This is a genomic window from Peribacillus sp. NPDC097295 (genome assembly GCF_044761665.1).
Lineage (GTDB): Bacteria > Bacillota > Bacilli > Bacillales > DSM-1321 > Peribacillus.
Genome location: NZ_JBIWCW010000003.1, coordinates 255,659 through 313,021 on the forward strand (window position 1 = coordinate 255,659; position 57,363 = coordinate 313,021).

Below are 57,363 nucleotides of genomic sequence, written 5' to 3' on the forward strand. Positions count from 1 at the left end.
TACTAATCTCATAGGTAAGTAGTGTAATAATTTGTGAACAGGATATAATAAAAGCAAGAGGGTAAAAAATCCCATCGTTTGATCGTCGTACAAAATGACATGAGATGAAAATACGCTAAATATTGTATAAATAAAAACAAATGACATCAATATAGTGAAAACTGTAAAATGAAATATTCTGCAGCTCCCATACTGTTTTGATAGGTCAATTGTTTTCCATGAATTCATGTTGAAATCAGCCTCCATAGACCTTTAAATTTACTTACATACATTACGATGAATGAATGGAAAAAGCAATAGGTTTTATGGATTTTGTTTCTAGACAAAATCAGGAAAGTTTAAAGCGCATGAATTGTGGTCCTGCCCTGGATGTACGGAAGTTAAGTGGTCAAATAATAATGGGTTTTGAGCGTATGCTAAATAATGATTATTGAATGGGGACTATATAGGTATGAGTAGTATAAATGAGGAAATTGAAATACTCCGTTTTCATCAGCGACTATTACTAAAGCTGATTCATCATCCGGAGTCGAAATTGGATTATCTTTTTGTGGAAAAAAACTTCACGGAGAAGGAAGCGGAAGAACTGATAAAAACATGTGATATGTTGAGCAAACGGTTTGAAATAGAAAAAGCGGAAGGGTACATGAATTTTCGACCGCTTTTTAGTCAATTGGAAAAAAGTTTAAATCCCAAAACAACCATAAAAGAATGTATAGAGGCTTGCCTCTCACAAGGTATGTATGTAGCTTTCATGAAGGAAATGTCTAAAATGTGAGATTAAACGGCCTCAGTTTCTTTCTCTATCTTTTTTTTGGTAATCTTGCCGTCCACATCAGTGAAGTCCCGGTCGATGTTAGAGAAGGATTTTTCGAATATTTCCATGAAATCTTCCCCGTAGATATTACGGATAACAGCCATCATCTCAATCATTTCGGGAAACTTACCGTAAAGCTCACGAAGGGGCATGGCTCCGGAAAAAGCGGAGTTGTTACTCGGTTCATATGTCTCCATTAAATCAAGGATGACTTTTTCTCCTTCTTGGGTGATCTCGATATACGTATTCCTTTTATCATTCTCTTTTTTCGAAAATGTTAATAATCCACGTTCTTCTAATTTCTTTGAAAAGTTAAAGGCAGTAGAAACATGCATGACCCCGAATTTGGCAACATCAGAAATGGAAGAGCCGTTAAGATGATACGCAATCCATAGAATATGGTGCTCATTAATGTTTAAATCATGAGGTTTAATCCATTGTTGCCAATCTTTTTCAATTGATTTCCATAATGCTTTACTTAATTGAGCAATTCGCTGACTGAATATCATTGCTTCTTTCATAGAATAATTTTTATTCTGCATCTTATGGGCTCACCTACTTATCAGATTCTGTATATATTATTATGACAATAAAATAAAAATTAATAAAGAGAATATTAGCAAAATTTTTAGAAAATTTAATAATCGCTAAGGAATTCCCCATTTTTCCCTAAAATATCGTGTAATTTTCTGGAAAAAATGGAGAATCGACAATGCTGAATTACCATTGTCCTCAGTTCTTTGAAGACGGGATGGCTGTTTCCAGTTCTTTTAAAGAGTCTTCGATTTCTTGAACATTCTTCAATAACTCCGTTTTATTCGGTTCGATATCCTGTTTCCAATTTTCGATGACGACTTGTACATCGGATATGAAAGTTTTTACTGTCTCTTTGCTGATTTGAGTCGCTTCCATAGTATCCTCTTTGATGTTTAACAATTTCACCTTTAATTCTTCAATGGTTGTTTTAATTTCATCGGAATTGGTTTTAATTCGACCACGGAGATCTTTCCCCGAAGTTGGTGCAGAAAGTAATGTTGCTGCCCCTGCTACAACTGTTCCGGTTAAAAAGCCGATTAGTAATGATTTTGCCTTCATTTAGAATCACCTCATTTTATAATATTCATTTCGCTTAGTATGGTCTAAATCCCTGCTAGGAAAAACATCAATTGGAAATTATGTTATATAGAGATATAAATGCTATTGATAACAAAATACCATAATTTTCTTCCTTATGGAAGAGAATCTACCATTTTATCTTTATATCACAAAAATATTTTTTTAAACTTCTTTATTCACATAACGTGAAGCCTTTTTCGGAATTTTTTCATATAAAGGGAAGAACGGCATATGGATATTATAAATAAGCTGTCAGTTCTGTTGATAGGTTTGGTGGGTTTATAATGATCATGATATTTTGGGTAGGCTTAATATGCTTGTGCGGGATGGGGTATTTTTTAGTGAAGGCAAAAAATCCAAGGAGTTATCCTTCTAAGAGGGTACTGCAGTCTAATGCTTTCTTCATGGGAGTTCCAGGGTTCTTTCTGCTTTTGTTATGGATCATATGGGCAATGGTCCATTAAGCATAGGCCTAGGATGAGCGGTAAGGTCATTACGGAAGAATGAATCTATAAATAGATGGAAAAAAAAAGCACCGATTCATTCCGGTGCTTTTTAAAGTATGTTAATCAAGCTGTTTAAGCATGAACGGGTATCTTTGTCTTTTGTACAATGCCTTTCACAATTGGATAAATAAAGACCATCGCGACTGTGTTAAGCAGTACGGCAGGAAGCACAACAGCTCCGAATAATACAACGAAAGGTCCTGGTAGGGAAACGATATAATAAGCCGAACCAAGGAAGACGGCACCAGAGATAATGGTTCCTAGGGCAGTCAGGATACTAACGCTGATAACGGAAGTTGAAAACTTCTTAAAACCGATGAATAAAAGATAAAACAAAAAGGCTGTGACAAACTTGTCGATGACATTGGGAATTTGTCCTCCAGGGAATGTCGTAGTCATGGCAGAAATGGCTCCTGCGGCCAAGGCAACGATGAATACATTCTTTTTCTCGGGAAACAGAACAATGGCCAAAAACATCATCAGCAACATCATGTCGGGCTTCATTCCTAAAAAGAAACCAGGAATAATAAAATGTAGGGCAGCTCCAATCCCAATTAATAGGGACAGTGACACAAGGGTTTTCGTTTTCATTTTCTCATCTCTCCTATTCTCATCTCATCTAACAAATTCTTCAACAATGCACTATTGCTTGTTGCAAGAAGTTTAAAATATTATATCATAGGACCTATACTTTTAGAAGTGAAAACAAACGACCAGAACATTAATGGGCTTGGGTTTCTTTTGCCGTGTATGCAGCTTGGAATTTTTTCATGAACGCCGCTAGATCCTTGCAATGAGAAAGGGGAACGGCATTATAAATGGATGCTCTGCAACCTCCAATAGAACGATGTCCGTTAAGTCCTACGAATCCAGCTTCTTTCACTTCTTTCAGGAATTGCTTTTCGGCTTCTTCGCTAGGAAGTGTGAACGTTACATTCATATGTGAACGGCTGTCAAGAAGGGCATGGCCTTTATAAAAACCGTTGCTATTATCAATGATATCATATATGGCTTTAGCTTTTTCTGCATTGATCTCGGCAATTTTCTCTACGCCACCCTGTTCTTTTGCCCAGTCCAATACAAGGGATAACAAGTAAATCGCCAGTGTTGGCGGTGTATTATATAAAGAGTTGTTTTTTGAGTGAATAGAATAATTAAGCATGGAAGGAATCTTGTCATTCTCGGTAATTAAATCTTTACGGATAATCACGACGGTGATACCCGAAGGTCCCAAGTTTTTCTGGGCGCCTGCATAAATGATGCCGAATTTACTGACATCAATTTTTCTACTAAGGATATCACTCGACATATCAGCTACCAGTGGGACGCTTCCTGTCTCAGGAAACTCCTTCCACTGTGTGCCGTAAATGGTATTGTTACTCGTAATGTGCAGATAGGCAGCATCTTCATTCGATTCAATATCTGTAATTTTTGGAATGTAAGTATATGTATCATCTTTGGAAGAGGCAACAACGGCAGTTTCCCCAACCTTTTTCGCTTCCTTTAAAGCTTTTTCCGACCAAGAACCAGTCAGGACGTAATCCGCGCATTTACCATCTTTCAATATGTTCATCGGAATCATGGAAAATTGTAGGCTGGCTCCTCCTTGTAAAAGAAGAACTTCATAATTATCTGGAATCTCCATCAATTCTTTCAATGTTTGAATGGCGTGATTGTGAATCTTTTCGAATTCTGCGCTTCTGTGGCTTAATTCCATGACAGACATGCCTGAATCCTCAATATTCAACCATTCACTTTGTGCTCTTTGCAAAACTTCCAATGGAAGGGCAGCAGGCCCCGCGTTAAAATTACGTGCACGTTTCAATATATATTCCCCCTATACAGTAATGTGTGAAAGTATCTAAGACTATTTATATCCTACCAGAAAATGAATTTGAATTGGAGGAAAATTTAGAATTTTGAAGGTGGGGGTGCATTAGGTGCGACTGATTCGAAGCATGGGAAAAATAGGACCTTGGGCTTTGGCAAGGTCCTATTTTGATCTAGGTTTCCCCCTATAAATATATGCTTAGGAAGAGCTTATTTAATATGCTGGGCAATGGACTCAGCAATTTCTTTTAAATCTTCGGGTGTGTACTCGCTCGTATGTGTTTTCCAAACGGCACCAAACCCATCGTGTTCACCATGACGCGGAATCAAGTGCATATGGAAATGGAAGACGGATTGCCCGGCTGCTTCACCGTTGTTGTTTAAAATGTTCAATCCGACAGGCTGAAATTCCTGTTTCAACGCACGGGAAATTTCCGGTACGACTTCAAATAGATTTTTGGCTATCTCGGGCGTTAATTCATAAATATTTTCCTTATGTACTTTAGGGATCACCAGTGTATGGCCTTTGGTCACTTGGCTGATATCAAGAAAGGCCAATACATGTTCGTTTTCAAATACTTTCGTACTTGGAATATCCCCATTGATGATCTTGCAGAAAATGCAATCGCTCATATAAAACACTCCATTCGCTATTTTGGTTAATCGTACCATAGCTTGATTCCCCACGAAAAGAAAAAACATAAAAACAGGATGCAACTAAACGTTGCACCCTGCTTGTTTGAAAAAGGGGGAAAGTTGCTTCAATTATATAATCGCATTAGCATCTAAATTCTCTGCGACAAACACCTCATCTACAATAGAGTAAAATTTTGGTTATCTGGTTAGAGTTTTTCCATTCAAAGCAACCATCTCCTATATCTTTAAAGTTATATCAACTTACAAAGCATATTCGATTATGATTGAATGTTTCTGCTTTTACGTGCAAGAGAACCATCTCCTTGCTCGAAACGATTTTAATAATTTTAATGAAGCTTCTGGTATGATTCAGTTATACGTCTTTGACTGACACCTCATCTACAATTTGAATGTGAATCAATTGTAATGAAACTTTTGGGTAATTCAGCTTTATACGTCTTTAACTGACACCTCATTTACAATATGATGTGAATCACTTGCAATGACTAACCCCTTCTTCCTTACTTATGATAGCCATAATATCGAAAAAATATAATTGGTTATTTAAGGTAATTTTAAAATGAGTACACTCGACTATATAAAAACAGGAGAATTTGGTAAAATGAAAAAAAGAACGTTTATATATAGAAAGGATCGTTTATATGTCCTTATTGGAAATTAAGCAACTAGTCGGGGGATACACGAAGACACCCGTATTAAAAGGAATAAGTTTTGATATTCAACCCAATGAGCTTGTCGGATTGATCGGACTCAATGGTGCCGGGAAAAGTACGACGATAAAACACATCATCGGACTCATGGAACCGAAAGGCGGAAGTGTGTCCATTCATGGGAAAACACTTGCCCAAGATCCTGATACATACCGAAAACAATTTACATATGTTCCAGAAACACCAATTTTATATGATGAGCTGACGCTTGAAGAGCATTTGAAGCTGACGGCCATGGCACATGGTATGGAAGAATCCGTCTATAAGGAGAGAATGAATGCCCTCTTGAAGGAATTCCGTATGGAAAAAAGACTGAAATGGTTTCCAGCCCATTTTTCAAAAGGCATGAAACAGAAAGTCATGATCATGTGTGCCTTTTTGGTCCAACCATCTTTGTATATAGTGGATGAGCCATTTGTAGGTCTCGATCCGCTTGGCATTCAATCCCTGCTCGATTTAATGAAGAAGATGAAGGAGAGTGGGGCGGGAATACTAATGTCCACCCATATCCTGGCGACTGCGGAACGCTACTGCGATTCTTTCATCATCTTGCATAATGGGGAAATAAGGGCAAAAGGGAATTTAGAACAGCTCCGTGAACAATTTTCGATGCCGGGAGCTACGCTTGACGATTTGTATATCCAGCTGACGAAGGAAGAGAACGGCCATGAATAGCCAAGGTCTTTGGAAGGAAAGGTATATTCTCTACATCCAAGAAATGCAAAAATACCTTCGCTACATCTTTAACGGCCATCTCGTTTTCGTGATGGTATTGGTATTAGGCGGACTTGCTTATTATTACAGTGACTGGGTGAAAACATTGGATGGTGATTTTCCGGCTGAGTTGATCATGGCCGTTGTGTTAGGTATCCTTGTGACACGAAGTCCTATCAACACATTCTTAAAGGAACCGGATACCGTATTTTTATTGCCGCTTGAAACGAAGTTGAAAAGCTACTTTAAGAATTCCTTGATACTAAGTTGGTTCATGCAAGGATTTTTGCTCTTGATCATGCTGATCGTGTTCATTCCGATGTATGCAAAAGTTACAGGAGCAAGCGGTAAGGATTTTGGGTTCATTCTGCTTGCTTTACTCGTCATGAAGTATTTGAATTTGGCCATGCGCTGGCTGGTGCTGAAATACCAGGATGTATCCGTGAGCCTTTGGGACTCGCTCATCCGCTTTGTACTCAATGGCGTGTTGCTTTATTTTGTTTGTTCGAAAGCGCATATCCTGTATGTACTTGTGACCATCATTTTAATGCTTGCGTTATATCTATATTACCGCAATGCAACCAGGAGCCTTGTCCTGAAATGGGACCGTTTGGTTGAACTTGAAAACAAAAGGATGACAGCCTTTTACAGAATTGCGAATATGTTCACCGATGTTCCTCATTTAAAGGGGAAGGTGGCGCGGAGGAAATGGTTGGACGGATTATTGGCTTTCATCCCATACGGTGAGAAATCCACTTACAACTACCTGTATGCCCGAACATTGTTGAGGTCGAATGATTATGTAGGTCTCTGCTTCCGGCTGACAGTCATAGGCTCTTTCATTCTGGTGGTGTTTACAAACATCTGGGCCCATTTAATTGTCACCTTCTTATTCCTATTCATGACGGCTCTGCAGCTTTTACCGGTATGGAAAGTGCATGAATGGAAAGTCTGGGTATCCTTATATCCATTGCCTGCAAAAATGAGGGAAGCGGCAGTCATCAAGTTCATATCGTACTTCCTGTTGTTTGAGGCATTAGTCTTTTCCTTGACCCTTTTAGTAAAAGGGGAATGGATGTCCACTATAGCCGTATTGGCCTTAGGGTTCATTTTCATTCTAGGTTTTAAAGGATATGCAACGAAAAAAATTAAAAACTTTTGACCGCGGGAGCTGATTTTTTGTTGAGAGAAATCAGCTTCTTTTTTTGTGGGATTTAAAACTAAAATATCACTTGAGGGTATATACATGAAATATGGAGGTGGGGAATATCGAAGCATACGAACAAAGGGCGCTATCTGAACTCGCCTCATGGAAGAAGAAAGTCGACAAGAAATCAGGCCTGTTTGAACGGGCTTCTAAAAAAGTTCAAATCAAAGTGAACAGTTATATCCCGGCAAAGGTTCATAAAGTTATTTCCGAGAGTATTCGAGGTATGGTAGAAGCCGTTTTGTCAGGGTCTAAATATATGTCCAAAGAAAAGAATGTCATGCTATTATCCCTCCAACAAAAAGAAGAGTGGGTAAAAGAAACGATTTCGACCTATCGGAGAACGGCGATTATTGAAGGGGTGGGGACGGGGGCAGCGGGCCTACTGGTGGGATTGAGCGATTTCCCTCTTCTCTTGAGCATTAAGATGAAGCTTTTATTTGAGATTTCCCGGTTGTACGGCTTTGATCCAGACGAATATGAAGAGCGGTTATTCATTCTTCATGTTTTCCAGATGGCATTTTCAAGCGAGGAAAAGAAAATGGATACATTAAGGGTTATACAGAATTGGAATACAGGCAATCACCCTGAAATCAATTGGCATGATTTTCAACAGGAATACCGCGATTATATTGACGTGGTCAAAATGCTTCAGCTCGTTCCGGGATTAGGGGCCGCCGTCGGGGCATATGCCAACCACCATTTACTGGAACAACTCGGGGAAACAGCAATCAATTGCTATCGGATACGGCTGTTAAACTAGTGAGGGCAGGTATTGATGAACCATGTTGGTTGGCAAAAAGGTATGGATAAAAAATATGGATTCTTATTTTATAAGCAATGTCATTAATATAGGCTTCATTTCATATGATATTTTGAGGTGAAAACATGCCAAGAGTACAGTACCGAAGTTCGGATGTAGATTTAATGGCAAGGATGATGAGGGCAGAGGCCGAAGGTGAAGGGCTCCAGGGGATGTTATATGTCGGGAATGTCATTGTGAATCGTGCTATAGCAGATTGTTTGGACTTTAAAAATGTTAGAACAATCCCGCAAGTCGTCTACCAGGTTCAAGGAGGGAATTATTCTTTTGAAGCCGTTCAAAAAGGAAATGTATTTTATCAAAGATCGAGAGAGGCTGAAAGAAGATTAGCAAAAAAGAATTTGGAAAGTTGGAGAGAGCACCCAGCGAAATATGCTCTTTGGTATTTTAATCCTTATGCTGCGTGCCCTCCAACATGGTATGACCAACCTTTCACCGGTCAATTTAAAAATCACTGTTTTTATGAACCGATAGCTGGAACATGTGAAAGTGTTTATTCAGGGTAGGTTTTGTTTAATAAGTATGAAAGGGAACATCCTGGCTAGCAGGTGTTCCCTTTTTTCGTTTCATAAGATACTGCTTAGCTGTTATTCGGCGACTGTTCCTTGTACTTTTCTTGCCTGCTTTCTTTGATAAGATACGGCTGCGGTGCCTAAGGATTTCGCTGCAATGAGCATCGCCTTTTCATCAAAGTCGAATAGAGGGTGATGGTGTGGGTAGGTATGGTCTTTTTGAGGCTGGGCACCCGTAAAGAAAAATGTTCCTTTGACATTTTGTAAATAATATGAAAAGTCTTCCCCAGTCATATTGGGCTCAATTTCCTTTAGAGTGTGAACTTCCTTGATGGAGCTAGCACTCTCTACGAGGAAAGCGGTTTCCTCGACATGGGTGACGACCGCTGGATAGCCCTGATGGAATTGGTAGTCATAGGTGCAATCGGCGGAAAGGCAAATCCCTTTAACAATTCTCTCGATTTCAGCCCTGATGAAAGAGCGGACATCTTCTTTGAATGTTCGGACGGTCCCTACTATTTTTGCTTTGTCTGCGATGACGTTAAAGGCATTATCGGCTACAAACGAACCGATGGTGACGACGGCTGAATCGATAGGATTGATGCGCCGACTGACGATTTGCTGTAAAGCGACAACTAGCTGTGAGGCAGTTACAATGGCATCCCTTGTATTATGAGGCTGGGCCCCATGTCCTCCTTGACCTTGTATCGATATTTCAAAGCGGTCGGCTGCCGCCATTAAAGGTCCGTAAGCGTACTGAATGGTTCCTGTTGGGGCTGTAGCCCATAAATGGGTGCCGAAAATGACGTCCACTCCATCCAAACAGCCTGCTTCGATCATCGATTTAGCCCCGCCTGGAGCATATTCTTCCGCATGTTGATGGATAAAGACATATTCACCTTCAAGTTCATCTTTTATAGTATGCAAGGTTTTGGCCAGGACGAGCAGAGTCGCTGTATGACCATCGTGTCCACAGGCATGCATGACACCAGAAACGGTTGATTTATAAGGGACGTCTTTTTCATCCTGGATAGGAAGGCCGTCAAAGTCGGCTCGCAGAGCAACGGTCTTACCGGCTTTTCTGCCATAAACCTTTGCCACTACCCCATTCCCTCCGATGTTGGTTTGAACATCGATTCCTAACCCCCGATAAAAATCGGCGATGAAGGCCGCTGTTTTCGTTTCCTGAAAGGAGAGCTCAGGATATTGGTGAAGGTATCTTCTGATCGATACCATTTCCTCGTAGGACTCTTCGAGAAGAACATGTAATTGATGAATCATCGAAAACCTCCTAAACATTGGATTATTTGTAAAAATAGTATAACATAAACAAAGCGGATAAAAGGTGAAGGTGTATATAAAGGAGCATGTATCATGATTAAATTTACTAGGGTTGCCCTCCTTCTGATCTGCTTAGGCGTATTCATCATGATCATGAATGAAGTGCAAAGAGGAATGGCATTATCCTTTGACGATAATATCTCGAAGATTTTTATTGGTGTGGAAAATACATATTGGCTGCCTTTTTTTAAAACATTCACTTACCTCGGTTCATCCATTTTCATTGGTTGTGGCAGCTTAGTTCTCGTTCTGTATTTATGGTTTAGAAAGAAGGACTACTTGGCAGTGGCAGTCGTTTCGATAGGAGTAGCAGGAGGGGATCTGTTAAAAAGGGCACTAAAAAACTTCATTCATAGAAATCGACCAGAATATAGCTTGGTGGAAGCTCCGGGTTTCAGTTTCCCGAGCGGGCATTCCATGGTGGGAATGATCTTTTTTTGTATGGTTGCCTATTTCACCATTAAAGGATTAAAATCTAGATCACTGAAATGGGCAGTTGGCAGCGGCTTTATTTTTCTGGTCTTGCTCATAGGGGTGAGCCGTATCGTTCTTAGAGTCCATTTCCCTTCCGATGTCCTCGCAGGCTTTGCCCTAGGATTGGCGTATGGCATATGTTGCCTTTCGGTCTATCAGTGGTTGAAGCGGAAAGAAGGTGGGGAGAACGCCAGCCCTTAACGTTTATGGCTCTTACGGTTTTTAATCAGATCTGCAGCAAATCATCATAAACGAAAAGGCCAATACTCACATACATGAGTTGGCCTTTTCAATGATGGGGTGATGACTATTCGTTGGAATCCTTCACTAAAGTGTACTGGGTCATATAGGCTTCACCTGAGAACATTTTTTGGCTTGAATTCGTTACAGGAGTGGAGCCGTTAAGATTAAAGGCTTGCTCGAAGGAACTTGAATTCTTCCAACTTAAAAAGTTAGCTTGCTTTTCCCAAATGGTCAGGATGATGTACGTTTCGGAATGGATAGGCCTTAAGATCCGAAGGGCGACGAGGCCAGGTTCTCTTGCAATGGAATCGGCGCTGTTCTTGAAGCGGTGCTCAAATACAGGACGTCCTTCTTCACTGACCGGGATATTGTTCATGACGACATATCCACTTTCCGGTAGGTCGCCGCTACTTTCCACGACTTCGTATTTGCGTGGCGAGGCAAAAATCGTTTTCTTTGTTGTTTCATGCAGGAGCACCGTTGTTTCAGCATTTTGCATGAGTAGTATTTTTTCGGATGGATGTTTATCTTTTTTTATTTTCAGAAAATCGAATGTGCCTGATGTGATGAATATATTCATATTTTCCCCTCCAGTAGTTAATAGTAGTCTCTATACCCATTTTACCCAAGCGGTAATGTTTTTACCATTTCCCCTTCGTTAAGTTGCTCTTCTTTAGTAAGAACTTTTTTTGAAAAAAGTCGAATTTCTGACAAATAATTAGGTTCGCTATACTTCTATATTAGAAAAAGATATAGTTTAAGGAGTTACAATTTGAAAAACAACAACCATCTGATATTCTATGTAAGAGATACATAAAAAAAGGAACGTTGAGTGCTTGAAAGGTGGATATTAATGAGTATGGAAATTAAGAATGATACTTTTTTGAAAGCAGCTAGAGGAGAGAAAACGGATCACGTGCCGGTCTGGTATATGCGCCAAGCAGGCCGTTCGCAGCCTGAATACCGTAAACTGAAGGAAAAGTATTCACTTTTTGAAATTACACATCAGCCAGAGTTATGCGCTTTTGTGACTAGATTGCCTGTCGAGCAGTATGATGTCGATGCAGCAATTTTATATAAAGATATTATGACACCGCTACCAGCATTGGGCGTGGATGTAGACATTAAATCAGGCATTGGTCCGGTGATTTCCAATCCGATCCAATCGTTGAGAGATGTTGAAAAATTAGGAGAATTGTATCCAGAAGAAGATATTCCATATGTACTGGATACCATCAAATTATTGACGACCGAACAATTGTCGGTGCCATTGATTGGTTTTTCTGGTGCACCGTTTACGATTGCTTCCTATATGATTGAGGGTGGCCCATCGAAAAACTATAATAAAACGAAAGCTTTTATGTATTCTGAGCCAAAAGCTTGGTTTGCCTTGATGGATAAACTGGCAGACATGATCATTGTCTATGTGAAGGCGCAGATTAAAGCGGGCGTTAAAGCCGTCCAAATCTTCGACTCATGGGTAGGTGCTTTGAATGTCGAAGATTATAGGGTGTTCATCAAACCTATCATGAACCGTATATTTATGACATTGCGCGAGGAAAATGTACCACTGATCATGTTCGGTGTCGGTGCAAGCCACTTGGCAATGGAATGGCATGACCTTCCTATCGATGTGGTTGGACTGGATTGGAGATTGCCTATCACGCAAGCAAGGCAGATGGGCATTCAGAAAACGGTTCAGGGTAACCTGGATCCGGCTATTTTACTGTCCTCATGGGATATCATAGAAGAGCGGACCAAACAAATCCTTGATCAAGGCATGGAGCAGGACGGGTATATCTTCAATCTTGGACATGGGGTATTTCCTGATGTTAATCCGGATACATTGAAGAGATTGACTGCTTTTATACATGAATATTCATCCAGCAAGAAAAAAAGTTGAGCGGAAACATTTACTAGGAAATCATTAACAGTTGCACAATAGATTGACCGAAATTTTCAAAAGAGGTGTAATTTCATGACAAAGCAAAAAATGGGTCTTTTAGTTATGGCTTACGGAACTCCATATACAGAAGAGGATATTGAAAGATATTATACGCATATCCGTCACGGGAGAAGGCCTAGCGATGAATTGATCGATGATCTTAAAGGAAGATATAAAGCAATAGGTGGATTGTCGCCATTAGCAAAGATTACTGCTGGACAAGCTGAAGCTCTTGAAAAACAATTGAATGCCATTCAAAATGAGGTCGAATTCAAGGCATATCTAGGCCTTAAGCATATCGAGCCTTTCGTTGAAGATGCGGTTCAGCAAATGCATGAGGACGGAATCACGGAAGCAATCAGCATTGTATTGGCTCCCCATTTTTCAACCTTCAGTGTGAAGTCTTACAATGGACGTGCACAGGACGAAGCAGCTAAATTCGGCATGAAGATTCAGTCTGTTGAAAGCTGGTACGATGAGCCCAAGTTCATCCAGTATTGGGTGGATCAATTAAAAGACGTAATCGGAAAAATGACTTCAGATGAACGTGATAATTTCGCCTTGGTCGTTTCGGCTCACAGCCTCCCGGAAAAGATTTTACAATTGGGAGACCCATATCCGAAACAACTTGAAGAGACAGCGAAATTAATTGCCGAAGGTGCAGGAGTTACTAATTATGCAGTGGGTTGGCAAAGTGCTGGACAGACACCAGAACCTTGGCTTGGTCCTGACGTACAAGATCTTACGAGAGATCTTTATCATGAAAAAGAGTACAAGGCTTTCATTTACATTCCTGTTGGGTTTGTAGCAGAGCACCTTGAGGTCCTTTACGATAATGACTACGAATGTAAAGTGGTTACCGAAGAAATTGGCGCTGGATACTACCGCCCTGATATGCCGAATGTAAAACCGGCATTTATCGATGCCTTGGCTACCATTGTTTTAAATAAGCTAGATGAGAAGTAATTTCTAATAAAAGGGCGATGATGGTGAATCAGCCTATGAATGCGGTTGCCATAATCGGCTGAGGGATAACCGGACCTGCTTCAGCTTAATATCTTCAAAAATTTGGAGCAGGAAGGCCTTCCTCATGAAGCGATCTAGATTGAAGCTGACCCCCGCTGGATTTGGACGAGCTAGGCTAGCTATAATATGTTCGCAAAATATCCCTACTCAGAAATTCCGATAAATGCCAGTCATCAGTGTTGCCACTTATCTCTTCGGCCTTCAATGAGGTCGCATTTTGATACGGAATTATTAAGTAGAGGTTTTGTCGTGTCCAGAAATAGTGAATATACCGTAACCTGATGTAGGTCACTGTTAGATTCAATCATCGTGAATCACGAAGCTCTATGAATCAATTTGAAGCAATTAGATTGAATAAGAAGAAATGTTTTGGTAAGATATAATTGAACTTATTGACCGTTTCTTTATTTTGGTCAGATTCGGGGTGAGGAATGTCTGTTGATCGTAAGAAGTTGATTTTAGTAGCTGCTACTAAGTCCTTTTCACTTTTTGGATATAAGGCAACGACGATGGATCAAGTAGCTAAAATAGCTAATGTGGGTAAAGGCACCATCTATACCTTTTATAAGAATAAGGAAGAGTTGTTTAAAGAGATTGTCCAACGGATGATAGAGGAAATGAAGTATGAAGCTGAACAATCCTTCGATCAAGAATTATCCTTCTTTGATAACTTACATAGGGCGATGTATCGCATTTTGGAATTTAGGCAGGAACATCAACTTTCCTTGAAACTTCTCCAGGAAGAAAGGGAGATTGGTACGCCGGCTGTTCAAGATATGGTGAACGAAATGGAAGAAGCCATCGTGTCATATATTAAAGAAAAACTAAAAGTTGCAATTGAAAAAGGGTATATTCAGCCCTGTGATCCGGAGATAACCGCTTTCCTCATGTTAAAAATGTATCTTGCCCTCATTTTTGACTGGGAAAGGAACCATGACCCATTAGGGAAAGAAGAAATAGCTGAATTATTCAAAGTATATTTATTTAAGGGGTTATCAGCTACTTGATAATTCTTTTTTTTGTCTTTTGTCTTCAGAACTGTATCTATTTCAGAATAAACAGATAAAAAAGACGTTTCCATCACTCGGAAACGTCTTTTTTATCTGGGATAATATATGGATCATCCTGCTTGGGGAGAGGATGGTTAAACACTTAAACAATCATTCTCCAGAAAGGCAATGATCACATTGGTTTCCGTAACATTCATGCTGTTCTTCTATCTTTTTTCCACAATCCATACACTGTTTTTGAGGTAAGTTTTTAAAGAACTCAACGCTACTCTGAATCATGAACATCATCTCCTGAATTTTTTTATTAATCTGATTTCTATAAACCTATTGTATTATAACAGGTTGCGATTGTCAATTAATGTTTTATAACATATGTGAAAAAGATGAAATGAGAGGTGGAATAGTTTATATTTATGGAGAAGTCATGAGAGAATAAAGGAGTGCCAAAAATGAAAATCACCGTAATTGGCTGCTGGGGCGGCTACCCAGCTAAAAATGAGGCAAGTTCCGGCTATTTGCTTGAATATGAAGATTTTCGCATTCTGCTCGATTGTGGAAGCGGTGTCTTATCGCAACTACAAAATCATATGAAACCGGGAGAACTTGATGCGGTTGTATTATCGCATTACCACCCAGACCATGTAGCGGATATTGGTGTCTTACAACATGCTGTACTTATAGAGCAAATATTAGGCAGTGAAAAAAAGACCCTCCCTATTTATGGCCATGATTTGGATTCTGCTGAATTCGAAAAGCTGACCTATAAGGATATTACGAATGGAGTGGCCTATTCCACTGATAAACCTTTGAAGATAGGGCCATGCACGTTTACCTTCATGAAAACAAAACATCCGGTCCCATGCTTTGCCATGAGAATTGAGGCTGAAAATCATGCCCTTGTCTATACGGGTGACAGTGCCTATATGGATGAACTGGCCGAATTCGCTAAGGGTGCAAACATTTTATTATGTGAAAGCAATTTTTACGGTGACATGGATGGCTCGAAGGCAGGTCATATGACGGCAAGGGAAGCGGGCATGCTAGCGGATAAGGCAGATGCTCAACTATTGCTGTTAACCCATCTTCCACATTATGGGGATCTCGGTCAACTTAAAAAAGAAGCTTCAGAAGTTTTTAATCGGGAAATAGCTATAGCCAAAAGCAATCTTGAATTTCAATTATAAATGTCACACATGAACAAATGGATGAAGAAGCCGACTAGGGGGAGCTACATTGCTTTTTATTGATAATAAAGGAATCACCGATCCACAGATTAATTTAGCTATCGAGGAATATGCACTCAAACACTTGGATATTGATGAAACTTTTCTTTTGTTCTACATAAACCGTCCATCGATCATTATCGGAAGAAATCAAAATACGATTGAGGAAATCAATTCTGATTATGTTGATGAAAACGGGATCACCGTTGTTCGCCGCCTTTCAGGGGGAGGCGCGGTTTATCACGATTTGGGGAATCTAAACTTCAGCTTCATCACGAAAGATGATGGGGACAGCTTTCATAATTTCAAGAAGTTCACCGAGCCAGTCGTTCAAACGCTTGAAAAATTAGGAATCCATGCTGAATTGAGCGGACGTAATGATATCCTCGCCGAAGGGAAGAAAATATCAGGTAATGCGATGTTTTCAACGAAAGGCAGGATGTTCAGTCATGGTACATTGCTGTTTAAATCAGAAATGGACCATATCGTTTCCGCGCTGAAGGTGAAGAAAGATAAAATTGAGTCAAAAGGAATCAAATCGATCAGAAGCCGCGTTGGAAATATTGCCGATTTCCTAAAAGAGCCAATGACAGTGGAAGAATTCCGTTCGTTCCTTCTGAAGAATATTTTCGAAGATGAAGAAGTCATTCCGGAGTATGTTTTGACGGAGGACGACTGGAAAAGAATCCACGAGATCTCAAAAGAAAGATATCAAAACTGGGAATGGAACTACGGGAAGTCCCCTAAATTCAATGTGCAGAATTCGCACAGGTTCCCCGTTGGATCGGTGGATATCCGTCTTGAAGTAAACAAGGGGATCATCGGGAACTGTAAAATTTATGGTGACTTTTTCGGAGTCGGGGAAGTTACGGACATAGAACAAAAACTCATAGGAATTCGCTATGAAAAGGAATCAATCAATCGCGTTTTAGACGAAATTGATGTGCACCATTATTTTGGCAATGTAACAAAAGATGAAATATTAGCGCTTATTTATTAAGTGTTTTTAAAAGCCATCCCTTATAAGGTGATGGCTTTTGTGTATAAATATGACAATAATTTCTTTAAACTGGATAAAATTGTTGATGTTGGTTCTCTCTTTTAATATAATAAAACTGTATTTAGTTTGCGGTAAAAATGAATGACTGCTCATTCATGCTATTTACACAGGGGGAGGGAGAACGATGAACTTATCTGAACAACTTCATCAAACGGCTTTAATAAAGGCTGATAAGCCAGCTTATTATTTTATGGACCAATCCACTTCATATAGAGAACTGGACGCGGCCGTATCAAAGTTTGCAGACGAACTACATAAGCTTGGTGTCTCAAAAGGTGATAATATTGCCTTGCTTTTAGGCAATTCTCCACACTTCATCATTTCGTTGTATGGGGCTTTACGAACAGGGGCGACCGTCATACCTGTAAATCCAATTTACTCACCAGATGAAATTGGTTATATCCTGAACAACGGCGACGTAAAGGTAGTGGTGGCTTTAGATAAGCTTTTACCATTATTAGAAAAGATGGATCCCATCCTTTCAAGTGTTGAGAATTACGTCATTTGTGAAACACAACCGGATAATGGGGAAGGTAGCAAACTTAATATTTATCCCAAAATGAAATCGTTTACAAGAATGTTGGCTACGGGGGATGTTCAGTTCAAAGGACCAGATTTAGATCCGGAAGACACGGCCATCATTCTATACACTTCGGGCACTACAGGAAAGCCGAAAGGTGCCATGCTCTCCCATAAAAACATCTATTCCAATGCACACGATACGGGTGAGTACTTAAACATCACGGAAGATGACCGTGTTGTTACAACGTTGCCCATGTTCCACGTATTCAGTTTGACTGTTGTCGTGAATGCGCCTTTATTGAAGGGTGGGACATTGTTAATCGTTCCCCAATTCAGTCCGAAGGAAATATTCAGGCTAATCAAAAAATATGAGGCGACCGTTTTTGCAGGCGTTCCCACCATGTATAATTTCTTGCTTCAATATCCTGACGGTACTGCTGAAGAACTCGAATCGTTACGTTTTTGCATTTCAGGAGGTTCGGCACTGCCTGTATCACTCCTTGAATCATTCGAGAAAAAATTCAATGTGAATATTTCAGAAGGATATGGTTTATCAGAAGCTTCTCCTGTTACATGCTTCAATCCTTTGGATCGTCCAAGAAAAGTCGGCTCGATTGGTACCAACATCGTGAATGTTGAAAATAAAGTCGTGAATGAACTAGGAGAAGAAGTTGGGATCAATGAAGTTGGGGAATTAGTTGTCAGAGGCCCCAACGTGATGAAGGGGTATTATAAAATGCCTGAAGAATCGGCTGCCGCATTAAAAGATGGCTGGCTTTATACGGGTGACTTGGCCCGCATGGATGAAGAAGGTTATTTTTTTATTGTGGACCGTAAAAAAGAACTAATAATTGTCGGCGGATTTAACGTTTATCCAAGAGAAGTGGAAGAGGTTCTCTATGCCCATCCCGAAGTGGTCGAGGCAGCGGCGATAGGCGTACCAGATCCTAATCAGGGTGAAGTCGTTCAATGTTTTGTCGTGAGGAAAACCAATATGTTATCCGAGGAAGAGTTACTTGCCTATTGTTTAGAACATTTGGCTAAGTATAAAGTTCCGAAAAAAATTGAGTTTATAGACGAGCTCCCGAAAAATACGACAGGGAAGATTCTGCGTCGTAGCTTAAAAACCCATGTAGCCCATACATGAATGAACCCTTCATGAATAGGAGACAATTGCCATAGGGGCAATTGTCTTTTTTTGTTACAGCCAACTATGCAGGAAAAGCATAAATTAGAGGAGGTGAGCCTTTATCTTGCTTATTTTTTTAAAAAGAGATAAGATGGTAATTAAAAATTTCCCTAGATGAGAGGAGAAGAGGAAGAATGAGAGATGTAAAATTATTAGATATATTCAACCATCCAATTGCTCAAAAATACCTAAACCGTTCAGGGCTGGCCCACGCGATAGCTGTGTCATATCATGCATTTCATCTTGCGAAAGAATACAACGTGGATCCCGATATTGCTGCTAAGGCAGGGCTGTTACATGATATGGGCCATTTCACTTGGTATAGCAATGGGAAATGGGATTATGACATGTACAAAAAAAATGATATCCATCCAATAAAAGGGGCTGAGAGAGCTCATAAATTGTTAATCAGGCTTGGTGAAAACCCGATTAAAGCCAAGACGACTTCCCTCGCGATTCTATTTCACACCGATTCATTTTTACCCTCAAATGATATAACTCGAACACCACTTCAGCAGGTCGTCAAATGGGCCGATGAAAAAGATGAGGAAGAAGGCGGAAATCACCATTACCGGAAAATTGATTTCCTGCGTGCAAAAGAAAGCATTATTCAATTAGATACACTCATTGATGAAGAAGAAAGAAAAAAGCTATCATCCTAAATCATCATGGATGATAGCTTTATTATGTAGAAATATTCGGAGGTGAGCTGTGTTAAGGTTAGAATTTGCGTTTCGATTTCCGCTTGATTCAGCCGTGTCCATGGCTTACTCGACTTCCTTCATGATGGCTTTATACACTTCTTCTTTATCGAAATCATATTCACCCATCCCGAAGACTTTAACGACATGATTATCCGCATCCAGCAAATAGGTGGCCGTACTATGAACAAACTCACCGGTTCCGGAATCGCGAAAAAGAAAATCGAATTGGTCGGTAAGCTTTTTAGTGTCCATCGGTGTTCCCCGTAAGATCTCCCAACCGTCTGTTTCATTTATATCGAATGCCTTAGCGTAAGTTTTTATTTTATCGGTTGTATCCATTTCCGGATTGAAAGTGATGGTCAGAAACTCCACTTTATCCCCGAAAATATCTTGCTTAACAAGCTTATCCCGAATCTTTTGCATTTGATAGGTGGTATTTGGGCATAAATCCGGACAATCAAGATACATGAATTCTAATAGGCGAACCTTGGGTTTTAAATCAGAGAAGCTGTACGTACCTCCTTCCTGAGTATTCATCACTATATCTTCAGGAAATTCCATCTTGGACTGGCGGTACTCTGTAAAATAATAGATACCTGATCCAATGCCGATCACTAATAAGGTAGTGAATATAATATAGATTTTCTTCATGCGCATCTGTCACCCCGAGTCAGTTTAAATAGATTGATATCTTCACTATACAGGATGAAATTCCAAAACAAGGGGGGAAATCTGGCGAAAAAATGAACATTTATGGACATTTATATGAAGGGAATGAAATACGGTTCTAACCTGTCCATTTTGGATTAAACTATATAAGGTATGTTTGTTTTAAAGGAGGGGGCTTCATGGTTAGAAAATGGGCTGGGAGAGCGATTCTTTTATATCTCCTTTTTGTGGCAGTGATGTATTGGTATATATTCTATGGTGCAGACACTTCGATTCCTCAGGCTTTGCGTGGCACTGCAGCTGATCCCTCAGAGTTCTTGAACGCTCGGGAGCTCAAGCTCAGTGAGGAGTATTCAGGGCTACGGAATTTCATCTTTTTCGTTGCGACGCCCTATGAATGGCTGTTGTATTTTTTCATACTGCTATTCGGATTTTCAAGGGTTATTGAAAAATCGGCCTTGACCATCACTAAACGAAAAGGGCTGCAAACGACGATTTATTTATTTTGGCTTTCATTGATTTCTTATGTTGCGATGTTTCCTATCAGTTTCATGGGCTATCGAATGAGTAAAAGTTATCATATAAGCACCCAGAGCTTTTCTTCGTGGATGAAAGACGATATCATCGATTTTTGGGTGAACTTTGGGACGATGTTCATCATCGTTTCTGTTCTATATTGGCTGATGAAAAAAAGTGCAAAGAAATGGTGGCTCTATGCTTGGCTGTTATCCATTCCGTTTACCTTGTTCCTCATGTTCGTACAACCGGTCTTGATTGACCCCTTATATAATGATTTTTATCCACTGAAGAATAAAGAGTTAGAAACGGAGATCCTGGCACTCGCCGAACAAGCGGACATCCCGGCTGAACATGTGTATGAAGTGAATATGGCAGAGAAAACGAATTCCCTGAATGCCTATGTAACGGGAATAGGATCGAATTCCAGAATCGTTCTTTGGGATACGACCTTGAATCGGCTTGACGAAGATGAAATCCTTTTCATCATGGCACATGAAATGGCCCATTACGTGGAAAAACACATTTACATTGGAATAGCAGGTTATATCATCATGACATTGGTTGGTTTATGGTTGACCGCAAAAATCATGAATTACATCATTGGGCGATGGGGGCATTTGCTTAAAGTTCAATCAATGGACAGGATTTCTTCGTTGCCTTTGTTCCTCTTGATTACGTCCGTGTTGCTGTTTGCTTCCAGCCCGCTTTCCAATTACGTTTCCCGTTACCAGGAAACGAGAGCGGACCGTTATGCCATCGAAATGACAGGAGACCATGAATCGGCCATCACTTCCTTCCAGGAGCTCACGAGGTCAGGGCTAAGTCAGGTAAATCCCCCTATCTTGGTTAAATGGCTTCGTTATTCCCATCCTTCCATGCTTGAGAGGATTTCGACGGTGGAAAAAGAAGAGGTGAATGAGGATTGAAAAAAGCTAGCCTAATAAGCTAGCTTTTTTTCTTGCCTTATTTTAAGAAAAGTGGGAAAGGATGGTTCGTTTTCAGAAAAAACTATCATTTTATAAATATTCCGTTCTCTACTATAATAAATTAAAATTCCCAGTGCGTTTTTAAGGAGATCAGCTATGTATAATATAATTTTGATTACGTTAGGATCGGTGCTTGTCGCCTTGGCCTACAACTTATTCTTGATTCCACATTTAATTTTGAGCAGCGGACTCAGTGGAATTGCAATCATGTTGGGAATCATCACCCCGTTAAATACAGGGATATTGAATTTCTTGTTAAATCTTCCATTGCTCATTCTGGGATACCTAAAATTGGGGAGACGATTCATCTCATTTACGATCCTCTCGGTAGTGGTCATTTCGGTCAGTTTGTATATTATACCGATTCATCGGGTTTCCACTGAGCCGATGTTATCTTCTTTATTCGGAGGGGTCATTTCGGGTATCGGGATTGGCATTATCTTTCGTGCTTCAGGGTCATCAGGGGGATTCGATATCATTGCGATGCTCTTGGCTAAGAAGAGAGACTTCCCGCTTGGTACCTTGCTTTCAGGGATGAATGCGATTGTAGTGATTGTCTCCGGTTTCAGGTTCGGATGGGATGCCGCATTATACACACTGATTTCGATTTATGCAGCAGGTAAAGTGATAGATACGATTCATTCGAATCATATCAAATTAACTTTGATGATAGTCACGAAAAAAGGCGATGAAATGAAAGAACGGCTACTGGCCAATTTATATCGCGGCATTACCGTCATGGATGGGGAAGGGGCCTATTCGGGTGAACGGAGCAAAGTGTTGATGACGGTCATTACACGCTACCAGTTAACCGATGTGAAGGCGATGATAAAAGAAGTGGATCCACAAGCCTTCGTTAATATTACAGAAACGACCGAGGTCATGGGAATGTTCCATAAAGAGTGATGACGAATTAAAAGCCTCCCGAATCAGGGAGGCTTTTTCTAATGTATTTCACTCATGGTTTGATTAATTTCCAAACTGTTTCAATAAGGCATTCATTTCGGTACTTAATTTTAGGAATAGAGGTTTGTTCCTATTATCCAGAGCTTCATCGATTTCCTTTACCAGGCTATTCTTCTTAGTTGTAAGGAACGATTCCATGATGATCATGTCAATTAACATTTCCTGAACGGCTGCATCATTCTTGATTTCATTGATTGATAATGACTTCACTGACTCTGAATATGATTTATCATTTTTCAAAGTAACCACCCCTGACCCTTTTTATTAGTATATGGATTTGTGGGTGTAAAATCAACAGAAAATTTAAAACAATTAGATAAATTAAGTTTGTGTCGTTAAAATGACGAGATAATAAGGTTATTCAAATAATTCCTAATTTTTTGTGAACTTAGGTGTACCCTAGGTGAATTATGCTATTATAGTGAAGAATTTAACTCGTTTTAACCGGGACTATCCCAAATGGAAAGCGTAACCGATAGTAAGGCAAGTTTGATGGTTCATGAAAATGGAATGAGGAAGAGGTGGATGTAATTTGAAGGAAAGCTGTGCCGGAATAATTGAAGAATACGAAATTACTCCTTATACACTAATGGTAATGCCAATTAATTATGGAAGTAAGGTTTACTCCCGAATCATTGAGTTGGATGATGAGTTCATTTCTCCGTTCAAGCCCTTGGATATCATCAAGAAAAGCTGTGAGTACTTTGGTTCAAGTTATGGAGGAAGGAAAGACGGGACGAAACAACTCATAAATATCACCCACAAGGCACCAATTGCAATCGATCCGACCAGTTCAATTTTCTTCTTTCCGACTACATCTCCCTTGCGCCCCCAATGCACCTGGTTATCTCATGAACATGTAGTCTCCTATGCGCGATTAGACTCTAAACAGACAACGATCACTTTCAGGAATAGAAAATCATTCGATATAGACGTATCGAGCAGTTCTTTTGAAAACCAACTACATCGGACTTCCTTTTTAAAATCCAAATTGATCCAAAGAATCGAGGAAACCAAAAGGAAATCTTTCTATTTATTTACCGAATCGGATGGCCTCAAAGCTTCAGAAATGAATTCAAAATATCCGTCTCTGAAGTAATCATCCTGTATTACATGGAAAAGACGTTGTTACTGGTCTTTATTTAGATTTTTATAACTAGCTAGACCTTTCTTCATCTAATTAAGGCAAAAAATATTTACTAGAACAGTATTCTTTGGTAAAATTTAGCTTTATAGTAGGGATGGAGTGTTACAGCAATGTATAACAAAATGTTAGGGAAAATTGAATCGCTGGAAAGTTTAGTTAATATGGTACCTATAATTAAAGCGGCCGTTCCCTCTGATTTATCGATTGCCATATGTGATTTAGAAAAATTCATTGCCTATTTTCCTGGTGAAAGAATAAATCTACTGATCCAAAAAGGACAGTCCTTAAATCCAGAAGAACCCCTCGCGATAGCATTGCGTGAGGATAAATCATTAAGATCGGATGTGCCGGCTGATTTTTATGGTTTTGAGTTTACTGGAACAGCCGTGCCTCTTCATGATGAAAATAATCAAGTCATTGGCGGTATCGCTATCCAAATACGAAGGCAAAGTGAACTAAGGTCGATTGCGGATCAAATTTCAGTATCATTGAGTCAAGCCAATGAGCGAATCTTCGATATTGCGGAAGGTTCTCATACATTAGCAGGTGTTTCCACTGAACTTCTAACATCCTCTCACAAGGCTGGGGAAGATGTTAAAAACACAGATGAAATCTTGTCCATGATAAAAAGAGTTGCAACCCAAACCAATTTATTAGGGTTAAATGCAGCTATAGAGGCCGCGCGTGCAGGTGAAAAGGGTAAAGGGTTCGAAGTGGTAGCCAAGGAGATTAGGAAGTTTTCCAAAGAAACGGTCACTTCCACTCAAATGATACGTGAGAAATTAGTGCAAATCCAAGAAGTGACTCAACAAATGGGGACATCGATTGAGCGAGTGGCTTCCGTGGGCCAAGACCAGGCTGCTTCCATTGAGGAAATCTCCACTTTCGTAGAAGAAATCAAAAAGATGTCCGATAAGCTCAACCAATTTACTAATAAATTATAAAAGGAAGTCAACAGTGATTGTTGGCTTTTTCATTGTTCCTGGAAAGAGAAGGAGAGCTAAATTTTCTCTGTTTTGGTTCCTTTTTGAAAAAGGTAATGACATAGTATCTCTTCCGTTTTGTTCCGTAGACGGGGATTAAAATAGTTATGGTGCTCTTCGTACCCTTTATATAAAAAGCAATACATAGTAAAAGATTCATCGCTAGTTAATTTGCTTACCTTGATATTCCCCTTTCGTAAATAGCGACGTACCTCGACAAGGTCTTCCTGGACGGATTTAAGAGCATGTTCGATAAGCCCCAAATAAGGCCTTTTTAATTTAAAAGGACTTGATTCGATGACCTTGAGATCCCGGTTTAAGACTGTAATCACCATGGGAAGGTAGATGGCTCTTTCAATCATATTTCGGTCATCCTCTGGTATGCGGGTCATCTTGACCGCCCCTTTCTAGTAAACGTTTTCTTATGTTATGTATGGTGAAATAAAAGTAGAACACATGTTCTTTTATATCCTAACTGAATCATATTTTATATGCAAGCCGTTTTGCCAATCACGTAAAATTTTTGTTAATAAGATTATGATTTCCTGAGATAGGGAAAGTATGATGATAGATGGGTATTTATTCTTGCAATTTTAGGGGAAAGTGTTATATCTAAAATAGGACGGATTTTTTATTAAGAGACGCTGCTTGAATAGTGAGCAAGCCGAGGGAGATAGTCATGAATCTTGATACTATACTTGAGTGGATGACACTTGAACATATATCAGAACTTATCAAGCAATACCGTTCATTCGGTCCAATTCCTGGAATTTTACTGCCGATGCTCGAATCATTTTTGCCTTTTTTGCCATTGTTCGTTTTTGTCGTAGCCAATGCTACCGCTTTTGGCCTTTGGTGGGGATTCTTATTTTCCTGGATTGGAGCGGTAGGCGGTGCTTTTCTGATTTTTTTAGTCATTAGAAGATACGGACAGATGAGGTTCTTTAGCTTTCTTCAAAAACATAAGCGGGTACAAAGGTTGATGCACTGGGTGGAAAGTCATGGTTTCGGGCCATTATTTCTCTTGCTTTGTTTCCCTTTCACGCCATCTGCCATCGTGAATATCGTGGCAGGACTTTCAAAAGTGAGTACGTTGCAATATGGCCTGGCAGTAATAGCCGGAAAAGCGGTGATGATCTTTACAATCAGTTTTGTTGGTTATGATATTGTATCGCTCATTCATAAGCCCGTACGTACAGTGATTGTCGGAATCATCATCTTCATCCTATGGTTTGTAGGAAAAAGATTAGAGGTGCGGTTAAATAAAAGCATGAAGAGGGAAGAAGGGAAATGAATTACACGCAGTAGAAGTTGGCACTCTAATCATCCAGCTGGATGAAAACGGCAATCGATGTAGGCGAGAATTGTGTCAAACGGGATTGGCTTTCTAGAAGTTAATGTCTACATAAAGGGTAAGAAAGTGTCTGAACGAAGGGTATCCAGGGCAGGATTTCATGGGTAGCTTTACAAGAAAGAATGGACCACATACAAGATGCCTTATGACATACTTTCCTTAACGCTGATAAATCGACTTGTAAGGAAAGCCGCATTTTTGGATATGTTTCCATGAATAAGCTTGAAGGTAAAGCGAATCCAAGATATTGGCCAATAACCTTGATTTTAAAGGAAGTACTGCAGGAGCCTGGATTAGAAGGGCTTTTTCTTTTGGTTAAAATGCGAACGTATGATTGATATTTTTCTTTGTGTAAAGGTAAAATTAAAGGAAGATAATCATAATTGGAAAATGAATCGTATCTAAAAGTGGACTGTATTTCTGGTATGATAGGTCTAGATATAATGAAGTAAAAGGGGGGAAACAGATGTCACTCCGTTTTTTAATGGGAAGGTCGGGCACAGGTAAAACGTCGAAGGTCTTGGACGAAATCCGCACAGGCTTAATGGAAGATCCTGAAGGTGATCCGATTATCTATCTTGTTCCTGATCAAATGACATTTTTATCCGAATATAAATTAATCAAAACACCGGGTCTCGAAGGAATGATTCGAACGCAAGTTTTCAGTTTTAGCCGGCTGGCATGGCGCGTTCTCCAGGAGACAGGCGGGATGAGCCGAATCCATTTGGACAGTGTTGGCGTTAATATGCTGATACGTAAGATCATGGAGGATAAAAAAGATGAATTGAAAATGTTCCGGCGATCGGCTGACAAGCAGGGATTCGTCGCCCAGATGGAACAGATGCTTGCCGAATTCAAGCAGTACTGCATCCAGCCAGGTGACATTCGAAATTATTTGGAGGAAAGTTCGCCGGGTGGCAGTGGAGTACAGGATAAATTATACGATCTTGAGCTCATCTATCAATCATTTGAGGATGAAATGATCGGCAAATATTTAGATTCAGAGGATTATTTTACTTTATTGATAGAAAAGATGGCAGAGTCCTCTTATATAAAAAGTGCGGATATCTATATAGATGGTTTTTACAGTTTGACACCACAGGAACTAATGATTGTGGAAGAAATGATGAAGCTATGTAAGAGTGTAACGATTGCGTTGACACTCGATCAGCCCTATAGACAATTTCCGCCGGATGACCTGCACTTATTCAGGCAAACGGGAAATCTATATCATCAACTTTATCAAGCGGGACAAAGAACGGGGATTTTCATTGAGGAAGACCACATTCTGAACAGCACGGCGAAATTCGATGGGAATCCTGGGATAAAACATCTCGAAACTCATTTTGCCCTTCGTCCTGCACAAAAGTACGATCGGCCATCCGGTGTAACGATCGCACAGGCCGTTAACCGCAGAGCAGAGATTGAAGGGGTGGCCCGGAATATCTTGACGCTCGTCAGACAAGAACAGTTCCGTTTTCGAGATATTGCGATTTTAGTGCGAAATGGGGCTGCATACGAAGATATACTACAAACGGTTTTCCGTGATTATCAAATTCCCCTTTTCGTCGATTCCAAACGCACGATGCTCAATCACCCATTGATTGAGCTGATACGGTCGACTTTGGAAATCATCAATGGATTTTGGCGCTATGAACCGGTATTTCGTGCAATCAAGACAGAGCTTCTCTTTCCCTTGCAGCAAAGTCATGACCGAATGCGTGAACAGGTGGATAAGCTTGAAAATTACGTGCTTGCCCGGGGGATTAAGGGGGCTGGATGGACAACCAAGGATCGCTGGACATATCGCCGATTCCGTGGATTGGAGCTCGAGGATCGTCCCCAAACGAGTAAGGAAATGCAACTGGAGCAAGAGCTCAATGACCTGAAGCAGTTATTTACAGAGCCTATTATTAAGCTATCAAAACGTATGAAAAAAGCTTTGAACGGCCGGGAATTGTGTGAGGCCCTTTATTTATATTTGGAAGAATTGCATGTACCGGAAAAATTGGAAAAATTGAAGCTTGAAGCAGAAGAGGACGGCGATCTGGTATCAGCTAGGGAGCATGAACAATCGTGGAATGCGGTTGTTGATTTGCTAGATCAATTCGTGGAACTGTTAAGTGAAGAGGAAATTTCCTTGAAACAGTTTGCGATCATTATAGAAGCAGGTCTGGAATCATTGGAATTTTCCTTAGTACCACAGGCGATCGATCAAGTTCTTGTCGCTAATCTTGACCTTTCTCGACTGGATGATGTGAAGGCTGCTTTCGTTATTGGCCTGAATGAAGGGGTCTTACCGGGAAAAGCCGTTTCCGATGGAGTGTTTTCCGATAGTGACCGCGAAAAGCTATTGGCGAGTGGGCTTGATGTTGCACCGAGTTCGAAGATTCGCCTTCTGGATGAGGAATTCACGGCGTATAAAGCATTCACTACACCGTCAACATCTCTTTATTTATCATATCCGCTTGCTGATGAAGAAGGAAAAGCCCTTCTGCCTTCCTCCTATTTAAAAAGAGTGAGAGATGTATTACCGTATGTATCCGAGGCTTTTTATATGAACGATCCGTCCGACCTGCCTGCAGAGGAACAGGTGAAATATGCAGCAAATCATGAGGTGGCCCTGTCTTATCTAGCTGCGCAGTTGCAGCTGAAAAAACGGAACTACCCTATCCATCCACTTTGGTGGGATGTGTATAACGCCATCATGGAGGATGAGAAGGTTGGCCCGATTGCAACGAAGGTCCTGTCCAGTCTTTTTTACCAAAATAAAACGATGAAACTGTCTGAGGAAACGAGTAAACAATTATACGGTGAAACCATTTTAACAAGTGTATCGAGAATGGAGATGTTCAATAGCTGCCCGTTTTCCCATTATGCCGCTCATGGTTTGAAATTAAGAGAACGGCAAGTATTCCGTCTGGATGCACCGGATATCGGTGAAATGTTCCATGGGGCATTAAAAATGATTTCGGATTATTTAAATGAGCATGATATCCCGTGGTCTTCCCTGACCAAAGAGCAATGTTTGGAGTTGGCGAGACGGGCGGTGGAACAGCTTGCACCTAAGCTTCAAAATCAAATCCTGCTAAGTACGAACCGCCACCATTACTTGCGTAGGAAATTGGAGCATGTAATCGGCCGGGCTTCAATCGTCTTAAGCGACCATGCCAAGGTAAGTGGATTTGCGCCCATCGGATTGGAACTAGGCTTTGGGAAAAATGGAGAACTGCCCCCACTATCGTTCACTCTGAAAAATGGGACGAAGATGGAATTGATTGGGCGGATAGACCGGGTGGATAAAGCCGATGAAGGCGAGGGCGGCGTCTATTTGCGCGTCCTGGATTATAAATCGAGTGAAAAGGAACTGAACATGAGTGAAGTCTATTATGGACTTGCCCTGCAAATGCTGACTTACCTCGATATCGTCGTTTCACAATCCCAATCGCTTATCGGTAAAGAGGCGATCCCAGCAGGTGTTCTTTATTTCCATGTCCATAATCCTGTCGTTAAATCTAAAGGGATGCTTAGCTTGGATAAAATTGATGAGGAAATTTATAAGAGTTTCAAAATGAATGGACTTGTATTAGACCAAACGAATGTCATCAAAATGATGGACACGTCTCTTGACATAGATACTTCCAGTAAATCAGACGTGATACCTGCAGGATTTAAAAAGGATGGTTCCCTTTTAGCGGCATCCAAAGTTGCCAGCCGGGAAGACTTCTCCCTGTTGAACAATCATGTTCGCAAGATCTATCAGGATTCAGGTAATCGGATGGTGGATGGAGATGTTGGCATCACTCCGTATAAAATGAAGGAAAAAACGCCATGTACTTTTTGTTCATTTAAATCGGTTTGCCAATTCGATCAATCGCTGGAGGAAAATCAATTTAGGAATTTGCCACAAAAGAAACAAAATGATGTTCTGGATTTATTGAGAGGGGAGGGTGAAAAATGAGTAAAACAAAGATTCCGATGATACCTGAAGGCGTGACGTGGACAGAAGACCAATGGAAGGCAATCTGGGCCAAAGATCAGGATATTCTGGTCGCTGCCGCTGCAGGTTCTGGGAAAACCGCGGTGCTGGTCAATCGCATTATTCAAAAGGTCATAACGGAAGATGATCCAATCGACGTGGATGAGTTATTGGTCGTGACCTTCACGAATGCTTCGGCCGCCGAAATGCGCCATAGGGTGAGCGAGGCATTAGAAAAGGAAATCAATGAAAATCCACAATCCCAGCATCTGCGTAAGCAACTAAGTCTGATTAATCGTGCGTCCATTTCTACGCTTCACTCCTTTTGTTTAGAAGTGATCAGGAAATATTATTATTTGACGGAGATTGATCCAGGCTTTAGGATTGCTGATTCCACTGAGGCACAACTACTGCGTGATGAAGTGATGGAAGAACTTTTCGAGGAGCAATATGGCCAGAGCGATAATGAAGCTTTCTTTAATTTGGTCGATGCCTTTACTAGCGACCGAAACGATGATGCACTTCAAGATATTGTCCGGTCACTCTATGATTTCTCCCGTTCGAACCCGAATCCGGATCAATGGCTCAATCATGCAGCTGAGATGTATGATTTGTCTGAAGAGGCGGGGATAGATGATCTTCCGTTTATCGAGTCCTTACAATTCGATATTGGTTTGCAACTGGACACAGCCAAGGATTTGTTGGAGAGATCTTTGGAACTGACAAAGGTTCCCGGCGGTCCTGCGCCAAGGGCGGAAAATTATTTAGCTGATCTCGATTTGGTAGCCAAACTGTCCCATGTTAAAGACCTTTCCTGGAATTCGCTGTATGAAGAAATCCAAAACGTGAAATTCGGAACGGCAAAACGTTGTACAGGAGAGGATTTTGACAAGGAAATAGTGGATGAAGCCACTAAGCATCGAGATAAAGCGAAGAAAATCATTAAATCACTGCAGGAAGAGCTTTTTTCGCGTAAGCCTGAAAGTTATCTACGTGATATTCGCGAATTGAAGGGGTATGTCGATACACTCATCATGCTCGTTAAACAGTTTGAGAAAAAATTCTTTGCCGCAAAATCCGAAAAAAACTTGGTCGATTTCGCCGATTTGGAGCATTATTGCCTCCAAATCTTGACGGGCGAAACAATAGATGGGGAACGAAAGCCATCAGAGGCCGCGATTGAATATCGGAATCAGTTCAAAGAGGTACTTGTCGATGAATATCAAGATACGAACCTTGTTCAGGAATCGATTTTAAAACTGGTGACGGCCGATGGTGAATATAACGGGAACCTGTTCATGGTAGGAGATGTCAAACAATCGATTTACCGTTTTAGGCTAGCCGAACCGAATTTATTCATTGGAAAGTACACGCGCTTCAATCATGACGGTGCAGATTCCGGATTGAGGATTGATTTGAATCGGAATTTCCGGAGTCGGAAGGAAGTTCTTGAAGGGACGAACTTCTTGTTTCAACAGCTGATGGGTCTCACAGTCGGCGAGATTGATTATGATGAGGATGCACAATTGAAAAAAGGCGCGCCATACCCGGAAGAGAATGCCTATCCTATTGAACTTCATTTAATTGATGGAGCAGCTGATACAGGAGAGGCCCAGGAAACCGAGGAAACGGAAATAGGATTTGAAGCCGAGGAATTGGAAAAGGCGCAGTTGGAAGCAAGGATGATGGCGAGGCTCATAAAAAAGGCCATAAACGAGAAACAACAAATCTATGATACGAAAACCAATCAATACCGTTCAGCGACATACCGGGATATGGTCATTCTCCTTCGTTCCATGCCATGGGCTCCGCAAATCATGGAGGAGTTTAAGAAGCAGGGGATCCCTGTCTATGCCAACTTGTCCTCCGGATACTTTGAAGCTACCGAAGTGGCCATCATGATTTCCTTGTTAAAAGTCATAGATAATCCCCAACAGGATATCCCTTTGGCTTCCGTTCTCCGTTCGCCGATCGTAGGAATGGATGAGGAAGAAATGTCCCAAATCCGTTTATATCATACGGGCACCTACTACGAGGCGTTAGCAGATTTTTATAGAAAAGGTGACCCTGATGAATACCCGGATCTTTACGTTAAGGCTTCTTCCTTTTATAAAAAGTTGGTGAAGTGGCGGAAACTGGCCAGACAGGAAGCATTATCCGATTTAATCTGGCTTTTATACCGCGAAACACAATTTTACGATTTTGCAGGGGGAATGCCGGGCGGCAAACAGCGCCAGGCCAATTTAAGGGCATTGTATGATCGGGCCAGACAATATGAAGCGAGTTCGTTCCGTGGGCTTTTCCGTTTCTTGCGTTTCATCGAACGAATGCAGGAGCGTGGAGATGATTTAGGAGCGGCACGGGCTTTAGGTGAACAGGAAGATGTTGTCCGCCTGATGACAATCCATTCCTCAAAAGGTCTGGAGTTTCCCATTGTGTTTATTGCTGGTCTTTCCAGGCAATTCAATATGATGGATTTGAGGAAGCCCTATTTACTGGATAAGGATTATGGCTTTGCAGCTAAATATGTCAATTCCGAGTTGCGGATAACGTATCCATCCCTCCCACAGCTCGCATTTAAGAAAAAGAAACAGTTAGAGTTGATTGCTGAGGAAATGCGTGTTCTCTACGTAGCGTTGACAAGGGCGAAGGAAAAGCTCCATCTCATTGCCAGCATCAGTGATGCCGAAAAAACACAGCAAAAGTGGATCAGTAATGCCTCGCATGGTGAATGGCTTTTGAAGGATTATATACGGGCAGGAGCTAAAAGCTACCTTGATTGGATTGGTCCATCCCTTGTGCGTCATCGTGACTTTGGTGGTTTCTCGGGGGCAGGCTTTGAAATGGAGTCCCATCCATCAAATTGGTCCATCTCTGTCATCCCGATTGAGGAGCTGACGATCCTGAATGATGAAAGTGCACTCATACAGGAGCAATTGCTAGAGCATGTTCAAAAGTCCGAGAAGGTAGAACTGGAATCTGAGTTTGCTCATGCTGTTAAGGATCAACTTAATTGGGAATATGGCCAACATGAGGCGACTGTGCACAGATCCAAGCAGTCGGTTTCTGAACTGAAGCGTCAATATGAGCTGAGGGATGAACAGAGCTCTACGGAATTATTGCGTAAATTCAAGAGTCCGATTACGAAGCGCCCAGTCTTCATGCAAGAAAAGTCCCTGACACCGGCTGAAAGAGGTACGATAACGCATTTAGTCATGCAACATATTGATTTGAAATCAGAAATCACTCTTTCATCGATTCAGCAATTGCTTGTTGACTTGATTCAGCGCGAGCTTTTGACTGAGGAACAGAGAGAAGCGGTAAATCCAGAAACGATTATCGACTTCTTTGAAAGTGATATCGGCAAAAGGCTGCAAAATGCGCCGAGCATTCGACGTGAAGTGCCGTTTACGATGTCATTGCCAGCTAAAGAGGCTTATAGTGATTGGAAAATGGGCGAAGAGGAAATCCTGATTCAGGGTGTCATCGATTGTATCTTTGAAGATGAACAAGGCCTTGTGCTTCTAGATTATAAAACGGATACGATAACCGGCCGTTTCGCTAGTGGATATGAAGGGGCGAAAGAAATCCTTGCTGACCGCTACCGCATGCAACTGGAACTTTACACAAGAGCCGTTGAAGGGATCATGAATAAAAAAGTGACAAGCCGTTATTTATTCTTCTTTGATGGATCGCATTTATTAGAAATGTAAGAGAGTGGGGTGTCCTGCAACTGTGGGGCACCCCTTTTTTTGAAAAGGTCACAAACAATAGAATTTGAGAAAAAGAGGGGCTTTGCCGTATACTTGAATTGTAAGATAAATAGTGCGTGTAAAGGAGCAGAGTGGAGTATGAATAGTGAGCAGATGAGCAGAGGATACTTTGGAGAGTTCGGAGGAAGTTTTGTACCAAAAGAACTTCAAGGAGTAATGGATATTTTAGAAGAAGCATTCATGAAATATAAAGATGATCCTGAATTTAAAGAGGAATTTCAATATTATTTAAGAGAATATGTAGGTCGGGAAAATCCACTGACCTATGCACGAAATTTAACGAAAAAGATTGGTGGAGCCAAGATCTATTTGAAGCGGGAGGACCTGAATCATACGGGGGCCCACAAAATCAATAATGCCATTGGACAGATACTTCTGGCTAAACGAATGGGTGCAAAGCGCATCATTGCAGAAACGGGAGCAGGACAGCATGGTGTTGCAACCGCTACGGCTTGTGCCATGTTTGGCTTGGAATGTGTAATTTATATGGGCAAGCTAGACACAGAGCGGCAGGCGTTGAACGTCTTTCGGATGGAATTGTTAGGGGCGAAGGTCATACCGGTTGAAAAGGGTCAGGGCCGGCTAAAAGATGCCGTTGATGAGGCATTGAATGACTTGGTTCAAAACTATGAAAATACATTTTACTTGCTGGGATCCGCTGTCGGACCCCATCCGTACCCTTCAATTGTCAAGCATTTTCAGTCCATCATCAGTGAAGAATCGAAACGTCAGATCATGGATAAGGAAGGGAAGCTACCAACTGCAATCATTGCTTGTACCGGTGGTGGTAGTAATGCGATTGGGGCTTTTGCTCACTATATCGATGAGGCGGATGTTCGCTTGATTGGTGTGGAACCGGCCGAAGCTCCAAGTATATCCCAAGGGGTTCCAGCTGTGCTGCATGGTTTTAAAAGCCTGACATTATTGGATGAGCAAGGAGATCCACAGCCGACTTTTTCGATTGCGGCAGGGTTGGATTATCCTAGCGTAGGTCCGGAGCATAGCTTCTTGAAGGAAAGCGGCAGGGCCGAGTATCGGACCATAAAAGGCGAGGAAGCGCTTGAAGCCTTTCAAGTATTGTCCAAAACGGAAGGGATCATTCCGGCGCTTGAAAGTTCGCATGCTGTAGCGTATGCCCTGGTCATGGCAAAAGAATTATCAAAGGATGACGTGTTGATTGTAAACTTATCGGGGCGTGGAGATAAAGACGTTGAGCAAGTGTTCAAGATGTTGAGTGAGTAATGTTCATAAACAAAAGGGGTTTGGAATGCTTCTATTCCAAACCCCTTTTGTTATCTGTTTTAAGAATGTGTCTTTTAGCCTGTCTTTTTTCGATAGGAATAATTAGTAAGGGAGTAAAGTAGGTAAATATTCTATTTTTATTTTCAATAAAAAGATTTCTGAAAATTTAGTCTTATTTTTCGCCTTAATTTGAGAAGTGTAGACTAGTGTGCATAAAAATTATATAGAAATCAGGTTCCAATACCTATGTTTGTATCGGAACGTAATTGAGTGTTTTGTCTGATAGTTAATTTATGACATTTTAAAATAAAATAGCTTTACAGCTTTAGAAATTCATACATAGAAGAGAGAAAAAGAGAGAGAGGGAAAGCAGATGAAGACGGGAAAAAGGATTGGTATGGCATTTCTATGTGTTGGGATGAGCTTCTCCATTTTTGCGAATGGAACGGAAGCCAAGCAAGGCGAGGAGCAACTAAAGGATGAAATTCGTGTTTACCTCAAAGGGTCGGACAATGAGCTGACAGAAGCCAAGAAGAAGTTTGGGCATGAGCGTAGTTTTGGCAAGGATGGATTTACGACCAATGTAAGCAGCGAAGAATATGAAACTTTGACAAAGGACGAAGACCTAAAGGTGGAAAAGGTAAGTAAATATACAATTGCGCAATCGATTCAACCCACTATCCAAGCGACGATCGCCGCGGTACCTTCCGCAAGGACGCCTTGGGGCATCAAGGCCATCTACAATGATCCATCCCTCACTAAAACATCGGGAGGGGACGGCATTAAAATCGCGGTGTTGGATACCGGGACAACAACAAAGCATACGGATTTAGCGGCAAATGTGGAGCAGTGCAAAGATTTTACTACCTCAACCACCTACGTCAATAACTCTTGTTCAGACAATAATGGACATGGGACGCATGTCTCCGGAACTGCCTTGGCAAACGGTGGCTCTGATGGAAGTGGGATATATGGAGTGGCACCTGAGGCAGAACTGTGGGCATACAAAGTACTGGGAGATGACGGTTCAGGATACTCCGATGATATCGCAGCCGCTATTCGCCATGCTGCCGATCAAAGTATAAGCACAGGATCCAAGGCCATTATATCGATGTCCTTAGGTTCAAGCTCGAAGGATTCCTTGATTTCAAGCGCAGTGGATTATGCCTATAACAAAGGTGTACTGGTCATTGCGGCTGCCGGGAACAGCGGATATTCAGCAAATACAATCGGTTATCCAGGTGCACTTCCGAATGCAGTGGCTGTAGCGGCTCTTGAAAATGTTCAGGCTAACGGCACATACAGGGTGGCCAATTATTCTTCCCGTGGAAATCCGAATACGGACGGAGACTTTGTAATCCAGGAAAAAGACCTGGAAGTGTCAGCCCCAGGCTCAGCCATTGAATCAACATGGATAAACGGTGGTTACAATACGATTAACGGAACTTCGATGGCTACACCGCATGTTTCAGGATTGGCGGCTAAAATCTGGTCCTCCAATAAGAACTTGACCAATGCACAAGTAAGGGCCCAATTACAAACAAAGGCAAAGGATTACGACATCAAGGGTGGATATGGTGCAGAAACTGGCGACGATTATGCATCAGGCTTCGGTTTCGTTCGTGTAAAATAAAAACGATCGAAAGAAATATCAAGATACTTCCCCCTAACATAAGTTGTTTCTGCACTTTATAAATAATTACTTCGTAAACAAACTGAAGCCTCCTGGAGACAGGAGGCTTTTAGACGCTAATTATTGCCTGCGATAGGCTGATCTACACCATTAACATCAATGACGTTGCTTCCGTTCAGGCCATTGGCGGTAAAAACGAGTGCACCCGTGTTCGCTGAGCCGGAGCCGGTGACGGATTTGCTTGCGGATTTCGGTGAGATGACGGCTGCGTCACCGAATAAAAGGTTTCCTGACCCGACATTAAATATTTGGACTGGACCTACAATGGCTGGCATATGATTTCTCCTTTATTAAGTTTCTTCTGATGTATTCTCGCTTGTTCCATCTTCGTTTTTCTCGGGAATCTGACGAATGTGCTTTATTCTTGATTCCATGCGTATATGACCTACATTCCCCACTCCTACGATGGAGGATGAAGATATCCCAATGATATCGATATTTCCAACTCGAATAAAGGGGTTTGGGTTTGAGAAGTGTGACACAATCGGTTCAGTAATCCTCGGAATATAGAAGGGCCGTGTAAAGATTTCATAATCATTGAAATTGGGTTCCGGTTCAGTGAATCTATCGCTTTTTTTCTGGACTGCCAAGGCTATCGCAGACCCGTCGATATAAGAACAGTCCCCAATCTGAAGGTTTGATGCAAATGAGAGGGTCTTGGTCGATATGGACTTCACTTTCGATATTCTATTAAACATATAATTTATCCTTTTGGAGTGAGTGGTACGAATGGTCCGATGATGAGCGACTCTGGGGGGGTATCGAATGCTGAAGATAGCTGGATGGTTTGTACGTCCCCGATGAGGAACAGGGCGGAGCTTGCTACCCCAGTCACTTTAATATCACCGACACATAGCTGATGGTTTGTTACATTAAACTCCATTTGGATTTCCTCCTGTCTCGGAATGAGAGTGTGTGATGAATTGAATCAATGCTTTTTGAATATCCGATTTTACTTTTTCTGTGATTTTTTCTTTCACATTTTCCCGCTGCTGAGGTGAACGTTCAGCATGGGAAAGATTATCAAAGTACATATTGATACGCTGATGAAGCTGGCGTTCTACATCCTGCCTCATGAAATCATGATATGAGGATTCTAGGGTGATTTGAAGCTGGGCTTCCGTATCCCGGATCATTTCCTCCAAGCCTGATAGGATATCATGGTAAATCTCCTGAGCGACTATCTCTCTGCCTGGAAATAGGAAAGGGCCGGGTTGGATGGGTTGATTGTTGACAGCAAACTCATCAATGTTATTTAAATCATTGGGATTCAGACCGATATTCAATGTTCCGTCCAATGACTCAACCTTTAACTGATCAAACTTATATTCAATTCGATCAACATGGATTGGTGGTTTATTTTTCATTTCGGTGAGTTCATCCGTCAGGCGTTTGAGTTCGTGTTCAAGTTTCATAATTCGCTTATCCTGGGCTTCAAGAAATCGCTGCATTTGTATGGAATACGAATATAAATCATGATCCACGATTTAAACACCTCACCTTCACCTAATGTTGATTTCATATATGGCAGTATATGAAATTGATCCATGTAGGTGAATGCCTATGTGTTAGGGGGGCTAAATGGGACGAAACTAGTCTCAGGCACTATATCTTCTTCAAGTAGTGGAGCGGGTTCAGTGAATCCACCTGTATTGGCTAACGTGGAGTACGGTTTAATCACTCCGGCACTTCCTATTTGAAAAACAGATGAATTGGATATGCTCTCGACTTTTATCATATTAATTTGAATCGTTTGGTGAATATTGAAGATCATGGTGTCCTCCCTTCCCAAAATGTTAGAGGTTTAATGCTACTGGCTGATCAACGCCATCTGAATCGTTTGTATTGGTGGTACTGTAGGCATTGTAAAGGGAAATGGATTCGCCTGTATTAAAAGAGCCAGCACCCGCAAACGTTTTTGAAGTGGAAAAAGGGCTGATCTTAAAGACGTCACCGATATGGACAACGCCACTACTCCCCACGTTGATCACTTGAATAACTCCTACGATAGCAGGCATGAAAATCATCCTTTTTTTCTGGTTTATCCCGGACTACAGGCAGTAAGGCTACTCTGAATGGATGCTTCCCTGTATTGTATGTTTTTCCTTTATCAATGTGATTCAATTGCCTAGCACCGCCTGCCTAGAAGTATCGATTGAAGAATATGGTAAATGATATACAATTATGGTAATATGATGATTAATTCTAAATTTTCAAACAAATAGAAAGAGGGGGATTAGATGAATGTACCTTTAGTGTTATCACATTTTTTGGACCGGGCAGCTTCACTTTATGCTGACAAGAAAGCGGTCATTGGTGATGATAAGGTCCTGACATACCGGGAACTGAATGGCAGGGTGAATCAGCTTTCCAATGGCTTGAGAGACCTTGGGATTACAAAGGGGGATAAGGTGGCGTATCTGGCACCGAATTCGATCGAAATGCTTGAAGGTTTTTACGGAGCGTTCCAGCTTGGAGCCGTAATGGTGCCTTTGAATATTCGACTGACTCCAGCGGATTATCTATTCATTTTAAATCATAGTGAGTCAAGGGTTCTGTTCGTGGATCAGGATTTATATCATCTGATCTCACCCGTTAAGGATCAGTTGGAATCAGTAGAGCATATCATCGTGCACTATAAAGAAGACGAAACAAATGAAATCGATTACAATGTCTGGCTAGGACGTTTTGAGAAAGAAAGCTTCGATAGGGAGCAAGTGGATGAAAATGATGTATCGAGCCTCCTATATACAAGTGGAACGACCGGTAATCCTAAAGGGGTGATGCTGACTCATCGCAATAACTATTTGCATGCGCTTAGTGCCATGCACCATTTCAGGGTCAATGACCGTGATACATATTTGCATGTACTGCCGATGTTTCACGTCAATGGCTGGGGTGCCCCTTTTTATTATACGGCCAATGGCGCTACGCAAGTCTGCTTAAGAAAATCAACACCAAAGTCCATTTTCAAAGCGATTGAGAAGTATAAAGTTTCCATCATGCATATGGCACCAACCGTCCTGAATTCATTGTTTCAATATTACGAAGGGAATGTACCGGCGATTGAACAGGATATTCGGATTGTGGTGGCTGGCTCGGCACCCCCGCCTGCCTTTGTAACAAGGGTGGAAAAAGAGCTGGGTTGGGAATTCATTCAAATTTATGGCATGACGGAATCTGCTCCAATAAGTTTAATTTCGGTGCCCCGTTCAGAATTCGTTGACCTACCAGAGAAAGAAAAATACAAAATGAAGGCGAAAGCTGGTTATCCCTGCATAGGCAGTGAGGTTAAGGTCGTTCACGACAATGGTGAGGAAGTCGCTCGTGACGGTGTCGATATCGGAGAAATCATTGTTCGTAGTCATGGTGTCATGTTGGGCTATTGGAAGAATGAAGAGGCAACCATGCAAACGCTCAAGAATGGCTGGCTACATACCGGTGATATGGCGACGATGGATAGGAATGGGAATATTGATATCGTCGATCGCAAGAAAGATATTATCATAAGTGGTGGAGAAAATATCTCGTCCATTGAAGTGGAAGGGATTTTATATGAGCATGAGGGTATCTTAGAAGCGGCAGTCATAGCCGTTCCACATGAAAAATGGGGAGAAACGCCACACGCCTTTATTGTCCTTAAGCCAGGTGTAGAATTGACCGAGGCGGATATCATGATGTTTACTAGAGAAAAACTGGCTCATTTCAAGGCAGTCACCAGTATCACATTCGTTAAGGAATTGCCAAAAACGGCTTCAGGTAAAATCCAGAAAATCCATCTTCGCAACGATTATTGGGAAGCGAAAGGTAAAACAGGAAGGTTCGTCAACTGATATGTGATAACGCCGCTTGAAGAAGAGCGGCGTTTTTACTAGTGCCCTCGAGGCTAGGGATGATATATTATCCTTAATGAAAGAATGGAGTAACAATCCAAATGCCTGTATGCGATACAGCTATCATGAATGAAGAAGGTGAAGGTATGAAAGATGCGTTTGCCCCCTTACAGGAAAGTAAGCGGATGCTCAGCATCGATATATTAAGAGGTATGGCCATCCTAGGGATTTTCTTGGTGAATATGCCTTCTTTTCACACGCCAATCTTGTATATAAATGGTGTATCTTATTGGGATGAGAGCTGGGACCGGGTGTTATACATATTCAGCGATATTTTTGCCCAAGCGAGTTTTTACCCGTTGTTTGCGTTCTTGTTTGGCTTCGGGGCTGTTATATTAGCCGTACGGAGTGTAGATAGGGGAGTTTCGTTTCCTTTTCTATTTATGAAGCGGTTATGTTTTCTATTGGCAGTAGGATGCCTCCATGCCTTTTTTATCTGGCATGGAGACATTCTTGTTAATTACGCAGTGTTTGGGTTTGTCTTTCTGTTTTTCTATAAATGGCAGGGAAAATATCTAATTTGGCTCGGATCGTTTTTATATATAGTTCCTTTCGCGGTGTTCGGAGCCTTTTTTCTCCTCATGAGCTTTGTCGATGGTGGATTGTTGGAGATTAAAAATGATGTAGCGATGATGAAACAGTCACTAGAGATCTATTCGGCGGGGAGCTTTATAGAAGTAACAGATCAAAGGATGAAAGACTGGTATATGGTGAATAATCCAGTGAATGCGATTTTCCTTTTCTTCTCCATCTTCCCTTTCTTCTTAATCGGAGCTGGCGTAGCAAAGCAAGGGTGGCTTCAGAATGTTTCTCGATATAAACGGTCATTGCGGATGTTGGCAATCATAAGCTTTCTAACAGGTCTGGCGATCAAGCTCTTGCCGTATATAACGGTTAATGATTATGGCACGACGTTCGTACAGGATTACTTCGGGGGACCGTTACTGACGATGTTTTATATTACCGCCATCGCACTGTTGGTGGAAAGGGCATGGGCTTATAAGTCGTGTTATCTGCTATCCTTCGTGGGAAGGATGTCGATGAGCAATTACTTATTTCAATCGATTGTTTGTTCCCTCATTTTTTACTCCTACGGTTTGGGATTGTACGGGAAAGTTAGATATACGGAAGGGTTTCTCCTGATGATGGCTGTCTTTTCTATACAGCTCTTGCTAAGCTATTGGTGGATGAAGCGTTTCCGTTTCGGCCCCGTGGAATATGTGTGGCGATTTATTACATATGGTAAGAAACCGGTCATGAAACGGGGGGAGGAGAGACCTTAAGGGGAAAGAATGACCGTTCATAAAATGGACACGTATTACATCTATTACAGAAACCTTACTTTTGTATATATGTAAAAGCCTATGATATGATGAAAAGGATATTGATCGAGGGGGCAAAAAAATGGGAACTCACTTACACATAACGACCTGGGTTATCGGAATCATTCTTTTCTTTGTAACCTATTCCATGCTTAAGAATGGAAGCCCGAAAGCCAAGATGATGCACATGATTACACGTCTATTCTATCTTTTGATTTTCATCACAGGTGGAATGCTGATTACTGACTTTGGTGAGTATGCTGTGAAAATGATCGTGGGAATCATCGTGATTGCCGCAATGGAAATGGTGTTAGTTCGTACGAAAAAAGGAAAAGCCGTAAGTGCGATGTGGGCATTATTCATCGTTGCTTTAATCTTCGTCCTTTATCTAGGACTTTCCCTTCCACAAGGTTTGGATTGGTTTTAATCAGAATTGGAAAAGGACAAATGGGTTCATCTCATTTGTCCTTTTTTGTACGCGAATTTTTATATCAGAGGGAATTCACTTTTTCTATGATGATTCGCTTGCCTGTATTAAGGGTGAACTCAAAGCGGTCATGGTCCTTTTTTCCGTATGAAAAATGATGCTGGACGAGACAGATTTGGGACTCATTATCAAACGTGAAGAAATTGACGCCGGACTGATTGGTCAGTTCCCTTAAAAAAGTAAGTTGATTGTAGCTGTATATACAATCATAAACCGAAAAATCAAGCGAGTTCAAGGTCGTTACGAATTGGAAAAAAGAATCATCATTCAATTCTTCTAACAACCGTTCAAATGAATATAATAGTTTTTTTTGAATTCTTATCGGTTCATTGTCTCTTAGGAATGTGAATTCGCGATGAAGGTGGATTTTCCCCTCTGCTTCTAAAAATCCCTGCTGCCATCGGCCACCCCTGTATACTTCAATGATGCTCTGAAGGTGGTCTTCAATCGATGACGCCTCATCGGTTTCATCGTCAAAAAAGATCCATTGTTGATTGATATTTTCCACAGTTCCTTCGGTAAACGCTCGTGTTTGCCTGTTCATTAACTTCGTTCGATGTTGCTGACTCATGCTTATACCTCCAATAGGGGAATCCTCACCTACTTTTTAGTCAAAATCCAATGAAAATATAACGGTATATTTTAAAATGTTATGGACAAATAACCAACTTTCCATCTTTGCATAGGCTATGTTAAACACGGGATGCCTTACTCAACAGTTCTTTACCATCATCAAGTAGAGGAGCAGAGGCTTCCACGGATCAGTGCAAAGTAGAATACTTGGAATTAAGGCCAGAACGTAACGTTATGGATACCTAATACTTAAAAGGCAGACGGCTATATTATTTGATCGTCCAGATGGAAAGGGTGAAGTGTGATGTGTGGAATTACAGGTTGGGTGCATTTTCAAAAGGATTTACGGACGGAAACTAAAACAGTCGAACAGATGACAAAAACATTGGCAAAGAGGGGTCCGGATGCGGAGAATGTATGGAGCGAATCCCACGTTGCCTTTGGCCATAAAAGATTAACGGTTGTCGATGCAGAGGGCGGAAAACAGCCGATGACAAAGGAAGGCGAAGACGGCAGATATACCCTTTGTTACAACGGCGAATTATATAACACCGAAGACATTCGAAAACAACTATTATTAAAAGGATATTCCTTTAAAGGCCATTCTGATACAGAAGTTTTACTAACTTCATATATAGAGTGGAAGGAAAAGTGTGTCGAGTTATTTAATGGGATTTTTGCCTTTGCGATTTGGGATGAAAGAGAACAGAAATTATTCATTGGTAGAGACCGTATGGGTGTTAAGCCGTTCTTCTATGCTGAAAGGAACGGAGGGTTCATTTTTGGATCTGAACTAAAGGCGATACTGGCTCATCCGGACGTCAAAACGGAAATCGACAGGGAAGGTCTAGCCCAAGTGTTTGGAGTGGGCCCTTCTCGAACTCCGGGTTCAGGTGTTTTTCATGGTGTGAAGGAACTGAGGCCTGCCCATGCACTTACTTTATCCAGAAAAGGTCTGCGGATATGGAGATACTGGAATGTTCAGAGTGAAGAACATCGTGATTCACTGGATGAGACATCTGAAAAAGTTCGCTTTCTATTAAAAGATGCCGTGACCAGGCAACTCGTCTCCGATGTCCCGCTATGTAGCTTTTTGTCAGGGGGAGTCGATTCAAGTGCGATTACTGCTATAGCAGCGAATGAATACTTGAAAGATGGTAAAGGAAGGTTGCATACGTATTCCATAGATTATGAGGATAATGAGAAATATTTTAAGGCGAATGAATTCCAGCCTAACTCTGACGGACCCTGGATTAAGAAAATGTCGGATACTTTCAACACGGTACATCATTCTTCAATCATTACCCAGGAGCAGTTAACCGATTATTTAATTGAGGCCGTCCATGTCCGGGACCTACCGGGAATGGCGGATGTTGATTCCTCCTTGCTTTGGTTCTGTAAAGAAATAAAGCAAGATTTCGTGGTCGGTTTATCAGGGGAGTGTGCAGATGAAATTTTTGGTGGGTATCCATGGTTTCATCGTCCAGAGGATTTAAACCGCCCTGGATTTCCATGGATGAGGTCGACCGGTGAGCGGGAATCGCTACTGAAAGAGGGATGGCGGGAAAAATTGGGGTTGGAAGAATATGCGAGAGAAGCGTATTTGACGACTGTTCGAGAAACGCCAAGGCTCGAGGGGGAAAAAGGGGAGGACGCTAAGCGCAGGGAGCTTTTCTACGTCAATTTATTATGGTTCATGACAACACTCCTTGATCGGAAAGACCGGATGAGCATGGGGGCAAGTCTTGAAGTGCGAGTTCCATTTGCGGATCACCGTTTGGTCGAATATGCCTGGAACATCCCTTGGGATATGAAGATGACAGGTAACCGGGAGAAGGGGATATTACGTAAAGCGTTAGAAGGGATGTTGCCCGATGAGGTGTTATACCGTAAAAAAAGTCCCTACCCGAAGACCCATAACCCAGTCTATACGGACCGTGTGCAAACGTGGTTAAAAGATATCTTGACTGACAAAAGTTCCGTCCTGCATGAGTTCTTCGATCAGCAGAAAATGAACGATATAGTCGAGTCAAAGGGAGCCGCTTTTAAGGTGCCTTGGTTCGGGCAATTGATGTCAGGTCCCCAGTTAATCGCTCATTTGGCTCAGATAGATGTATGGTTCAAGCAATATGATATTCAAATCATTGATTGAAAAAAAGGGGCAGCGTATAGTACGCGTGCCCCTTTTCCTTGCCTCAATGATCAAATGCAAGAATTCTATATTGATAGCCACCTAGTTCAAAGCGGCCCTCCTTCGTTATTTCCTTCGTTCTTAAATCGACAATGGAATGACCTGTTTCAAAAGGCAGGGTATAAGACTGTGGGCGATCTGTCGGGTTAAGCAGGATTACAACAGAGCGTGCCTCGTTGAACTTTCGATAGGCGACGACATTTTTGTTATCAGATGAATTAAGGAACTCGAAATGTCCATCATTTGCAAGCAAACCTTCTTCTTTTCGTAATGCAATCAATTCCTTGATTGCGTTAAAAAGTTCACGGTTCTGTTTCTCTTCCTCCCATACCATGCATTTGCGACAACCGGGATCCTGGTCGCCGGTTAAGCCTATTTCATCTCCATAATAGATACAGGGACTGCCATTGAAAGTCAGCAGAATGGCGTGAATCAGCATGGCTCTTGCCAAGTCTTCCCCGCAGTCTGTAAAGATACGTGGTGTATCGTGGCTTCCCAGAAGGTTGAATGTAACATCAAATACATTAGTTGGATAGCTATGGTAGATGGCTGTCATTTCTTCGATGAACTGCCTAGCATCGATAGTTTGTGAGGCGACAAGACGGAACACGTTATTGGTAAATGGGTAATTCATGACAGCATCGAATTGGTCACCCCTCAGCCATGGCATGGAATCATGCCATATTTCCCCAAGAATATACAGATCAGGCTTAATGGTTTTCACTGTTTTCCGGAAATCACGCCAGAATGGTGAATCAACTTCATTGGCTACATCGAGCCTCCAGCCATCAATATCGAACTCCTTGATCCAATAGGCAGCGGCTTCCAAGAGATATTCTTTGACGTCAGGATTGGCTGTATTCAATTTTGGCATCGACTCAAAGAAACCGAATGTTTCATAATTGGGCCATTCTCCCCCTTTTAAGGGAAAACCATGGGGATGGAACCAATCCTTATATTTCGAGTTCTCCCCTTTTTCAAGAAGGTCTTGAAACGGAGGAAAATAATACCCACTGTGGTTGAAGACAGCGTCGAGCATGACACGGATATTTCGTTTATGGCATTCTGCAACCAGCTTTTTCAAATTCTCTTTAGTACCGAATTGCGGATCGATTTCCATATAATCGATCGTGTCATATTTATGGTTGGAATGAGCGTGGAAAATGGGAGTTAAATAGAGGCCGCTTATGCCAAGGTCCTCTAAGTAATCCAGATGTTCGATAATCCCTTCGAAGTCCCCTCCAAAGAAATTATCCACTGTTGGTTCTTCGCTGCCCCAAGGCTTCGCACCAACCGGATCGTTATCGGGATTTCCATTTGCGAATCTCTCAGGGAAGATTTGGTACCAAACGGTATCCTTTACCCATACAGGTGCATGGAATACTTCATTTGCATGAAGATATGGAACGGCGAAATAACAGCCTGTATCATCTGGAGCCTCCTCGAAAAATCCTTTCTCCGTGTAGATGAGTTCTTCTTCTCCAGAATGAAGCTTAAATCCATATCTGATTCTCCGGTAGGGTGGCTTCACGTAAATCTGCCAATAATCATAATTGCTATCACTTCCGGAAAGGTCCATAGGCGCTTGATCATACTGCCAATGACCATCATCAAGCAAATTGGGGTCCCCGAAAATAAGTCCGACAGATGAAATATCTTGTTTTTTTGTACGAAGGCGGATATGAAGAGTTTCGGCGTCGATGCTGTAAGCGAAATTGTCAGTAGGACGGTGCTGGATGGACGATCGTTCCATTGAAAAACACTCCAATTCTAGTCAGGATTAATTTTTGATTGCAGGTAGAACTATCAGTCTGCTAATGGGAGGAATAATATGTACATATAACAAGATGAAGAATATTGATATTTCAAAATTCTTATGTAAAGTATATACCCATTTTCTTGAAAAAAAGCACCTAATTACTAAAAAAATCGGAAAAAGATTGCTTCTTTTCAAGAATATAAATAGATATAGGTAAATGTTGTAAAACGTAAGTCTTCTCATATAATGGTAACAATGACGCTGGATTCCGTATTCACTGTACGACTTACGTTCTGTAATTTTTCCAGTGGCGTAAACAATTGGGGGATTTGGGACATGATAGAATCAAACATTCTAAAAGGAGAATAAAAGTGAAGAAGTCGATGATCTACTTATTAATGTCCCTATTTCTAATCGCTACCGGAAGTGCTTGCGAATCCAGTACAAATAAGGAACCTAAAATAGTGAAGGAAAGTAAGAAGCGTGAACAAGAAATCACGAATGAAGAAAAACCGGAAAAATTGATCGTTTGGGAGGAAGAGAAAAAAGGGGGTGCTTTAAACCCCATCCTTAAAGGGTTCGAAAAGGAATACGGCATCAGGGTGGAATACAAAGAGGTCGATGTAGACGATGGAATGTATACACAATTACGACGGAAAGGACCGATTGGGAAATCCCCGGATATCGTGACCCTTTCTCATGAAAAGGTTGGTCAGTTAGTGGAGGAGGGGCTAATTCAGGAAATAAAGGTGGCTGAAGAAGTGGTAACCCCATTTTTAGAAACGGCGGTTTTCGCGGAAACCTATCAAGGAAAGCTTTTCGGCTTGCCGAAGTCAGCGGTCACTTCTGTTTTGGTGTATGACAGGAGAATGTTACCCCAGGCCCCTAAAACTATGAATGAATTGTATAAAAAAGCAAAAAAAATGCGCCAAGGAAAGGAATATGGATTCGCGGCTGCATGGAACGATTTCCATGAGGCATATGGAATAGTAATTGGGATGGGCGGATATGTATTCAAACGGGATGGGAAGACAGTAAGTCCTGCGGATATTGGCTTAAATAATGAAGGTGCAGTAAGAGGTGCAAGCTATATTCAGAAATGGTATAAAGCTCGCGCCATTCCAGAAGGTGACAAGGAAGATTTGGAAAAAATGTTTAGGGAGGGGAAGGTAGCCTCCATCATGAGTTCAAAAACTGCATTGATGGAGAGGGAGGATGTCGGTATCGCGCCGATGCCAAAATTGCCAAAAGGGACCCCGATGAAAACAATCCTTGAAATGAAAGGATGGCATATTACTGCTTTCACCCAATATCCTTATTGGTCCACAAAATTAGTCGAATATTTATCAAATGAAAAGAATGCGCTGCTTCGCTTCGAAAAAACGGGGGAAATTCCCCCTATGAAAACGATCAGTGATCATAAGGCTATTAAAGATAGTGAAAGAGCACAAGCCATTGCCATACAATTACAATACGCAGAACCAGTACCGAATATTCCAGAAATGAATAAAGTGTGGGGCCCGATGGATTCTGCCATGAAACAAATCACTGCTTTGGAAAGCAAACCGAAAGCGGCTCTGGACGAAGCGGTAAAGAAGATAGTGAGAAGGTACGATGATTGAATATCCTTTTGTCATATCAGTCGCCATCCATATTGTCTCATATGTGTAAAATTATTTATAATATGGATTTGACGTTAGGGGGGACAAACGGATAATCTTAAAGGCGTAAAGAGATAGCTAGGAGGAGAGCGGATATGAAAAAAAGGGTGTTATCACTCGCTTTAATTCCGTTGCTTCTTTTTTACGCCATTCCTGTAGGAGCAGCTGAAAAAGAACAACGAACGTGGAAGGATGAAATCGCATACTCAGTAATGATAGACAGATTTTTTGATGGAAATCCTAAAAATAATGGGGATGCTGATGTATTGAATCCTTCGGCCTTTAATGGTGGAGATTTCGAAGGAGTTACGAAAAAGCTAAATTACCTAAAAGATATGGGATATACCGCTATCATTCTGTCTCCTATTTTTTCTAATGAAGATAATGGATACCATGGGGACTGGGTGAAGGATTTTTATAAAACAGATGCACACTATGGTACGAAAAAAGAATTCAAAAAGCTAGTTAATGAGGCTCATAGTCGCGAGATGAAGGTGATCCTCGATTTTCAGGTCAATAATGTAGGACCGAATCATTCCTGGCTGAACGATCCAGATAAAAAAGACTGGTTCCATGAAAAAAAGGATATTTCCATGGATAGTGGACAAAGGAATCTGGAAAGCGGCTGGGTTAATGGCCTTCCGGATTTAAATCAAGATAATCAGGAAACACGGGAATATTTATTAGATGCTGCAAAATGGTGGATTGCAGAAACGAATATTGATGGGTACCGTCTCAATCAAGTTCAACACGTCCCAAAGGATTTTTGGAAAGAATTCGTTAAAGTCGTCAAATCTGAAAAATCAAATTTCTATACCGTTGGTGACGTTCAAGGCGATGCCGATTTGATTGCAAGTTATAAAGAAGCAGGTATCGATGCTTTCATGGATTACCCACAAAATGCAGAACTTCGGAAAGCGTTTGCTGCCCCAGATCAAGACCTGGCTCCTGTATTGGATGCTGCTAAAGATCCGAGCTTTACACAGGCATTGTTCATGGATACCCAGAATATGCCCCGTTTTACTAAGGATGCAGCCGACCATAACGAAAACCCGGGAGCAAGATGGAAGATGGCCTTATCATATATTTATACGACACCGGGCGTTCCAATTGTGATGTATGGATCGGAAATTGCTCTTAATGGCGATAAAGCACCGAATAATCATCAATTGATGAATTTTAAGACAGAACAAGAACTAGTGGAATATATAACAAAACTTTCTGACCTTCGTGAAATGTACCCTGCATTATCTAAAGGAAATATGAAGGTTTTGTACCAAAAGGGTGGTACAGCGGTCTTTAAACGTGTATATGACGACGAAACGGTGGTAGTCGTTATGAATAACACAACAAAAACGCAAACGATAAAACTTGCTGAAAAGAATCTTGAAGAGAATAAAGAGTTGAGAGGCATGCTAAATGGGGATTTGGTGCGTAGTAAGGACAACAGCTACTCCATTGTAATCGACAGGGAATCAGCGGAGGTTTATACCCTTGCCTCCAAGTCGACAATCAATATTCCTTACTTGATTATTATCGGGTTGGTCCTTGTCATTTTTGGTATTTTTATTGCTTTGATCCTGAAACGTTCAAAGAGGAATCGATTAAAGTAAACATGTACCTCTCGATTTATGGCAGCTATAAAACGATGTCCCTAAGGCTTTGTGGAATACTGAATCCGAATCGGGGGTGTACAGCATGAAAAAGACCTGGTGGAAAGAGGCTGTTTGCTATCAAGTTTACCCACGCAGTTTCATGGATAGTAACGGTGATGGAGTGGGAGATTTAAGGGGATTGATTTCCAAGCTGGATTACTTGCAGGAACTTGGCATTGATGTGATTTGGATTTGCCCGTTCTACAGGTCCCCCAACGCTGATAATGGATACGATATCAGCGATTATCAAGCGGTTTCCGAGGAATTCGGTACGATGGGTGACTTGGAATATTTGTTGGAAGACGTGCATCGACGCGGCATGAAGGTGATTCTTGACTTGGTGATCAATCATACGAGTGATGAACATCCTTGGTTCGTGGAGTCGCGTTCTTCAAAGGAAAACCCAAAACGAGATTGGTATATTTGGAGAGACGGCAAGGATGGCAGGGAACCGAACAACTGGGAAAGTATTTTTTCAGGGAGTGCATGGAAGTTCGATGAATGGTCAAATCAATTCTACCTACATTTATTCGCAGAAAAACAACCCGATTTAAATTGGAAAAGTAACGAAGTACGGCAGGCGTTATACAATATGGTGACCTGGTGGCTAGACAAAGGCATCGATGGTTTCCGGATTGATGCCATTACACATATCCATAAGCGCGAAGGTTTGCCTGATATGCCCAATCCTTATTGGCACCAATATGTCCCGGCGTTTGAGATGCATACCAATCAGGAAGGGATATTGGATTACCTCCAGGAGCTTAAGGAAGAAACTTTTGCAAAGTATGATATTATGACCGTTGGTGAGGCCAATGGCGTAAGGATTGAACAAGCGGACGACTGGGTCGGGGAAGAAAACGGAAAGTTCAATATGATTTTTCAATTCGACCATCTGGGTCTATGGAATCGGGGACATGATCATCATGTAGACGTGTTTGAGTTGAAAAGGACCATGACAAAATGGCAAAAGGGACTTCATAATAAAGGCTGGAATGCTTTGTTTTTTGAAAATCATGACCAACCGAGAAGTGTATCCACATGGGGAAACGATCATCAATATTGGTTGGAGAGCGCAAAAATGATTGGTGCTCTGTACTTTTTTATGCAAGGGACACCATTTATTTATCAAGGGCAGGAAATCGGCATGACCAACGTACAATTCGATTCCATTGATGATTATGATGATGTAGGCATGAAGAATTTTTATCAAATTGAGACCTCGAAGGGACGCTCCCATGATGAAATCATGCAAATCATTTGGCAGAATGGTCGTGACAATTCGCGAACACCCATGCAATGGAATGATACGGAACATGGGGGGTTTACGGATGGAACGCCATGGATGAAAGTGAACTCCAATTATCGTGCGATAAATGTGGAAGAGCAAAAGAATAATCCTGATTCCATCTATCACTTTTATAAAAAGATGATCGTTCTTCGGAAAAAACATCAAGTATTAGTATATGGGGAATATGATTTATTATGGGAGGATCATTCCGAACTTTATATTTATACAAGACAAATGAATGGCGAGTCAGTGAAGGTTATCTGCAACTTTAGTTCGAATCATCACTATATCGATGCATCAGGTTGGGGGGATATGGAACTATTATTAGCGAATTATGAGGGTATTGAAGACCATTCCAGACTGAATTTACGACCCTACGAAGTGAGGATTTATTATCAATAGGGAAGCACGCAACCATTGCTGGTACTGAAGTGGTTGGTCGTCTGACTTCTGTCCATTTATTCAAACATATTTATTTCAATCATGGAGCTGATTTAATTCAGCTCCTTTTTTTTCGAAACTGGGGAAGAAACGTAAAGTTGATATTCTTAAAATATTGGAAAATTTGAAAAAAATAATGGATATAAGTGTTATGTTGAGTGTATTATAGATACATATAATTGTATATTTATTTAATGTATTGGGAAAGTATTATTGACTTGCACGTAGGTGATTCAGAAAAGTCATTCATACTATGAGAGGAGACAGGTGATTCATGGCAATTACGATAAAAGATGTAGCTCAACTGGCGAATGTAGCACCTTCAACAGTTTCGCGAGTGATTGCAAACAATCCTCGAATTAGCGAGAAAACCAAAGTGCGTGTGCGTAAAGCAATGGAAAAGTTGGGATATCATCCGAATTTCATTGCACGCAGTCTTGCGAATCAATCCACTAGGATTATAGGTTTGGTCTTACCTTGTTCGTCAAGCGTTATTTATCAAAATCCGTACTTTTCAACAATCCTCCAAGGGCTTAGCGAAGGGGCTCAGGAAAAACAATATTCTCTGTTACTGAGCACAGGGAAGACGGAGGATGAAATCTACGAAGGAATCGTGAAGATGGTACAGGGGGGGATGGTTGATGGCATCATCCTCATGTATTCAAGGATGAATGACCACATTCTTACCTATCTAAAAGCGAGGGATTTTCCATTCGTCATGATTGGAAAGCCATATGATTTTATAGATGAAATATCGTATGTGGATAATGATAATATCCTGGCAGCAGAACAGGCGACAGATTATCTACTTCAATTAGGGCATGAAAGAATTGGCTTCATTGGTGGTGACAAAAAGTATGTGATGACACTCGATCGCTTAGCTGGATATGAAAATGCATTAAAAAGGGCAGGCATCGTACCTAGAAGCGAATATACGATTCAGGGGGAATTTTTACATAATGGTGGACGGGCAGCGGCAAATAGTTTTTTATCTATTGAAGAGCCTCCGAGCGCATTGATTGTAAGTGATGAATGTGTAGCACTTGGAATTGTCCACGGACTAAGAGAGATGGGGATACGCACTCCCGAAGAAATATCAGTCGTCAGCTTTAATAACGTACTTTTCTCAGAATTTTCCCTGCCTGCACTTACTTCAGTCGATATAAACATCTTCGATCTTGGATACCAGGCAGCCAAATCAATCATCCAAAAGTTACAGAATGGAAAAGAGCCGGGAGGAATCATCATTCCCCATTATTTCGTGGAAAGGAGTTCCTGCCGACCTTTAAAACAAGAATCGTTGGTCATGAATTATTAAAGGGAATGGAGCATTATGAGCATTATGTCTCACGATACCTTTATGGTACGTTAAAATTGTACGCTGAAGCTATTGAATGAATGAATACCGGTTCCATGCCTATGCAGGTTATGTTCCCGAAGGTACTGAACCCCTTCAAGTGCGTCGAAAAGGGTTGTTGACTCGAGTCCCAGTTGGTTATGCCCCCCATATATTTTGGAGACGCCTTTTATTTGAGCAATTCTTTCTAAAGAATTAACAAGGTCAACAGGATTCGTCGATGGATAAAATGCGTAGATGGGGGTTTCAGCATAAAATAGGTCTCCGGTAAATAAATAGCCTGTTGGCTGGTCGAAAATAGAAATGTGACCCGGTGAATGCCCAGGTGTATGGTAAATGGCCAAATCACGTTTCCCGAGATGGATGATATCTCCGTCTACAAGTACTTTATCAGGAATCCCTTGAAATGGACGATATGTATGAGGGTTAAATGATTTTGGTACAGGCCTTGTGATGTCTCTGCTCATATCTTTTCGTATTTGATCTAAAGACAATCCTTTAATTCCGTTAATCAGCCAGTCCGCATCATCTTGATGAACATATATAGTATCGAATTCGCCATGGCTTCCAATATGATCAGCATGTACATGTGTAGTCAGGACAATAATGGGAAGATCGGTTAATTGATCCGTTATCCGTTTTATGTGATCGATTCCTAATCCGGTATCGATCAAGGCTGCCTTTTCCTTCCCTAGCAATAAAAAGGAATGTACTTTCTCCCAATGGCCATATTCACTAATCGCAAACGTTTTCGGATCTAATTCTGTAACAGTAAACCAAGGATCGACAATTGTATTCATAAAAACAACTCCTTTCTTGTCCTTGAATTCGACAATTCTAAACTGAATCCTTCAGGATAATAAAAAAGGCAGCGGATCTTCAGAAGATCCGCTGCCTTTATCATTTTTATGATTAACCGTTCACTACGGAACCACCATTCACGTGGATGACTTGTCCGCTGACGTAAGATGAATCGTCACTCGCAAGGTATACATAGGCGGGTGCCAATTCTTCTGGCTGTCCAGCACGACCCATTGGTGTATTTTGACCGAATTTGGCTACATCTTCTTCACCGAATGATGCAGGGATAAGCGGCGTCCAGATAGGCCCTGGAGCTACACCATTCACACGGATTCCATCTTTGGAAATGGAGTTGGAAAGCGCTCGTGTAAATGCTAAGATGGCACCTTTAGTGGAAGAGTAATCAATTAATTTTGGATTACCTTGATAAGCTGTGATTGAGGTTGTATTGATGATGCTGCTTCCTTTTTTCAAATGCTTCAAAGCGGCTTTCGTCAAGTGGAACATGGAAAAGATATTTGTTCGGAACGTTTTTTCCAATTGCTCAGCCGATATGTCTAGGAGGCTTTCTTGCACATGTTGTTCACCCGCATTGTTTACAAGGATATCTAAGCCGCCGAATTCTTCGATTGTTTGTTTGACGATATCTTGACAGAATGCTTCGTCACCGATATCACCTGCAAGAAGCAAGCATTTTTGCCCTTCCTGTTCGATTAATTCCTTGGTTTTTTTCGCATCTTCGTGCTCATCCAAATAGGCTACAACTACATTGGCTCCTTCTTTTGCATAATAGATGGCGACCGATTTACCAATACCACTATCTCCACCAGTTACAATAGCCGTTTTCCCTTTTAATTTGCCACTGCCTTTATATTCCGATTTTACCGACTCAGGATTCGGATCCATCTTTGTCTCTACTCCTGGTTGATGTTGTTGGTGTTGCGGTGGAAATCCTTGTTTATTTTGTTCAGCCATGAATAACCCTCCTGAATTTTGTTTTTCCTACTATTCCTTTTTTTTGAATGGTTTAAACATGTTGAATCACGCAAGAATAGCTTTTCCACTCTCCTCGGAAACGATACACATTATGAATGAAGGTGAGATGCAGACGCATTTAGGTTCTGCTAAAAAAATGGTTGAGTAAGAAGGGAATATAATAATGGAGGCATCGTTTTTTTAAAAAGTTTAGATACTGAAGTCCTTGGTGGGAGGTGTCAAAAACCTGAATGAAAAAAGCCCACCCAAAACGGGTGAGCTTGCCATTAACGGTAATTTAAAAACTGTACTTCGATGGATAAATCAGCGCCACGAATGGCAGAGATGATGCCTTGTAGGTCATCCCTGTTTTTACCGGTAACGCGAATTTGATCATCTTGAATTTGACTTTTGACTTTTAGTCCACTGTTTTTAATGATGGTATTGATTTTTTTTGCTTGCTCTTTGTCGATGCCTTGAATGAGCTTAGCCCGTTGACGGACCGTGCCGCCTGAAGCGCCTTCAATTTTTCCATAATCCAGGTTTTTGATAGGAACCCCACGTTTTACAAGCTTACTGATTAATACATCCTTTAATTGATCAAGTTTATATTCATCGTCAGAAACCAAAACGAGGTCTTCTTTGTCGATGGTGATATTGCTTAAGCTTCCTTTAAAGTCATAGCGTGTTTGTATTTCTTTCATTGCCATGGTTACAGCATTTATCACTTCAGGGAAATCTACTTTGGATACGATATCGAATGAATTTTCCTTTGCCATTACTTACCTCCAGCAGGTTTTATTTCTTTTATTATAGAGAAGATAAGTAAGGAAGACAAGACATTCAGTCGGTAGAGTAGGTGGGATGAGATAAGTGCTGTAAAGAAAAAACGAGGGTGGATTCCCCCTCGCTTCATTTATGATCTGTTTTTTTCGAATAAGAGTGTTTTCCTGCTTTGAGATTTTCTTGGTAGGCGATATTTTTTTCAGCGTTTCTTGCTTGGTTATCTTCGGGTCTTTTATTGTTATCTTTGGTTTTTGACATAATAAAACTCCCTTTCATAATCATGATCAATAGGTATTGTTCACAATTATAAGAGGGAGTATGCATATTTATGATTTCGCAGGGGTATCGTTTAAGAAGAAGATACCAATTGTACCTGGACCAGTATGTGCCCCAATTACCGAACCGATTGAGTGAATCATGAAATTGGTCGTTCCAAATTCATTTTGAATGGCTTCTTTCCATTCTAATGCTGATTCTTCGTCATCACCGTGACAAATGGCGATCGTTTGGGTAGAAAGATTTTTGCCTCGCTCATGCATTAAATCCATCATTCTTTTCACCAATTTCTTTTTGCCGCGTATCTTCTCAAGTGGAACAAGCTTTCCATCCTCTACATTCAGTAGCGGTTTAATGTTTAATAATCCCCCAACAAGGGCAGATGTTTTGGAGATACGGCCACCCCGCGCCAAGTATTCAAGGTCACCTACTGTGAATAGGTGCTCCATATGCTTGATGAGGAATTCTATATGTGCTAAAATTTCTTCTTTGGAAGCTCCGTTTGTTGCTAACTGGGCAGCTTGTTCTACAATCATGCCTATACCCAATGAAGCACATTTTGTGTTGATGATTTCTATGTCCAAATCAGGGTATTCTTCCTTAACCTGGTTATGAATCATAACGGCTGTTTGGTAAGTCCCGGATAACTCAGAAGAAAAGGCTATATAAATGCCTTGTTTTTTCTCCTTGGCAAATTCCGTGAAAACCTTCAGGAAATGTTCAGGAGAAACTTGTGAAGTTTTAGGGGCTTTACCATTAAGCATGGCTTGGAATATTTCCTTTGAATTGATGGAAAGGATATCTTCGTAATTTTGCCCATCCAAATGAACCTGTAAAGGGATCAATGATACATTGTTTTCTCTATAGAAAGACAATGGCAAATCACATGCACTATCCGCAAGAATCGTGATAGCCATAATACACCCGCTTTCTTTTTTACAAAATTTAGTAAATG

General features: G+C 41.1%; 57 protein-coding genes (1 of these 57 running past the window's edge). 32 read left to right on the forward strand and 25 right to left on the reverse strand.

Annotated elements, in window-relative coordinates:
• Positions 1 to 246, reverse strand: partial view of a DUF3267 domain-containing protein gene (locus ACIQXN_RS07580; RefSeq protein WP_402964100.1) — the 5' portion only. Its footprint begins 312 nt before the window's first position; the window shows 246 of its 558 coding nt (coding positions 1–246); it begins with the start codon at positions 244 to 246; its stop codon lies off the left edge, out of view.
• 205 nt (positions 247 to 451) lie between these two features.
• On the opposite strand from ACIQXN_RS07580, the gene ACIQXN_RS07585 reads away from it, so the two are divergent.
• Positions 452 to 778 carry a DUF1878 family protein gene (locus ACIQXN_RS07585; protein ID WP_402964103.1) on the forward strand — a complete coding sequence of 109 codons (327 nt, stop codon included), beginning with the start codon at positions 452 to 454 and terminating at the stop codon, positions 776 to 778.
• 2 nt (positions 779 to 780) lie between these two features.
• On the opposite strand, the gene ACIQXN_RS07590 is transcribed toward ACIQXN_RS07585, so the two are convergent.
• Positions 781 to 1,359 carry an HTH-type transcriptional regulator Hpr gene (locus tag ACIQXN_RS07590; protein ID WP_402964106.1) on the reverse strand — a complete coding sequence of 193 codons (579 nt, stop codon included), beginning with the start codon at positions 1,357 to 1,359 and terminating at the stop codon, positions 781 to 783.
• A 190-nt stretch (positions 1,360 to 1,549) separates the two neighbouring features.
• Entirely contained in the window at positions 1,550 to 1,912 is a 363-nt protein-coding gene (locus ACIQXN_RS07595) for a YtxH domain-containing protein (protein ID WP_402964109.1), read from the reverse strand.
• A 311-nt stretch (positions 1,913 to 2,223) separates the two neighbouring features.
• Between ACIQXN_RS07595 and yhzF the strand changes: the two genes are divergently transcribed.
• The gene (yhzF, locus tag ACIQXN_RS21535; protein WP_483878336.1) at positions 2,224 to 2,397 is read left to right on the forward strand and encodes a membrane protein YhzF; all 174 of its coding nucleotides are present in this window, start codon (positions 2,224 to 2,226) and stop codon (positions 2,395 to 2,397) included.
• A gap of 114 nt (positions 2,398 to 2,511) precedes the next feature.
• On the opposite strand, the gene ACIQXN_RS07600 is transcribed toward yhzF, so the two are convergent.
• The 3 genes from ACIQXN_RS07600 to ACIQXN_RS07610 all read right to left on the reverse strand — a co-directional run bounded on the left by ACIQXN_RS07600 (position 2,512) and on the right by ACIQXN_RS07610 (position 4,902).
• Positions 2,512 to 3,030, reverse strand: a complete 519-nt coding sequence (locus tag ACIQXN_RS07600; protein WP_402964112.1) for a tryptophan transporter — start codon at positions 3,028 to 3,030, stop codon at positions 2,512 to 2,514.
• A gap of 130 nt (positions 3,031 to 3,160) precedes the next feature.
• Entirely contained in the window at positions 3,161 to 4,264 is a 1,104-nt protein-coding gene (gene serC / locus ACIQXN_RS07605; protein WP_402964115.1) for a 3-phosphoserine/phosphohydroxythreonine transaminase, read from the reverse strand.
• Positions 4,265 to 4,479: 215 nt separating this feature from the next.
• The gene (locus tag ACIQXN_RS07610; protein WP_402964118.1) at positions 4,480 to 4,902 is read right to left on the reverse strand and encodes an HIT family protein; all 423 of its coding nucleotides are present in this window, start codon (positions 4,900 to 4,902) and stop codon (positions 4,480 to 4,482) included.
• Positions 4,903 to 5,567: 665 nt separating this feature from the next.
• On the opposite strand from ACIQXN_RS07610, the gene ACIQXN_RS07615 reads away from it, so the two are divergent.
• The 4 genes from ACIQXN_RS07615 to ACIQXN_RS07630 all read left to right on the forward strand — a co-directional run bounded on the left by ACIQXN_RS07615 (position 5,568) and on the right by ACIQXN_RS07630 (position 8,886).
• A complete protein-coding gene (locus ACIQXN_RS07615; RefSeq protein WP_402964122.1) occupies positions 5,568 to 6,311 on the forward strand; it encodes an ABC transporter ATP-binding protein in 744 nt (247 codons plus the stop codon).
• On the forward strand, positions 6,304 to 7,512 hold the full coding sequence (locus ACIQXN_RS07620; protein ID WP_402964125.1) for an ABC transporter permease: 1,209 nt from the start codon (positions 6,304 to 6,306) through the stop codon (positions 7,510 to 7,512). The genes ACIQXN_RS07615 and ACIQXN_RS07620 overlap by 8 nt, the downstream gene beginning before the upstream one ends.
• 91 nt (positions 7,513 to 7,603) lie before the next feature.
• Positions 7,604 to 8,320, forward strand: a complete 717-nt coding sequence (locus ACIQXN_RS07625) for an EcsC family protein (protein WP_402964128.1) — start codon at positions 7,604 to 7,606, stop codon at positions 8,318 to 8,320.
• Positions 8,321 to 8,445: 125 nt separating this feature from the next.
• Positions 8,446 to 8,886 (forward strand): cell wall hydrolase, encoded by a 441-nt coding sequence (locus tag ACIQXN_RS07630; RefSeq protein ID WP_402964131.1) that lies wholly within the window; start codon positions 8,446 to 8,448, stop codon positions 8,884 to 8,886.
• Between the two features lie 81 nt (positions 8,887 to 8,967).
• Here ACIQXN_RS07630 and ACIQXN_RS07635 read toward each other — a convergent pair whose 3' ends face one another.
• Complete coding sequence (locus ACIQXN_RS07635) at positions 8,968 to 10,173, reverse strand: M20 family metallopeptidase (protein ID WP_402964134.1); 1,206 nt, start codon at positions 10,171 to 10,173, stop codon at positions 8,968 to 8,970.
• Positions 10,174 to 10,266: 93 nt separating this feature from the next.
• Between ACIQXN_RS07635 and ACIQXN_RS07640 the strand changes: the two genes are divergently transcribed.
• Positions 10,267 to 10,908 carry a phosphatase PAP2 family protein gene (locus tag ACIQXN_RS07640; RefSeq protein ID WP_402964137.1) on the forward strand — a complete coding sequence of 214 codons (642 nt, stop codon included), beginning with the start codon at positions 10,267 to 10,269 and terminating at the stop codon, positions 10,906 to 10,908.
• Positions 10,909 to 11,014: 106 nt separating this feature from the next.
• Here the strand turns inward: ACIQXN_RS07640 and ACIQXN_RS07645 are convergent, their stop codons facing one another.
• Positions 11,015 to 11,530, reverse strand: a complete 516-nt coding sequence (locus ACIQXN_RS07645) for an antibiotic biosynthesis monooxygenase family protein (RefSeq protein ID WP_402964140.1) — start codon at positions 11,528 to 11,530, stop codon at positions 11,015 to 11,017.
• A gap of 273 nt (positions 11,531 to 11,803) precedes the next feature.
• Between ACIQXN_RS07645 and hemE the strand changes: the two genes are divergently transcribed.
• The 3 genes from hemE to ACIQXN_RS07660 all read left to right on the forward strand — a co-directional run bounded on the left by hemE (position 11,804) and on the right by ACIQXN_RS07660 (position 14,928).
• Positions 11,804 to 12,853 (forward strand): uroporphyrinogen decarboxylase, encoded by a 1,050-nt coding sequence (gene hemE, locus ACIQXN_RS07650; protein ID WP_402964143.1) that lies wholly within the window; start codon positions 11,804 to 11,806, stop codon positions 12,851 to 12,853.
• 75 nt (positions 12,854 to 12,928) lie between these two features.
• Entirely contained in the window at positions 12,929 to 13,861 is a 933-nt protein-coding gene (gene hemH / locus ACIQXN_RS07655) for a ferrochelatase (RefSeq protein ID WP_402964146.1), read from the forward strand.
• Between the two features lie 491 nt (positions 13,862 to 14,352).
• The gene (locus ACIQXN_RS07660) at positions 14,353 to 14,928 is read left to right on the forward strand and encodes a TetR/AcrR family transcriptional regulator (protein ID WP_402964149.1); all 576 of its coding nucleotides are present in this window, start codon (positions 14,353 to 14,355) and stop codon (positions 14,926 to 14,928) included.
• 153 nt (positions 14,929 to 15,081) lie between these two features.
• On the opposite strand, the gene yhfH is transcribed toward ACIQXN_RS07660, so the two are convergent.
• Positions 15,082 to 15,210 (reverse strand): protein YhfH, encoded by a 129-nt coding sequence (yhfH, locus tag ACIQXN_RS07665; protein WP_402964152.1) that lies wholly within the window; start codon positions 15,208 to 15,210, stop codon positions 15,082 to 15,084.
• Positions 15,211 to 15,380: 170 nt separating this feature from the next.
• Here yhfH and ACIQXN_RS07670 point away from each other — a divergent pair, with 170 nt between their 5' ends.
• From ACIQXN_RS07670 to ACIQXN_RS07685, 4 genes are all read left to right on the forward strand, one after another.
• Positions 15,381 to 16,115 carry an MBL fold metallo-hydrolase gene (locus ACIQXN_RS07670; RefSeq protein WP_402964155.1) on the forward strand — a complete coding sequence of 245 codons (735 nt, stop codon included), beginning with the start codon at positions 15,381 to 15,383 and terminating at the stop codon, positions 16,113 to 16,115.
• A gap of 49 nt (positions 16,116 to 16,164) precedes the next feature.
• Complete coding sequence (gene lplA, locus ACIQXN_RS07675; protein ID WP_402964158.1) at positions 16,165 to 17,154, forward strand: lipoate--protein ligase; 990 nt, start codon at positions 16,165 to 16,167, stop codon at positions 17,152 to 17,154.
• Positions 17,155 to 17,338: 184 nt separating this feature from the next.
• On the forward strand, positions 17,339 to 18,883 hold the full coding sequence (locus tag ACIQXN_RS07680; protein ID WP_402964161.1) for a fatty acid--CoA ligase family protein: 1,545 nt from the start codon (positions 17,339 to 17,341) through the stop codon (positions 18,881 to 18,883).
• Between the two features lie 176 nt (positions 18,884 to 19,059).
• Entirely contained in the window at positions 19,060 to 19,587 is a 528-nt protein-coding gene (locus ACIQXN_RS07685) for an HD domain-containing protein (protein ID WP_402964164.1), read from the forward strand.
• A gap of 105 nt (positions 19,588 to 19,692) precedes the next feature.
• Here ACIQXN_RS07685 and ACIQXN_RS07690 read toward each other — a convergent pair whose 3' ends face one another.
• The gene (locus ACIQXN_RS07690) at positions 19,693 to 20,280 is read right to left on the reverse strand and encodes an SCO family protein (protein ID WP_402964167.1); all 588 of its coding nucleotides are present in this window, start codon (positions 20,278 to 20,280) and stop codon (positions 19,693 to 19,695) included.
• A gap of 197 nt (positions 20,281 to 20,477) precedes the next feature.
• Between ACIQXN_RS07690 and ACIQXN_RS07695 the strand changes: the two genes are divergently transcribed.
• Complete coding sequence (locus ACIQXN_RS07695) at positions 20,478 to 21,743, forward strand: M48 family metallopeptidase (RefSeq protein WP_402964170.1); 1,266 nt, start codon at positions 20,478 to 20,480, stop codon at positions 21,741 to 21,743.
• 156 nt (positions 21,744 to 21,899) lie between these two features.
• Positions 21,900 to 22,709: a YitT family protein gene (locus ACIQXN_RS07700; protein ID WP_402964173.1), complete on the forward strand. Its 810-nt coding sequence runs from the start codon at positions 21,900 to 21,902 to the stop codon at positions 22,707 to 22,709.
• Positions 22,710 to 22,772: 63 nt separating this feature from the next.
• Here the strand turns inward: ACIQXN_RS07700 and ACIQXN_RS07705 are convergent, their stop codons facing one another.
• A complete protein-coding gene (locus ACIQXN_RS07705) occupies positions 22,773 to 23,009 on the reverse strand; it encodes an IDEAL domain-containing protein (protein WP_402964176.1) in 237 nt (78 codons plus the stop codon).
• Positions 23,010 to 23,301: 292 nt separating this feature from the next.
• On the opposite strand from ACIQXN_RS07705, the gene ACIQXN_RS07710 reads away from it, so the two are divergent.
• Together ACIQXN_RS07710 and ACIQXN_RS07715 are read left to right on the forward strand one after the other, a co-directional pair.
• Complete coding sequence (locus ACIQXN_RS07710) at positions 23,302 to 23,868, forward strand: competence protein ComK (protein WP_402964179.1); 567 nt, start codon at positions 23,302 to 23,304, stop codon at positions 23,866 to 23,868.
• Between the two features lie 158 nt (positions 23,869 to 24,026).
• Positions 24,027 to 24,860 (forward strand): methyl-accepting chemotaxis protein, encoded by an 834-nt coding sequence (locus tag ACIQXN_RS07715; RefSeq protein WP_402964182.1) that lies wholly within the window; start codon positions 24,027 to 24,029, stop codon positions 24,858 to 24,860.
• 56 nt (positions 24,861 to 24,916) lie between these two features.
• Here the strand turns inward: ACIQXN_RS07715 and ACIQXN_RS07720 are convergent, their stop codons facing one another.
• Positions 24,917 to 25,291 (reverse strand): YhjD family protein, encoded by a 375-nt coding sequence (locus ACIQXN_RS07720; RefSeq protein WP_402964185.1) that lies wholly within the window; start codon positions 25,289 to 25,291, stop codon positions 24,917 to 24,919.
• Positions 25,292 to 25,578: 287 nt separating this feature from the next.
• Here ACIQXN_RS07720 and ACIQXN_RS07725 point away from each other — a divergent pair, with 287 nt between their 5' ends.
• The 6 genes from ACIQXN_RS07725 to ACIQXN_RS07750 all read left to right on the forward strand — a co-directional run bounded on the left by ACIQXN_RS07725 (position 25,579) and on the right by ACIQXN_RS07750 (position 36,880).
• Positions 25,579 to 26,193: a TVP38/TMEM64 family protein gene (locus ACIQXN_RS07725; RefSeq protein ID WP_402964188.1), complete on the forward strand. Its 615-nt coding sequence runs from the start codon at positions 25,579 to 25,581 to the stop codon at positions 26,191 to 26,193.
• A gap of 272 nt (positions 26,194 to 26,465) precedes the next feature.
• Positions 26,466 to 26,591 carry a hypothetical protein gene (locus ACIQXN_RS07730; RefSeq protein ID WP_402964191.1) on the forward strand — a complete coding sequence of 42 codons (126 nt, stop codon included), beginning with the start codon at positions 26,466 to 26,468 and terminating at the stop codon, positions 26,589 to 26,591.
• Between the two features lie 128 nt (positions 26,592 to 26,719).
• The gene (gene addB / locus ACIQXN_RS07735) at positions 26,720 to 30,214 is read left to right on the forward strand and encodes a helicase-exonuclease AddAB subunit AddB (RefSeq protein WP_402964194.1); all 3,495 of its coding nucleotides are present in this window, start codon (positions 26,720 to 26,722) and stop codon (positions 30,212 to 30,214) included.
• Positions 30,211 to 33,945 carry a helicase-exonuclease AddAB subunit AddA gene (addA, locus tag ACIQXN_RS07740; RefSeq protein ID WP_402964197.1) on the forward strand — a complete coding sequence of 1,245 codons (3,735 nt, stop codon included), beginning with the start codon at positions 30,211 to 30,213 and terminating at the stop codon, positions 33,943 to 33,945. The genes addB and addA overlap by 4 nt, the downstream gene beginning before the upstream one ends.
• Before the next feature lie 138 nt (positions 33,946 to 34,083).
• Positions 34,084 to 35,247 (forward strand): tryptophan synthase subunit beta, encoded by a 1,164-nt coding sequence (gene trpB / locus ACIQXN_RS07745; protein ID WP_402964200.1) that lies wholly within the window; start codon positions 34,084 to 34,086, stop codon positions 35,245 to 35,247.
• A gap of 373 nt (positions 35,248 to 35,620) precedes the next feature.
• Positions 35,621 to 36,880 carry a S8 family peptidase gene (locus ACIQXN_RS07750; RefSeq protein ID WP_402964203.1) on the forward strand — a complete coding sequence of 420 codons (1,260 nt, stop codon included), beginning with the start codon at positions 35,621 to 35,623 and terminating at the stop codon, positions 36,878 to 36,880.
• A 116-nt stretch (positions 36,881 to 36,996) separates the two neighbouring features.
• Here ACIQXN_RS07750 and ACIQXN_RS07755 read toward each other — a convergent pair whose 3' ends face one another.
• The 6 genes from ACIQXN_RS07755 to ACIQXN_RS07780 all read right to left on the reverse strand — a co-directional run bounded on the left by ACIQXN_RS07755 (position 36,997) and on the right by ACIQXN_RS07780 (position 38,958).
• Entirely contained in the window at positions 36,997 to 37,215 is a 219-nt protein-coding gene (locus ACIQXN_RS07755; RefSeq protein WP_402964206.1) for a spore germination protein, read from the reverse strand.
• A gap of 15 nt (positions 37,216 to 37,230) precedes the next feature.
• A complete protein-coding gene (locus ACIQXN_RS07760) occupies positions 37,231 to 37,638 on the reverse strand; it encodes a spore germination protein GerPE (RefSeq protein ID WP_402964209.1) in 408 nt (135 codons plus the stop codon).
• Positions 37,639 to 37,643: 5 nt separating this feature from the next.
• Positions 37,644 to 37,823, reverse strand: coding sequence for a spore gernimation protein GerPD (locus ACIQXN_RS07765; RefSeq protein WP_402964212.1), 180 nt, complete (start codon positions 37,821 to 37,823; stop codon positions 37,644 to 37,646).
• Positions 37,813 to 38,424 carry a spore germination protein GerPC gene (gerPC, locus tag ACIQXN_RS07770; RefSeq protein ID WP_402964215.1) on the reverse strand — a complete coding sequence of 204 codons (612 nt, stop codon included), beginning with the start codon at positions 38,422 to 38,424 and terminating at the stop codon, positions 37,813 to 37,815. Before gerPC ends, ACIQXN_RS07765 begins: the two co-directional genes overlap by 11 nt.
• 77 nt (positions 38,425 to 38,501) lie before the next feature.
• Entirely contained in the window at positions 38,502 to 38,714 is a 213-nt protein-coding gene (locus ACIQXN_RS07775) for a spore germination protein GerPB (protein WP_402964218.1), read from the reverse strand.
• Between the two features lie 22 nt (positions 38,715 to 38,736).
• On the reverse strand, positions 38,737 to 38,958 hold the full coding sequence (locus ACIQXN_RS07780) for a spore germination protein (protein WP_402964221.1): 222 nt from the start codon (positions 38,956 to 38,958) through the stop codon (positions 38,737 to 38,739).
• Positions 38,959 to 39,180: 222 nt separating this feature from the next.
• Here ACIQXN_RS07780 and ACIQXN_RS07785 point away from each other — a divergent pair, with 222 nt between their 5' ends.
• From ACIQXN_RS07785 to ACIQXN_RS07795, 3 genes are all read left to right on the forward strand, one after another.
• Positions 39,181 to 40,773: a long-chain-fatty-acid--CoA ligase gene (locus ACIQXN_RS07785; protein WP_402964224.1), complete on the forward strand. Its 1,593-nt coding sequence runs from the start codon at positions 39,181 to 39,183 to the stop codon at positions 40,771 to 40,773.
• 101 nt (positions 40,774 to 40,874) lie between these two features.
• On the forward strand, positions 40,875 to 42,116 hold the full coding sequence (locus ACIQXN_RS07790) for a DUF418 domain-containing protein (protein WP_402964227.1): 1,242 nt from the start codon (positions 40,875 to 40,877) through the stop codon (positions 42,114 to 42,116).
• Positions 42,117 to 42,237: 121 nt separating this feature from the next.
• Positions 42,238 to 42,582 (forward strand): YisL family protein, encoded by a 345-nt coding sequence (locus tag ACIQXN_RS07795; protein WP_402964230.1) that lies wholly within the window; start codon positions 42,238 to 42,240, stop codon positions 42,580 to 42,582.
• 64 nt (positions 42,583 to 42,646) lie between these two features.
• Here ACIQXN_RS07795 and ACIQXN_RS07800 read toward each other — a convergent pair whose 3' ends face one another.
• Positions 42,647 to 43,213: a DUF2777 domain-containing protein gene (locus ACIQXN_RS07800; RefSeq protein WP_402964233.1), complete on the reverse strand. Its 567-nt coding sequence runs from the start codon at positions 43,211 to 43,213 to the stop codon at positions 42,647 to 42,649.
• A gap of 306 nt (positions 43,214 to 43,519) precedes the next feature.
• On the opposite strand from ACIQXN_RS07800, the gene asnB reads away from it, so the two are divergent.
• Complete coding sequence (gene asnB, locus ACIQXN_RS07805; protein WP_402964236.1) at positions 43,520 to 45,367, forward strand: asparagine synthase (glutamine-hydrolyzing); 1,848 nt, start codon at positions 43,520 to 43,522, stop codon at positions 45,365 to 45,367.
• Between the two features lie 43 nt (positions 45,368 to 45,410).
• On the opposite strand, the gene ACIQXN_RS07810 is transcribed toward asnB, so the two are convergent.
• Positions 45,411 to 47,159, reverse strand: coding sequence for an alpha-glycosidase (locus ACIQXN_RS07810; protein WP_402964239.1), 1,749 nt, complete (start codon positions 47,157 to 47,159; stop codon positions 45,411 to 45,413).
• Between the two features lie 377 nt (positions 47,160 to 47,536).
• Here ACIQXN_RS07810 and ACIQXN_RS07815 point away from each other — a divergent pair, with 377 nt between their 5' ends.
• The 4 genes from ACIQXN_RS07815 (at position 47,537) to ACIQXN_RS07830 (ending at position 53,531) form a co-directional block, all read left to right on the forward strand.
• Positions 47,537 to 48,787 (forward strand): extracellular solute-binding protein, encoded by a 1,251-nt coding sequence (locus ACIQXN_RS07815; protein WP_402964242.1) that lies wholly within the window; start codon positions 47,537 to 47,539, stop codon positions 48,785 to 48,787.
• 134 nt (positions 48,788 to 48,921) lie between these two features.
• Positions 48,922 to 50,439, forward strand: a complete 1,518-nt coding sequence (locus tag ACIQXN_RS07820; RefSeq protein WP_402964245.1) for an alpha-amylase family glycosyl hydrolase — start codon at positions 48,922 to 48,924, stop codon at positions 50,437 to 50,439.
• Between the two features lie 85 nt (positions 50,440 to 50,524).
• A complete protein-coding gene (locus ACIQXN_RS07825; RefSeq protein ID WP_402964248.1) occupies positions 50,525 to 52,174 on the forward strand; it encodes a glycoside hydrolase family 13 protein in 1,650 nt (549 codons plus the stop codon).
• A 313-nt stretch (positions 52,175 to 52,487) separates the two neighbouring features.
• Positions 52,488 to 53,531, forward strand: a complete 1,044-nt coding sequence (locus ACIQXN_RS07830; RefSeq protein ID WP_402964251.1) for a LacI family DNA-binding transcriptional regulator — start codon at positions 52,488 to 52,490, stop codon at positions 53,529 to 53,531.
• 50 nt (positions 53,532 to 53,581) lie between these two features.
• Here the strand turns inward: ACIQXN_RS07830 and ACIQXN_RS07835 are convergent, their stop codons facing one another.
• From ACIQXN_RS07835 to ACIQXN_RS07855, 5 genes are all read right to left on the reverse strand, one after another.
• Positions 53,582 to 54,370: an MBL fold metallo-hydrolase gene (locus ACIQXN_RS07835; protein WP_402964254.1), complete on the reverse strand. Its 789-nt coding sequence runs from the start codon at positions 54,368 to 54,370 to the stop codon at positions 53,582 to 53,584.
• Positions 54,371 to 54,482: 112 nt separating this feature from the next.
• Positions 54,483 to 55,346, reverse strand: coding sequence for an SDR family oxidoreductase (locus ACIQXN_RS07840; RefSeq protein ID WP_402964257.1), 864 nt, complete (start codon positions 55,344 to 55,346; stop codon positions 54,483 to 54,485).
• Between the two features lie 287 nt (positions 55,347 to 55,633).
• Positions 55,634 to 56,125, reverse strand: coding sequence for a YajQ family cyclic di-GMP-binding protein (locus ACIQXN_RS07845; protein ID WP_402964260.1), 492 nt, complete (start codon positions 56,123 to 56,125; stop codon positions 55,634 to 55,636).
• A 133-nt stretch (positions 56,126 to 56,258) separates the two neighbouring features.
• Positions 56,259 to 56,390, reverse strand: a complete 132-nt coding sequence (locus tag ACIQXN_RS07850) for a DUF3941 domain-containing protein (RefSeq protein ID WP_402964263.1) — start codon at positions 56,388 to 56,390, stop codon at positions 56,259 to 56,261.
• Positions 56,391 to 56,458: 68 nt separating this feature from the next.
• On the reverse strand, positions 56,459 to 57,325 hold the full coding sequence (locus ACIQXN_RS07855) for a DegV family protein (protein WP_402964266.1): 867 nt from the start codon (positions 57,323 to 57,325) through the stop codon (positions 56,459 to 56,461).
• Positions 57,326 to 57,363 lie beyond the last annotated feature (38 nt).

Bases quoted from the DNA above. Each gene is read 5' to 3' on its own strand.
- ACIQXN_RS07685 (WP_402964164.1), top strand. From the start codon at position 19,060: ATGAGAGATGTAAAATTATTAGATATATTCAACCATCCAATTGCTCAA.
- ACIQXN_RS07850 (WP_402964263.1), bottom strand. From the start codon at position 56,390: ATGTCAAAAACCAAAGATAACAATAAAAGACCCGAAGATAACCAAGCA.
- addA (WP_402964197.1), top strand. From the start codon at position 30,211: ATGAGTAAAACAAAGATTCCGATGATACCTGAAGGCGTGACGTGGACA.
- yhfH (WP_402964152.1), bottom strand. From the start codon at position 15,210: ATGATTCAGAGTAGCGTTGAGTTCTTTAAAAACTTACCTCAAAAACAG.
- ACIQXN_RS07645 (WP_402964140.1), bottom strand. From the start codon at position 11,530: ATGAATATATTCATCACATCAGGCACATTCGATTTTCTGAAAATAAAA.
- ACIQXN_RS07750 (WP_402964203.1), top strand. From the start codon at position 35,621: ATGAAGACGGGAAAAAGGATTGGTATGGCATTTCTATGTGTTGGGATG.
- ACIQXN_RS07790 (WP_402964227.1), top strand. From the start codon at position 40,875: ATGCCTGTATGCGATACAGCTATCATGAATGAAGAAGGTGAAGGTATG.
- ACIQXN_RS07590 (WP_402964106.1), bottom strand. From the start codon at position 1,359: ATGCAGAATAAAAATTATTCTATGAAAGAAGCAATGATATTCAGTCAG.
- ACIQXN_RS07595 (WP_402964109.1), bottom strand. From the start codon at position 1,912: ATGAAGGCAAAATCATTACTAATCGGCTTTTTAACCGGAACAGTTGTA.
- ACIQXN_RS07670 (WP_402964155.1), top strand. From the start codon at position 15,381: ATGAAAATCACCGTAATTGGCTGCTGGGGCGGCTACCCAGCTAAAAAT.
- ACIQXN_RS07755 (WP_402964206.1), bottom strand. From the start codon at position 37,215: ATGCCAGCCATTGTAGGTCCAGTCCAAATATTTAATGTCGGGTCAGGA.
- ACIQXN_RS07730 (WP_402964191.1), top strand. From the start codon at position 26,466: ATGAATAAGCTTGAAGGTAAAGCGAATCCAAGATATTGGCCAATAACC.
- ACIQXN_RS07785 (WP_402964224.1), top strand. From the start codon at position 39,181: ATGAATGTACCTTTAGTGTTATCACATTTTTTGGACCGGGCAGCTTCA.
- ACIQXN_RS07615 (WP_402964122.1), top strand. From the start codon at position 5,568: ATGTCCTTATTGGAAATTAAGCAACTAGTCGGGGGATACACGAAGACA.
- ACIQXN_RS07620 (WP_402964125.1), top strand. From the start codon at position 6,304: ATGAATAGCCAAGGTCTTTGGAAGGAAAGGTATATTCTCTACATCCAA.
- trpB (WP_402964200.1), top strand. From the start codon at position 34,084: ATGAATAGTGAGCAGATGAGCAGAGGATACTTTGGAGAGTTCGGAGGA.
- ACIQXN_RS07625 (WP_402964128.1), top strand. From the start codon at position 7,604: ATGGAGGTGGGGAATATCGAAGCATACGAACAAAGGGCGCTATCTGAA.
- ACIQXN_RS07720 (WP_402964185.1), bottom strand. From the start codon at position 25,291: ATGACCCGCATACCAGAGGATGACCGAAATATGATTGAAAGAGCCATC.
- asnB (WP_402964236.1), top strand. From the start codon at position 43,520: ATGTGTGGAATTACAGGTTGGGTGCATTTTCAAAAGGATTTACGGACG.
- ACIQXN_RS07765 (WP_402964212.1), bottom strand. From the start codon at position 37,823: ATGGAGTTTAATGTAACAAACCATCAGCTATGTGTCGGTGATATTAAA.
- ACIQXN_RS07825 (WP_402964248.1), top strand. From the start codon at position 50,525: ATGAAAAAGACCTGGTGGAAAGAGGCTGTTTGCTATCAAGTTTACCCA.
- yhzF (WP_483878336.1), top strand. From the start codon at position 2,224: ATGATATTTTGGGTAGGCTTAATATGCTTGTGCGGGATGGGGTATTTT.
- ACIQXN_RS07640 (WP_402964137.1), top strand. From the start codon at position 10,267: ATGATTAAATTTACTAGGGTTGCCCTCCTTCTGATCTGCTTAGGCGTA.
- ACIQXN_RS07660 (WP_402964149.1), top strand. From the start codon at position 14,353: ATGTCTGTTGATCGTAAGAAGTTGATTTTAGTAGCTGCTACTAAGTCC.
- ACIQXN_RS07835 (WP_402964254.1), bottom strand. From the start codon at position 54,370: ATGAATACAATTGTCGATCCTTGGTTTACTGTTACAGAATTAGATCCG.
- ACIQXN_RS07715 (WP_402964182.1), top strand. From the start codon at position 24,027: ATGTATAACAAAATGTTAGGGAAAATTGAATCGCTGGAAAGTTTAGTT.
- ACIQXN_RS07760 (WP_402964209.1), bottom strand. From the start codon at position 37,638: ATGTTTAATAGAATATCGAAAGTGAAGTCCATATCGACCAAGACCCTC.
- ACIQXN_RS07600 (WP_402964112.1), bottom strand. From the start codon at position 3,030: ATGAAAACGAAAACCCTTGTGTCACTGTCCCTATTAATTGGGATTGGA.
- ACIQXN_RS07695 (WP_402964170.1), top strand. From the start codon at position 20,478: ATGGTTAGAAAATGGGCTGGGAGAGCGATTCTTTTATATCTCCTTTTT.
- ACIQXN_RS07780 (WP_402964221.1), bottom strand. From the start codon at position 38,958: ATGCCTGCTATCGTAGGAGTTATTCAAGTGATCAACGTGGGGAGTAGT.
- ACIQXN_RS07810 (WP_402964239.1), bottom strand. From the start codon at position 47,159: ATGGAACGATCGTCCATCCAGCACCGTCCTACTGACAATTTCGCTTAC.
- ACIQXN_RS07635 (WP_402964134.1), bottom strand. From the start codon at position 10,173: ATGATTCATCAATTACATGTTCTTCTCGAAGAGTCCTACGAGGAAATG.
- ACIQXN_RS07725 (WP_402964188.1), top strand. From the start codon at position 25,579: ATGAATCTTGATACTATACTTGAGTGGATGACACTTGAACATATATCA.
- ACIQXN_RS07680 (WP_402964161.1), top strand. From the start codon at position 17,339: ATGAACTTATCTGAACAACTTCATCAAACGGCTTTAATAAAGGCTGAT.
- ACIQXN_RS07820 (WP_402964245.1), top strand. From the start codon at position 48,922: ATGAAAAAAAGGGTGTTATCACTCGCTTTAATTCCGTTGCTTCTTTTT.
- ACIQXN_RS07830 (WP_402964251.1), top strand. From the start codon at position 52,488: ATGGCAATTACGATAAAAGATGTAGCTCAACTGGCGAATGTAGCACCT.
- ACIQXN_RS07795 (WP_402964230.1), top strand. From the start codon at position 42,238: ATGGGAACTCACTTACACATAACGACCTGGGTTATCGGAATCATTCTT.
- ACIQXN_RS07610 (WP_402964118.1), bottom strand. From the start codon at position 4,902: ATGAGCGATTGCATTTTCTGCAAGATCATCAATGGGGATATTCCAAGT.
- ACIQXN_RS07690 (WP_402964167.1), bottom strand. From the start codon at position 20,280: ATGAAGAAAATCTATATTATATTCACTACCTTATTAGTGATCGGCATT.
- hemH (WP_402964146.1), top strand. From the start codon at position 12,929: ATGACAAAGCAAAAAATGGGTCTTTTAGTTATGGCTTACGGAACTCCA.
- addB (WP_402964194.1), top strand. From the start codon at position 26,720: ATGTCACTCCGTTTTTTAATGGGAAGGTCGGGCACAGGTAAAACGTCG.
- ACIQXN_RS07630 (WP_402964131.1), top strand. From the start codon at position 8,446: ATGCCAAGAGTACAGTACCGAAGTTCGGATGTAGATTTAATGGCAAGG.
- hemE (WP_402964143.1), top strand. From the start codon at position 11,804: ATGAGTATGGAAATTAAGAATGATACTTTTTTGAAAGCAGCTAGAGGA.
- ACIQXN_RS07585 (WP_402964103.1), top strand. From the start codon at position 452: ATGAGTAGTATAAATGAGGAAATTGAAATACTCCGTTTTCATCAGCGA.
- ACIQXN_RS07775 (WP_402964218.1), bottom strand. From the start codon at position 38,714: ATGATCTTCAATATTCACCAAACGATTCAAATTAATATGATAAAAGTC.
- ACIQXN_RS07800 (WP_402964233.1), bottom strand. From the start codon at position 43,213: ATGAGTCAGCAACATCGAACGAAGTTAATGAACAGGCAAACACGAGCG.
- ACIQXN_RS07840 (WP_402964257.1), bottom strand. From the start codon at position 55,346: ATGGCTGAACAAAATAAACAAGGATTTCCACCGCAACACCAACAACAT.
- ACIQXN_RS07855 (WP_402964266.1), bottom strand. From the start codon at position 57,325: ATGGCTATCACGATTCTTGCGGATAGTGCATGTGATTTGCCATTGTCT.
- ACIQXN_RS07845 (WP_402964260.1), bottom strand. From the start codon at position 56,125: ATGGCAAAGGAAAATTCATTCGATATCGTATCCAAAGTAGATTTCCCT.
- ACIQXN_RS07700 (WP_402964173.1), top strand. From the start codon at position 21,900: ATGTATAATATAATTTTGATTACGTTAGGATCGGTGCTTGTCGCCTTG.